We start from the raw sequence: 57,671 nt of genomic DNA, 5'->3' as shown, positions 1-57,671 counted from the left end.
ATCAGCTTGTCGTCGTTATTCACATAATGCGTACGGTAGAATGCATATTTCGCGTTCACCTGCGTCTTGAATTTGCTATTGATTTCTTTGATATAGGAGCCTTGCATGAAAGAGTTCGTATCCCATACCCGTTCACCACGTCTCCATACGTTGTTTACGATGGCTCCCGGGATTCCTCGTTCGGAATTGTAGTTGTAGAACTTAAGATTCCAAGTACCGTCGCTCATCTTGCCATAAAGTCCGGCCTCTAGGCGGGTGGCGTTGATATCCCCGTTTTCCCGGACGGCGGTCGTATCGTAAGCGATCTCTCCGGCAGGGTTGATACGGCGGTAACGGAATTTGTATTTACCGCTTCCGCTTAACCATTCGGCGCTGAAAGAGGTGGCTACGTTTTCAGATATCTTATATTCGAACAGCGCCGAGGGGTTGATAACGTCGAAAGAACCGACTTTCATCGTGGCACGGATATTCGTTGTTTTTCCATCTTCGAAACGAGGACGACGAGAACGCAGATAAAGCGTACCGGCCGCGCCGAAATCTTTCGCGGATTGGAAGATATCGCTCTTCTGGCCATTGTATAAAGAAATCTCCTCGATATTGTCCAAAGAATACATCCCGAGGTCTACTTGTCCGTTTTGTGCGTTGCTTAATTCGATGCCGTCGTAGAAAACACCCATGTGGTTCGTTCCCATACTTCGGATATTTACGGTCTTGATACCTCCTACGCCCCCATAGTCTTTCAATTGGACACCCGAGAAGTAGCGTAAAGCATCTGCTACCGTGTGACTGTTCAAATTTTGTAATTCTTTCCCCGATAGTTTTTGGGAAGGAATTACCTCTTTAAAGCTGAAACTCCGGGCCGTGACCGTAACTTCGTCCAAGTGCTGGATAGAGTCGAGTTTGCTTTGTCCATGGGACATACCTATCGCCAGCATCGATAATACGCAAGCAAGGTATCCCTTTCTAGCAAAGGATAACACCATTATTTAAAACCTGTTTAGAAAATGATTCGTACCAAGCCGCTCTGTCCTCGCGAGCGACTTCTCCCTAACTGGCAGGTCTTCTGACTGACTCCCATCCCGAAAGCCTTCCCGGCTATATTCTTATATACCAGTGGCGAAAGTGTTTCCGGAATGTTTGAAATAGAGCTTCACAGCAACGGGACTGTTCAGGAATTACACCTGATTCCCTTTTAATCCGTAACCCCGGTTGGGCGAAACGGAACCAATTCGGGACAAAGGTATGAAATCTTGTTAATATCCGGGCTATAATTGGAGAATTTCCTTAAATGAAAGGGTTGTACTTGTATTTCACGACTTCCTTTTTATTTAAAGACGCTTGTACGTCGATCAGCCGTTGGTTGCTGCTTCCCCGGAATAAAAGGCTCTCATCCCGAAGGGTTTGTTTGTAGCGGCCATCTACCAATACGTCGATATAGGACAACAAGGCGGCTTGTGCCGGATTCTTTATCAGGTCCTCGAATTTATATCCTGTGTAGCACCAGATCGTCTTTTGGCTTTTTTCCTTGATCGCTTTGGCTACCTCGGTGAAACCTTCCGGCTGGAACATAGGGTCTCCGCCGCTGAAGGTGACGTTGGCGAATTCGTCGGCCAATACTTTTTCCACGATCTCTTCCGCTTTTACTTTCTTCCCTTTATTGATATCCCATGATTCGGGGTTGTGGCAACCCGGGCATTTGTTCGGGCAACCCGCCGCATAGATGGCGGTCCGGAATCCCGGACCGTCTACGGTGGTATCTTCGATGATATCTATGATAGACAACATGGTAATTGAAAATTGAAAATTAGTTGTGGGTGACACGGTCGTTTAGCTCGGATAGCTTGGCGTTGTTCCAACGGTCGGTGGTTCCTACCAGATAGCCGGTGATGCGTTGAAGTTTGTCCAAGTGTTTGCTGCCGCATTTCGGGCAGGCTTCCAGATTAGGGGTGGAGTTCTCGTAGCCACAATCCAGACAACGGTTACGGTTATGGTTTACGGAACCGTATCCGATATTGTATTTATCCATCATGTCCACGACACGCATGATCGCTTCGGGGTTATGGGTAGCGTCGCCATCCATCTCTACGTAGAAGATATGGCCGCCACGAGTCAAATCATGATAAGGAGCTTCTACTTCTGCTTTATGACGGGCACTGCACTTATAATATACCGGAACGTGATTAGAGTTCGTATAATAATCCCGATCCGTGATGCCCGGAAGCGATCCGAACTTCTTACGATCTTTTCCCGTGAACTTGCCGGACAAGCCTTCAGCCGGAGTTGCCAGTACGCTATAATTGTGTTGGTATTGCTCCGAGAATTGGTTGGCACGATCCCGGATATACGTAACGATCCTTACGCCTAAGGCTTGCGAATCCTTATCTTCGCCATGATGCTTACCGGTAAGGGCCACCAAACATTCGGCCAGTCCGATAAAGCCGATGCCCAAGGTACCTTGGTTGATAACGGAGGCAATCGAATCGTTAGGCTTCAATTTTTCCGAGCCTAACCATAAGGAAGACATCAACAACGGGAATTGCTTCGCGTAAGCGGTTTTCTGGAACTCCATACGCTCATGCAACTGACGAGCCGTAAGTTCCAGCATATGATCCAGTTTAGCGAAAAATAGGGCGATACGCTCTTCCTTGTTCTCCACTTGCATGCACTCGATAGCCAATCGTACGATATTGATCGTCGAGAAGGAGATATTACCTCGTCCGATAGAAGTCTTTGGTCCGAAACGGTTCTCGAATACACGGGTACGGCATCCCATGGTCGCTACCTCGTGGATATAGCGCTGAGGGTCGTCCGCATTCCAATCCTCGCTTTGGTTGAAGGTCGCGTCGAGATTCAAGAAGTTCGGGAAGAAGCGACGGGCGGTGACCTTGCAGGCCAATTGGTAAAGATCGTAGTTACGGTCTTCCGGCAGATAGCTTACGCCTCGTTTCTTTTTCCATATCTGGATCGGGAAGATAGCGGTCTCGCCGTTACCTACGCCTCTGTAAGTGCTTTTTAATAACTCCCGGATGATGCAACGACCTTCCGCCGAGGTGTCGGTTCCATAATTGATGGAGCTGAATACCACTTGGTTGCCGCCACGGGAATGGATCGTGTTCATATTATGGATAAAAGCCTCCATCGATTGGTGTACACGGCTTACCGTGCGGTTGATGGCATGTTGTATGACGCGTCTATCACCGCTTAATCCATCCAAGGTCTGTGTCTGGTAATCGTCGATAGGCTTATTATATAAGTGGGAGAAATCCTGTCCGTATAAATCCTCTAAGGTCTTTACTTCCTCGATAAAGCTATTACGTACGTAAGGAGCTAGGTAGAAGTCGAACGCCGGTATCGCCTGTCCGCCATGCATCTCGTTTTGGGCGGTCTCTAGAGAGATACAGCCAAGGATGCTTGCGGTTTCGATTCGTTTAGCCGGACGTGATTCGCCATGACCGGCGGAGAACCCGTATTTTAGGATGCGATCCAACGGGTGTTGTACGCAGGTCAAGCTTTTAGTCGGATAATAATCTTTATCATGAATATGGAGATAGTTGTTAGATACGGCTTCCTTGACCTCTTCGCTCAATAAATAGTCATCTACAAACGGCTTGGTGGTCTCGCTGGAGAATTTCATCATCATGCCGGCGGGTGTATCGGCGTTCATATTTGCGTTCTCACGGGTGATGTCGTTGGATTTGATATTGATAATTTCCAAGAACATATCCCGTGTTTTTGCCTTGCGGGCTACGCTTCGCTGATTTCGGTAAGCGATATATTTCTGCGCTACGTCCTTCCGGCTACTGGCCATCAATTCCAGTTCCACGGCATCTTGAATCGCCTCTACGGTCATTTGAGGTTCTCCCTTGAATGAGATATGATCTGTGATCTGGCGAATCAGTTGCATATCTTCTCCCTTGTCTGTATGCAACATGGCTTTACGGATAGCGGTTACTATCTTCTCCTCGTTGAAGCCAACGATACGCCCGTCCCGTTTAACAACTGTCTGTATCATGATGTCGATTAATTTGTGATTGATTATGCGTGCAAAGGTATCTTATTACTCCATATGATTTTCTTTTTGGAAAACTTTTTGCTGATTAAATTATGTTAAGGTGTTAATTTATAGTGCGTTGTAAAAAGTTTTGGAAAACTTTGCGTCTTGTATGATTGCTTTTGTTTTCCTTTTTGGCGATGTGGTGTGTTATAAGCTTCTCTTTGTAAAGCTTTTAAAGAACATAAGCCGGGATATATTTTTGTTTATATAAAATAATTCATACTTTTGCCCCCGTTTTGGTGATGACGTAAAACCATCCGGTTTCGTCATAAAGAGGGAATCCGGTGTGAATCCGGAGCAGTGCCCGCTACTGTAAGCTTTTGTAAAGTAGAAAACATTTCTCATACCACTGTCTGTAAAAGACGGGAAGGTCGTTCTCTACGAGGTAAGTCAGGAAACCTGCCAAGCGTTTTTATTGCTGTTTTTCTCGGGGTCAGGAAAGCGGAAATATACATAATAACAAATCGTTTATGAAAAGAAAGTGTTTGTGCGCGGCTTTAGCTGTAAGTTGTGCGATAAACGTATCATTTGCGCAGGTACGTTTACAGGGTAAGGTCGTGGATGAAAGTAATGAACCAATTCCGGGCGCGAATATCCGCGTGTCGGAATCCTTGAATGGTACAACCACGGATGCCAGCGGAAAATTTGAGCTGAACCTTCCGGATGGTAGACATCGTATTCGTGTGACTTACCTTGGCTATGAGCAAGGCGTGTATCAAACGGATCACTCGGAAAAAGATGTCGTTATTAAGCTGAAAGAAAAGTATGTGAATATCGATCAAGTGGTGGTAACCGGTACCGGTTCGCATCGCCGCATGAGTAATTCCCCTATTCCCGTGAAAGTGCTTACGGGAAAAGACTTGAAAGAGGCGAGCGTAACCAATTTCCAAGATGCGATGACCAAGCTGAATCCGAGTATCGTATTTATGGAAAACGGACAGGGGGCTACGATGAATATGAACGGATTGACAGAGAAATACGTGGTTATCTTGGAAAACGGTAAGCGTTTGGCCGGCGATGATACCTATTCCCGTATCGATATGTCTAACGTAAAACGGGTAGAGATCTTGAACGGGGCCGCTTCCGCTTTGTATGGTAGCGACGCGATCGCCGGCGTTATCAATATCATCACGGATGATTCCCGCAATAAGGTGAACGTGACGAGCAATAGCCGTTATGGTAGCAAGAACCAATTCTTGCAGTCGGTCAACGCGGACGTGAATGTAGGGAAGTTCGGTTCATATACTTCTTATCAATATCAACGGGCCGATGGTTGGCAATTAAATCCCTATACGGAGAGTAAAGGCGAGTTGGTTCCTACCAATAAGCAAGCTTCCGAGGGATTTCACCGGAACGTGATCAACCAACGTTTCACATACGACGCTACGGATCGTTTGTCTTTTTATGTGCGTGGCACTTTCTTCGGACGTTCCAGCGATCGTCCGATGCCGATGGATAAAGTGAATACGACCAACTATGATATGAGAAAAGAGACGTTCACTTATGGGGCGGGCGCTCAATACATGATTAATAAGAACTCTTATTTGAACGCTGATTATCTGTCGGACAATCATAGTACGTATAAGGATTTCTTTGATGGAAAGAAAAGCGGAGAGAGTGATATGACGAAACGGATTCATTACCATAACTTGAATGTCAAGGGAATCTTTCGTTTGGGCAAATATAATAAGCTTTCGGCTGGTGCGGAGTTCATTAAAGAGTTACTGAGTAGCGAGACGGATAACATAACGGGTAAAAGTATGTACACGACCGCGCTTTATGCTCAAGACGAGATCAATATCAATGAGCATTTCCAAGCGTACGCGGGTTTGCGCTATATTTACCATGAGAATTTTAAGAGTTATGCGACTCCTAACGTGGCTTTGCTGTATAAGGTAGGCGGTTTTAATTTCCGCGGATCGTATGCGGCTGGTTTCCGTACACCTGAATTGAAAGAGCTGTATACGGAATCGGAGAAGAAAGCGTCCGGAGCGACTCGCCTTACGATCGGTAATCCGGATCTGGACCCGGAGAAGAGCGACAACTTTACGTTGAGCGCTGAATATACGATGCGGTATTTCTCTTTGTCCGTATCCGCTTTTATGAATAACGTGCGTAGCATGATTAACTATAAGATGTTGGATACGGCGGAACGGGATGCTTATAACACCGCCCATGGTACGGACTATGATGAGATACAGATGCGTGCGAATATCGATAAAGCGAAGATCAAAGGTATTAACGTAACCTTCAATAGTTATCTGGGAGCGGGCTTTACCTTGAATGGTGGCTATAGTTTCATGGATGGAAAGAACGTATACGAGGATGAACCTTTGGATAAGACCGTTAAGCATAGTGGTACGGTAGCGGCTATGTGGTCTCATACTTGGAATAAGTATAAGCTGAACGTGAATTTTAACGGACGTATCCAAGGGGAACGTTATTCTACTTCTTATGGATACGCACCGAAATATTCCTTGTGGAACCTCAATACGAGCCATACGTTTAGAGCCGGCGATTTCTTGTTGGAACCGGGAGTAGGTATCGAGAACCTTTTTGATTATGTAGACGATCGCCCCTTTAATTACAATTACGCTACATTGACCCCGGGCCGTACCTATTACGTCAGCCTTCTGGTCCGTTTCAAGCAGTAAACTGTCACATGTCAACTATTAACTAATATAATAATGTATAGGGGATTTTTACGATCCATGTTTGTTTGTTCACTCCTGCTTGGGCTCGCCTGTTCATTATGGGCGAAACCCGGGCGGGAGTTTTACGCTTCCGATATCCGGGAGAGCATGGAAAAGGGAGATAAGTTAGCGATCTTGATGGTACATTTCGGGAGTGCTTACCCGGAAGCTCGTACCCAAGTACTCGATGTGATGAACAAGCGTGTCAAGGAGGCTTTCCCAGACGTGGAAGTCCGGCAGGCTTATAGCGCCCGTAGCGTAGTGAGTCGGTTGAGGGCGCAAGGTGTTTGGGTTCAGTTGCCGGCGGACGCCTTGGTGGAGTTGCGTGATCAAGGGTTTACCCATGTGATAATCCAACCGACTATCATTATAGAGGGTGTGGAGATGGAAGCGATCCGCAAAGAGGCGGAACAGCGAAAAGGTTTGTTTAAGGATTTGCGTGTAGGTAATCCCTTGTTATATGATGATACCGATTATGAGGCGGTGATGAAAGCGGTTTCCTCACCTTCTGGAGTGACTAAAAATGGGGCTAAGTTATTGGTGGCGCACGGAACTTATCATGCCAGTAACTCGGCTTATGCGAAATTGGGGTATATGTTCCAGACCAAAGGAATGAAAGATTATTATACCGGAACCCGTGAGGGTTTCCCTACGATCGAGGATGTAGGTGAGCAAATGCGCCAAGCCGGTCATAAGCGTGTGCAGTTGATTCCTTTTATGTTCGTACTGATTCGAGGTACGGAAAATACGGTCGCTGATTTCTGGCAGAAGGGGTTACGCCAACAGGGTTTCGATGTGGATATTTATTTAAAGCCTCTAGGTGAGAATCCGGCGATCCGGTCTTTATTTATCGATCACATCCGTTTCGCCATGAAATATAAACGGGCGACGATTTTTGATCGAAAGAAATTATATACACACTGAACAATTGAGAATTGAAAATTAGTGAGTACTTACTGAACCAATTTTCAATTCTCAATTCTCAATTATTTACTGGTAGTCTTCTCCGGTTTCCCAAGCCTCCGCATCATTATATAATGCTTTTAGATGGTTCACCCAGATCTGACGAACAGCGTCGTAATCGCCTAAGCCTATGATCTTACAGTTCTCTAAACTTCCGTTATGGCTTTCTTTCGTGTCAATCTTGAAGCCCATCTTCAAAAGTTTTAGTCTCCAGCAAGCGTCGGCGTTAGGAGCGGCAGCGCTGAAATCATCATCCTCCTCGATACCCCAAAGGTCATTATGCGCATGGTCTCCGGCAATAGACATGAACGGAGCTAAGGAGATCGTGATCTCTTCCGGTTTTAAGTTATGATCCTCGCAGTATTTGGTAAGTTTGGAATAGACACATTCCTCATTAGGTTCGCCTTCTTCCGGCCAGAACAACATATCTCCGTAATCAACGGTACCTACGAATACATTTTTGTTAGCGGCCAAGGCTTGCATAGCCTCTTCTGTTTCCGTGTATTTCGTATTTGCGTTATAGTTTTTATCCGGGTTACCATGTCCCATTAATAAAAGGATGTTCTTGTTATCAGCCAATTTATCACTGTAGTGGCTGTATAGGACTTTCGCTACGGCTTCCACATCCTCTTTGTCGTACACCAAACAAGGGCTTTTTACGACTTGAACACTCGGGAAAGACTCGATCATGAATTTCTTCTTCACGTCCGTATTCATCAAGCTTAGGTATTCCTCACCCGGGATGATGTGTAAGGACTGTACCGCTACCTTCTTGTAACCGGCATTTCCTAGAGCTTGTAACCAAAGATCCGGTTGATAACGTGCGATACCGGTCTCTGCCTCTACACGATTCACGCAAGTACGGGAGGTAAATGACAAATAGATGTCCGCGTCGGGAAATGCGTTCTGGAAATCGGCCAATGTTGCGTCGTAAGTCTTGATAGACTCTTTGAATGTGCTACCGAATGTACACAACAAGATCGCCGTGTCATGTTTCTTACTTGCCTTTACGACTTCTTCCGCAGGGTTTGCGGTATTGTCGTCGTCTCCATCATCACAGGAGGTAAAAACTGCGCTTGAGGCAAATAGACTCGCCGCAAGCAAAAGGTACTTAAATTTGTTCATCGCATTTAACTTTTAAGATTGTTTATAGTTTATGTTTATTCTGAAATTTCACGATAAAGGAGGCGTACCAAGTCCGTCCGGGAGACGTAGTTCCACGATGGCGTCCGAACGGGGTACGATCCACATAATCGAAGATATTATCGATACCGACATTGATATCTAGGTTCCATTTTTTCTTTTTCAATACGTTATGACGGGTATTCAATCGCCATAGCTGATAACTTTTTCCATCACCGTCCGTGATATAAAAGCGGGTGGATTGGTACCGGCCGAACAAGGTGACATCCAATTTATACTTTTTCCACGCATGGTTCCATGCTAGTTTCCAATTGGCATTATGGAATGAGGTTCCATTGATCGGGGTGTAGAGCATATAATTCGGGTCGGTCGGATCATCCGTATATTGCGCTTTGGCATCCGTATAGCTATAGCCTCCACCAATAGCCAAGGAAGATAGGATTTGATAGGTGAGCGATATATCTCCCCCGAAAGAGCGGGCTTTGGATAAGTTCTTGTGTTGCATGCTGGCCTCGATCTCATCCAATCGGTCTTCGGCGCTTGTCGGGATCTCGGTCAAGGCGATCATGTTCTTGATACGGTTGTAGAACCCTGTTACCGTGATCTGCAGGTTCGACGCGTGATATTCCACGCTCGCCGAATAATAATTGGACTTTTGCGGTTTTAAATCCTTATTACCATAATAATGTTTCCACGGGCCGCCACCGATCTGCGTGATATAATCATCGTGCAACTCCTTTAAGGTAGGAGCCTTAAATCCATTTGAGTATGTGGCTCGGATATTGAAGTCGCCTAGTTTGTACATGGCGGAGACTTTAGGGGTAAACGTAGCCCCGAACTCTTGGTGCACGACGAAGCGCCCACCTACCGTCACATTCAACCGATCCGTCGGGTTCCATTCGTCTTGTACATAAGCGGAAGCCGTAAATACGGAGGCTTTCCCGTTCTCGATACGCCGGGGGGATTTCAAATGATCGTATTGATATTCGAGTCCGGCGCTTAGGATATTGTTTTCCCCGAGGTGGAATACGCTTTTGGCTTGTCCAAGGAAACGTTGTTGAGAGGTTTCCAGAATATGTTCCCCCGGATAACGAGTAATACGTAAACCCGTCTCCGGATCGAAGAAGTTCGTGACATCTTTATGATGGTAATTATAGAAATAGCTATAGTTACCATAAGTTAGGTCTACCGAAAGAAAATTCAGTCCTCCCAATGCGTATTTAGCTCCTCCGGCCACATCGAAGTTCCGGTAGAATTGATCATAGGTATAATACTTGAATGCGCCGTGTGGACGATAATTCCATTTCTGGTAAAAAGAGCCATCGGCCGAAAGGCTCAGCCGGTCGTTCACTTTGTAGGTTAAGTTCTCCCTTAACGTAAAGTTCGTGGATCGGTTTACGGTTCGTGTCACGGTTCCATTCATTACCTCGTGATGGTCCCATTCTTGGGTCGTATTTCGCCAGCCGTCCGTATGGGTCGTACTAAGTGAGGTGGTGGAATTCACTCTCTTATGCCCAAAGCCGATTTGTACGCTTTCCAATATATCTCCATACGATCCGACACGAGTCGTATTCGATAGGCTCACTTTATCCCGGTTCTTTTTCGTGATAATATTGATAACACCGGCGATAGCGTCCGAACCATACAGGGAAGAGGCGGCACCTTTTACGATCTCGATACGTTCGATATTGGCGGGGTTGATAATACTCAAGTCGTTTTGTCCGCCGGTATCTCCGTTGATCCGTTTGCCATTGATAAGGATCAAGATGTAATCGTTGCCTAATCCGTTCATCTGGATGCCACTACCCATGTCGCTCGGATTAAAGGTGATGGAAGCGTTCAGCCCTTCCAGAATATCTTGCATACTGCGTCCTTGGTAACTGTCAAGGGCTTTGCCAGTGATTACCTCTGTTTGCACAGGGGCGTCTTTCAGATAGTGTTCGGTACCCGTACCGGTGACCACGACCTCGTTCAATAGCACGGAAAGTTCCTTCGGATCTTTCAATATGCTTTGGGCGCATACCGATTGTATGCACAAAGCTAAAATAGCAGATGCTAAAAGCCTCATATAGTGTTTTATTGGTTCACGAAATAAAACAGCAAGCTTCTATTGATAATGTCTCAAAAAATAAACTGAATTGTTTTTTGTATGACACGTGCTCTTATCCTGAAAGCTTGATGTTATTGTAAGACTTTAGCAGGTATTCTGGCTCTCCTTTGGTTAGAAACCTTCCCATTCCAACTTAGGAACAGTGGTTTTTGAACTTCTAACCAACTTCATGAGGATTACAGCTGCAGGAACAGCTCCGGATTCACACCGGATTCCCTCTCACCAAACTATGTGATAGCTTGATTACTAAAATCGGAGGCAAAGATATGAATGTTTTCTAATATTTAGAAAATATATATGAAAAAGTTTTTTTGTAAGGTATGATATGTCTGTCCACTTCTATTAAGGAGAAAGAATATTTACATCATAAAGAAGATATCGGTAAATGTAATTGGCTGACAATTCGTAAGTAATACTGTTTGTCGAATCTTACTTCAAGCCTCTCGATTGATAGATCCTTTCTTTGGCCTCATTTATTTTCTGAAACTTCTCGTTGGCGGCCTTGCGGATGTCTTCTCCCAAACTGGCTACTTTGTCCGGATGATGCTTGACGGCCATCCGGCGATAGGCGGCACGGACTTCCTCGTCTGTGGCGGTCGGTTCTATCTCTAACACCTTGTAGGCATCGTCCAAGGAACTTCCTTTTAGGTTCAACATGGATTCGACTTCTCTATCAGACATTCCCATCGCCATCGCTACCTCTTTCAAGGCATTGATCTCGGCTGCGCACACATTCCCGTCACTCTTAGCGATCTCGGCGAGGAACGCAAGCAATTGCAGCCGCTCCTCATAACTTAGGTTGTATGCGATCTGGGTTCCGCATTCCCGGATGGTATTCTTGAATCCCATGTTGTTCTCCTGATCCATGCGTTTGGCTTGGTCGAAAAGCTTTAGCAATATCTCCTCACCTTGGCTTACGGCGATCTCGCCGAAGTTTCTCCGAAGGAATTGACGGACGTATTCCATCTCGCTATGCATGATCTTCCCGTCGGCACGGATGATATAGGATGCCATAACCAACATGGAGAAAAGGAAACTGTTACGTTCCCCGGCGTATGGGTCTCTTCGTATATATTCATCATCGTAATTGGTGCCGCCACCGAAAGACTGCCCCGTCATATTTGCCCCTTCCTCGAAGAAAGAGCCTAATATAATGCCGGCTAGAGCGCCTAGCGGTCCGAACGCCATAAATCCCAAGACGCCACCTATCCATTTCCCGATACCCATATTCCTGTTTATCTTATTTGTTGATTACCGATATGCAATATTCGTAAAAAAACGGGAGATATGCAAATGTGAAAGGCGGGTGTGTGAAGCATACCCGCCTTGCGGTTATTTGGAGAGTTGGATCTTGAATGTTTTCTCATTTATCCGGATGAGATACGTTCCGAAGGGCAATCCCTCGTAGCCCTGTAAGCCTATTCGCTTTTGGTAGCGTACAATCTTTTCATTGAGTGCGATCACCATCACTGGCTGTAGCTATTATTGTTCAATTTTGATCCCGAAAATTCGCTCTATTTCAAAAATATACTTTTTGGTTGTTGTAAACAATACAGCTTCCATTCCAATCGCCTTTGCACCCAACACATTCACCATTCTGTCATCCGTAAACAAACATTCCGACGGTTTAAGGCTATATTTGTCACAAAGGCGAAGATAAATTTCCTTTTCAGGCTTGATGAAATGTTCCTCACACGATATTACCACACCGTCAAGCAACCGGAATATGTCGAATTTCTCCATGACCCGGTAGATTGTGTCGCTCCAGTTCGTCAACCCATATAGTTTGAATCCGGATTGCTTTAATTTTTTTAGAAGTACACGCATACCTTCAATCTCTCCTGTTATCTCTTCTAGATAATTATCTTTGAAAAACGTGAAGGCATCACTATATTCAGGATACCTTTTTATCGCTCCGTCAATCATTTTATCAAACGGGATTATTCCACGGTCGCACATGTTTATAAATTTCGGATCTGATAGAATTTTGTGAAAACCGATTAGTGACACTTCATCATCCCCGAAATGTCGTTCAAGCAAGGGTTGCAAATCGTGATTTACGAGGACCTTGCCAAAATCAAAAATGAGGTTTTTAATCATTATCTTCGATATTTTTAATTACACGGCAAGGATTGCCGACAGCTATGGAATTGGCAGGAATATCTTTCACGACAACACTGCCTGCTCCGATGACAGAGTTTTTACCGATGGTCACACCCGGAAGGATTGTAGAGCCGCCTCCTATCCATACACCATCTTCTATAAGGACAGGTCGGGCAATTGTGTCGCAGATGGACGCTCCGGGATGTGTCCTTTCCGGCATCCTTTCCGCAAGGTGAACGGAATGAGTTGCGGTATATATTTTCACATCGGGGGCTATCATCACGTTGTTACCGATAATGATATTGTTATTATCGAGGAACGTACAGTTCATGTTCACGATCACCTTGTTCCCGAAATAGATGTTTTTCCCATACTCGCATCGGAAGTCTATGTCGATGTAAACATCCTTGCCGATACTTCCGAACATCTGCCGATAGATGCGCTGCTTTGCCTCATTGTCGGCATAATCCGTTTCTCTGAGTTGGTGTAGTAGCCTTTTGTTACGGACAGTCATTTCCGTTATTTCGGGCGATGAGCCGTCGAAAGGCTCCTCATCCATACATTTTTGATATTCAGTTTTCATGTGTTCAATTCATCTCATTGTAGAGTCTTATTCTTTATTTGAGCCAATTATTACGACAAGGTAACGCAAGCAAGAATAGGCAGCTTCAAATTGATATGCCTTCAAGCATACGTAAAGTTACACAAAATAGCTGAGAACACGAACAAACGAAATGTATAAAAACTGTACTTGCCTGTTGACTCTACAAAAAGTAAGGCTTTTTCATTTAACATCTCATTTAAGTGGAGCTTCTTGTAAATTTTAGCATGCGCTATTGTTTTCGGTGGAAGGATTCAGGAAAACACGTACGACCTTTCCAGAAAACACGTACGACTTTTTTCAAAAACATGTATGTGTTTTCGCAGAAAGATTATCCTGTTTTTTTAATGTTGATTTTTAATGCTTTATGCATAAGCTTCTCTTGTGAGCTTATTGTACGGAATTTTACTTGGGATCCGTGTATTCCGTATATTCCGGCCTGGCTGAAGTGGATAGTTAAATAAAAAATACTATCTTTGCCCCCGAATCGGTTCCGCATATACCATTCGGGTATGTGGATTAAAAGGGAATCGGGTGTGAATCCCGGACAGTCCCGCTGCTGTGAAGCTCCGAAGAACATCTTGAAACAACACTATCGCCACTGGTTCTAGCGACCGGGAAGGCTTCAAGATGGGAGTCAGTCAGAAGACCTGCCATTCATTAAAGGCTGTTTTTGCTCGAGGGATTAGGAAAGCAGTACGAAAAGAATAAGAATCAATAGTTAATGATTTATGGAGAATTTATGTCCTCGTGGCGACATGATCCGTAAAGTGCTTGTTGCGAATCGAGGTGAGATCGCTATCCGTGTGATGCGCTCATGTAAGGAGATGGGGATTCGCACTGTTGCCGTATATTCGGAGACCGATCGTACCGCTCGGCATGTAATGTATGCGGATGAGGCAGCCTTGATAGGCCCGGCGGCTTCCAAGGAAAGTTATTTGAATATAGACAATCTGATCGCTGCGGCGAAACGGCACCATGCCGATGCGATACATCCCGGTTATGGTTTCTTGTCGGAGAACGCGGACTTCGCACGCCGTTGTAAGCAAGAAGGATTGATATTTATCGGCCCGTCAGCGGAGACGATGGAAGCGATGGGAGATAAGATCGCCGCACGCAAACGCATGATCGCCGCAGAGGTTCCTGTGGTTCCCGGTACGGAGCAACCGTTGCAAAGTGCGGAAGAAGCGCTTCGGGTTTGCGAAGAAATTGGTTTCCCTGTTATGCTGAAAGCTTCTATGGGAGGTGGAGGAAAAGGGATGCGCCTGATACATGAGAAGGGCGAGGTTGTCGAGGCTTATCATACGGCTCGTTCAGAATCGTTGTCCTCATTTGGTGATGATACGGTATATATAGAGAAATTCGTAGAGGAGCCGCATCATATAGAATTCCAGATATTGGGAGATAACCATGGTAATGTCATTCATCTATTTGACCGGGAATGTTCGGTTCAACGTCGTAACCAGAAAATAGTAGAGGAAAGCCCGTCTCCATTCCTAACAGCGGACTTACGTAAAGAAATGGGGGAAAAGGCTGTGGCTGCGGCTAAAGCGGTTCATTATTCCGGAGCGGGAACGATAGAGTTCCTTGTAGATAAGGACCGCCATTTTTATTTTTTGGAAATGAATACCCGGCTACAAGTAGAGCATCCTATCACGGAAGAAGTGGTAGGGGTGGATTTGGTAAAGGAACAAATCCGTATCGCCAATAATGAGGTTTTGCATCTTCGTCAAGAAGATCTTTTCCAACGAGGACATGCCATCGAGTGCCGGATCTGTGCGGAGGATACGGAAAATAATTTCATGCCTTCCCCGGGTATTATCCGGCAATTAACGGAACCGAATGGTATCGGGGTACGTATCGATAGCTATGTATATGAAGGGTATGAGATTCCGGTCTATTATGACCCTATGATCGGTAAATTAATCGTATGGGCAACGACACGTGCGTATGCGATCGAGCGTATGCGCCGGGTTCTATATGAATATAAAATCACGGGCTTAAAGACGAACCTCAGTTATTTGAAACGTATCATGCATAATCCTGATTTCGTGAAAGGGGAATATAATACATTATTTATCGCTAAGAATGCCCGGATGCTACAACGGTCTAACGGTAATAACGAGGAAATCGAGAATATCGCCATGATCGCCGCTTATATGGATTATTTGATGAATTTAGAGGAAAATACTTCTACCCAATTGGTGGATACACGTCCTATCAGCCGTTGGCGGGAGTTTGGTTTACAAAAAGGTGTCTTACGGATTTAACGGGTATTGGTTATGGAAATACATATCGGAAATCGTGTGGCCGATGTGACATTGGTCAGTAAAGAAGGGAATAAAGTCCGGCTTTCTATCGACGGGAAGCCGTATGATGTGGATATCGTGATGACGGAGAACGGCAGTTGTTCTGTCTTGCACGATGGGAACTCATTTAACGCGGAGATCATCTCCGGAGAAGATCATCGGAGTTATGACGTGAATATGTTCTACCGTTCCTATCATGTGGATATCGTAGATACCCAAAAGAAATATTTGCGTATGCGTAAAAGTGCGGAAGAGAAGCAAGATGACAAGATTGTCGCCCCGATGCCGGGTAAAGTCGTGAAAATACCTGTGCGGAAAGGAGATCGCTTGGAAACGGGGGATACCGTGGTCGTACTTGAGGCGATGAAGATGCAGAGTAACTATAAGGTAAGCTCAGCATGCGTGGTAAAAGATATATTGGTATCCGAGGGAGATTCCGTTGATAACAATCAAGTGCTTATGACTTTAGACCTATTAAAAGATGATTCATATGAATAACGAGCAATTATATAAAGATTTTGAGGCTTTGAATAAAGAGGCCTCGTTGGGAGGAGGATTGAATCGCATTGAGAAACAACATGCTTGCGGGCGTATGACCGCCCGTGAACGAATCGAGATGCTGTTGGATAAAGGGACTTTCAATGAGCTGGATAAATTCGTGGTGCATCGGTGTACAAACTTCGGGATGGATAAGAATAAGATTCCCGGTGATGGAATGGTAAGTGGTTATGGAAAGATCGATGGTCGTTTGGTATTTGTTTACGCTTATGATTTTACCGCATACGGTGGGACCTTGAGTGCCACGAATGCCGCTAAGATCGTGAAAGTGCAACAATTAGCCTTAAAGAACGGAGCGCCGATCATCGCCTTGAATGACTCGGGGGGTGCCCGGATTCAAGAAGGGGTGAATAGCTTGGCTGGTTATGCTTCTATCTTTTACCAAAATACGATGGCCTCGGGAGTCGTTCCCCAATTATCGGCTATTTTGGGGCCTTGTGCGGGGGGCGCTTGTTATTCCCCGGCTTTGACCGATTTTATTTTTATGGTCAAAGAGCAAAGTCATATGTTTATCACGGGGCCGGATGTCGTAAAGGCGGTGACTCACGAGGTGATCGATAAGGAAGAGCTGGGCGGGGCGCAGGTACATAGCGGAAAAAGCGGGGTCGCACATTTTGTGTGTGATACGGAAGAGGAGACTTTGATGAGTATCCGGGAACTTCTGAGTTTCCTGCCTTCTAATAATATGGAAGACGCTCCAGTTATAGCTTGTGCTGACGATGTGCGTCGGGTAGAAGAGTCGTTGCAGCATGTGATTCCGGAAGATCCTAATGTCCCTTATGACATCAAGGATATTATAGAGCCGATAGTGGATAATCATTACTTTTTCGAGGTTATGCCTCATTTCGCTCGCAATATTGTAGTGGGATTCGCTCGTTTGGGAGGCCGTACCATAGGTATCGTAGGGAACCAACCTGCCTTTTTAGCGGGAGTCTTGGATATCGATGCTTCTGATAAGGCCGCACGTTTCATTCGCTTCTGCGATTGCTTCAATATTCCATTGATCACGTTCGAGGATGTGCCGGGCTTCTTGCCGGGCTGTACGCAAGAACATGCGGGAATTATACGCCACGGGGCAAAAATTGTCTACGCTTATGCGGAGGCCACGGTTCCCAAAATCACGTTGATTACCCGGAAGGCTTACGGGGGAGCCTATATCGTAATGGCAAGTAAGCCTACCGGTGCCGATATAAACTTGGCATATCCGATGGCTGAGATTGCGGTGATGGGGGCTGAAGGTGCCGTGAATATATTATACCGGAAAGCCAACGATGAGGAGAAGAAACAAGCAATTCATGAATACACCGAGAAATTCTCAAATCCTTACCGGGCAGCCGAGCAAGGATTTATAGATGAAGTCATACAACCTAGAGACACACGTTTTAAATTGATTCAGGCGTTGGAAATGGCGAAAAATAAGAGCCAGAGTAATCCTCCTAAAAAACATGGAAATATTCCCTTGTAGTAATTATTATTTAAGGAAAATCAAAGCCTCTTCCTGTCGGGAGGATAGCTTAGAGGTTAAAAGATCCCGGTTCAATTGTTTTGTCCCGGGATTTTTTTATTTGGATAATAAAAGTAAACAAAAAAGCGAAAAGATATGATATATACGGAAAACATGCTATCTTTGTTCCCGAATCGGTTCCGCATATACCATTCGGGTATGTGGATTAAAAGGGAATCGGGTGTAAATCCCGGACAGTCCCGCTGCTGTGAAGCTCCGAAGAACATCTTGAAACAACACTATCGCCACTGGTTCTAGCGACCGGGAAGGCTTCAAGATGGGAGTCAGTCAGAAGACCTGCCATTCATTAAAGGCTGTTTTTGCTCGAGGGATTAGGAAAGCAGTACGAAAAGATAAGCAATATCTTAAAAGGAACAAAGACGTATGAAAAGGATCTGTTCGCACTGTCGTGCGACATTTGAATGGCCGGTAACCCTTTTGCCGGAAGAGGAAAGTTTGTCTAAATTATCAGCATAAGAAATAGAAAATATATTAGTAAATGTTGTTAGAATGGATGCCAGATTAAACTGGGATACTAAATGTTCAATATGTGTATCTCTGCCGAAGTGATTCGCCAGAGGTACTTTTTTATCTTAAATTAATATATACATGAATAGATATGGAATGGATTAATGAATTGTTATGGGGAGAAGGGGTAGGGCATTCTATCCTTTTGTTATCCGTTGTGATCGCTCTGGGGATCCAGCTTGGTAAACTGAAGCTATTCGGTATCTCTTTAGGGATTACCATGGTACTGTTTGTCGGGATCTTTCTCGGGCATTTCGGTTTTACGGCGAATCCGTCGGTCGTTCATTTTTTTAGAGAGTTTGGTTTGATCTTATTTGTTTACTCGGTAGGTATGCAAGTAGGCCCCGGATTTTTCTCTTCGTTTCGAAAGGGAGGGATCACGTTGAATATGCTTGCTTGCGGTATTGTTTTTCTAGGGGTGATTACTGCCTTGATTATACATTATATTACAGGCATTCCTATACCGACAATGGTAGGTATCTTATCCGGAGCAGTGACGAATACACCGGGATTGGGCGCTGCTCAACAGGCTTATTCAGATATGACGGGGATCTCGGATGAAACGATCGCTTTAGGATATGCGGTTGCCTATCCGTTAGGTGTGATCGGCATTATCTTGTCGATGATTTTTATCCGTTATGTTTTCCGTATCTCTTTTGCGAAGGAGACGGAACAATTGGAAGAAGAGACGGATACGGAATCGGGAGGAGAGGCTGTACCTATCTCTTTGGTGGTGAAGAATCCGGCGATTTTTGGTCGTAGCGTAAGTGAGCTATCTAAATTGTTGGAACACCGTGAATTTGTTATTTCCCGTATTTTACGTAACGATACGAATCGGATAGAGATCGTGGCGGGGAACACGGTATTGAATGGGGATGATAAGATTTTTGTTATTACCGCAGAGCATGACGTGGAGGCGATAAAGACTTTTATCGGTCAAGAAATACAGATGGATCGTAAGCAATGGATTCCGGCGGAAAGCCAGTTTATCAGCCGGCGTATTTTGGTTACCCGGTCTGAAATCAACGGTAAGCAATTAGGGGCTTTGCAGTTACGCCGTTTACATGGAATTAACGTGACTCGGATCAATCGTGCGGGGCTGGAGTTGGTAGCTACTCCTAATCTGGTCTTGCAAATAGGCGACCGGGTGACAGTGGTCGGTAGTGAATTGGCGGTGGAGAAAGTTGCCGAGACGCTGGGTAATTCAATGAAACGCTTGAATGAACCTAATTTGGTGACTATTTTTGTTGGTATAGTTTTGGGTATTATCGTGGGAAGTCTTCCTATTAGTTTTCCGGGTATTCCTCAACCGGTGAAATTAGGATTAGCGGGAGGTCCGTTGATCGTTGCGATATTGATAAGCCGGTTCGGTTATCGTTATAAATTGGTTACTTATACCACGCAAAGTTCTAATTTACTATTGAGGGAATTAGGAATCACGTTGTTTCTCGCCTGCGTGGGATTGAGTGCGGGTGAAGGTTTTGTCGATACGATAGTCAATAAGGGTGGTGTAGCTTGGATCGGTTATGGTTTTATAATAACGTTATTGCCTCTACTGATTATCGGTTGTGTGGGAAGGTATTTTTATAAACTGAATTATTTTACGTTGATGGGATTGATTGCGGGAAGTACGACCGATCCTCCTGCGTTAGCCTATTCCAATATGGCGGCAGGAAATGATGCGCCGGCGGTTGGATATGCGACGGTTTATCCATTGACCATGTTTTTGCGTGTGTTGACCGCACAGTTAATGATATTATTCTTTTATACATAGAATAAATATTTTGTTGTTAGTAATGTTTAGAAAAGTGTAAACTCCCTAGCCTTCCGCCGAAGTGATTCGCCGGGGGGCTTTTTTGTTGCTAATCAAAAAGTAAACATGTATCTTTGCGGCCAATCAAGGTGTAGATGTTATCGATTCCGATAATAATCAGTAAAAGGGAATCCGGTGCGAGTCCGGAGCTGTACCCGTAGCTGTAAGTCCTTGGAGCCCCGGCAAATCTTGTTGCCACTGCCTATCGGATAGGCGGGAAGGTAGCCGACAGAGGGTGGACGAGCCAGAAAACCTGCCATGATTTTGTTATGCGACGTTTCGGGTGAAGACGTTGGTAAACCTAAGAATTATTATGCGAGATTTATATCTTATAAGATGTCTGTGCGTTTTTAGCGTATGGTTATTTTCTTTGGGTGTCGCTTTCGGTCAACAGATCGATACGACGGCCTATCACGAGCTTTCCGGGGTGGAAGTAGTGGAGAAGGTACGTCCGTCGGTCACCCGTGAAGGTACGCCTTTGCAAATTATGGACCGGGCGGGAATCGATCGCTTGGGAGTACAAGACCTATCCGAGGCCGTGAAACGCTTCTCGGGAGTTACAGTACAGGATTATGGGGGGATCGGAGGATTGAAAACGGTCTCGGTACGTAGCTTGGGAGCGAAGCATACCGCCGTCAGTTACGATGGGGTGACGATTACGGATGCGCAAAGCGGGCAAGTCGATATCAGCCGTTTCTCGTTGGATAACGTGGAGATGGTTTCCTTATCGATCGGACAATCGGATGACATCTTCCAAACGGCAAGGGTGTATGCCTCGGCAGGAGCCTTGAATATACAAACCGGAAAGCCCACGTTTAAAGACAAATCGTTTCATACTTATCTTAAGGTTAAGGGAGGTTCCTTCGGGCTTTTTAATCCCGTGCTGCATTATGATCAAAAATTAGGAAAGCGTTGGAGCGCATCCTTACATGGTGATTTCGTGCGTGCGGATGGGCAATATCCCTATACATTGATTAATGGGGAATTGGAGACGAGAGAGAAGCGTAGAAATAGCGATATCCATGCTTACCATTTGGAAGGTAATCTATTCGGCGATTTTGGAAGGGGAGGCGAACTTTCCTTTAAGGCGTACTATTTTGATTCGGAGCGGGGGCTTCCCGGTTCTGTTAATTTATATAACAAGAACACTTCTGAACGATTATGGGATAATAACTTTTTCGTGCAATCGGGGTATAAGAATGTTCTTAATGAGAAATTTACGCTACGGGCCATGGCTAAGTATAATTATGCTTTTACTCGTTATTTAGATATAAATGATAAATATGCTGCGGGCGAACAAGTCGATTTGAATACACAGAATGAGTATTATGGCTCTGTAGGTTTGCTGTATACTCCTATAAAGTATGTATCGGCGACGTTGACTACGGATTTAACTCGCTCTATGCTGGACAATAATTTTGTGAACGGCCCTAATCCAAAGCGAATGGCCTCTCAATCAGTACTAGCGGTGCAATATAAGAACAGTCGATTCACGGCTACCGCTAGTTTATTGGGAACATATATCACTGATAAAGTGGAGCAAGGGGAAAAACCGGATGATAAGAGGCGTTTATCCCCGGCTGTAAGTTTGTCTTGGCGGCCATTCTCGGAAAGTACTTTGCGGATACGTGCCTCTTACAAAGATATATTCCGGGTTCCTACATTTACGGACTTGTATTACCTCCGTATGGGAAATACAAATTTGAAACCGGAAGAAACTTCCCAATATAATGTAGGGGTAACATGGAGTTCTTCCTGTGGGGATTGGCTGCGGCATTTCAGTATTTCGGCGGATGGATATTATAATACGGTGAAAGATAAGATCGTGGCTTTACCTACCATGTATGTTTGGAAGATGATGAATATGGGCGAAGTGGATATTAAAGGGGTAGATGTAAATTTATCTACACAATTCCGATTGCCCTTACGAATGAGCTTGCTTTTGGCTTCCACTTATTCTTTTCAATACGCGGTTGATGTGACAGATCCGGAAGCTAAGAATTATAAGGATCAGATTCCTTATACACCTCGTCATTCTGGCACGGTTTCCGTAACCTTGGAAAATCCATGGGTAAATGTCTCTTATATACTGACTGCGGTTGGTGATCGTTATGCATTGCCGCAAAATATAGATCGGAACAGGATTGATTCTTATATAGAACAGAGTATTTCTATAAATCGAGATTTTCGTTTTCGATATTTCGGTTTGCGTTTGCAAGGTGAATTGTTAAATCTTGCGAACGTGAATTATGATGTTATTCAGTATTATCCCATGCCGGGCCGTTCTTGGCGTTTAAGTATTTGTTTATCCTATTAGTAAACTATAAAAGTAAAGTAATGAAAAAGAAGAATTTAGTTTGTGTCTCTGCCTTGTGTGCATTGATGTCTTTCTCGTTTGTCAGCTGTGATGACGACAATGAGCCTTCACTGAACATACCAAATGTATCTGTAACTAATGTCAGTTTTACGGATGAGAATCCGGAAGCTTTAAAAGTTAGCGGAACCTTAAATTGGACAGCTCCGTCTTCTGTTGACAATGTAACAAAGTACGTGATTTATGGTTCCTCTGATGGAACCGCTAAAGATATGAAAATTGCGGAGGTAGAAGTTGGAACACATTCATATGCTATTACGGATGTCGTAAATATAGGCTATTTATTAGTTATAGCCGCAAATGCGGAAGGTGAGTCTTCTGTTTATGCTTCCGTAAGAGTTATTGATTTTGTGAAGGATAGTTCTTTCATGGCTTTATATTTCTTGAATTCGGGCAATATGGGAAATAACAACTCTTCTTTATATATGTACGACATAGAAAAGGATGAGGTTGTCCCCGATTATTTCTTGGCTCAAAATGGCAGGGGGCTGGGAGATACGGCACAGGATATGATCGTGTATGGCGATAAGATGTATATCGCGGTATATGGAGAGTCTACGATAGAAGTGACAGATCTGAAGGCAAAATCCATTAAGCAAGTCAAGACAGAGGGGCAGCCCCGTTATATGGTATCAGAGGGTGGAAAAGTCTATATTAGCTATTATAATGGATATGTCGCTCGTTTGGATACCGCATCCTTGGAGGTTGAGGCGAAAGTAAAGGTCGGACGGAATCCGGAACAATTGGCGGTATCTTCTAATAAATTGTTTGTCTCAAACTCCGGAGGTATGGATTACAGTACCGAGGTTGGGTATGATAAAACGGTATCAGTGGTTGATCTGTCTACTTTTACAGAGATAAAGAAGTTGGATGTCGTATTGAATCCCACACGGATACAGGCGGATGAGCAAGGAAATGTATATGTGGTTTCTATGGGTAACTATGCGGATATACCCAATACGGTACAAAAGATAAATACGGAGACTTATGAGGTTACTTCCCTTACGAATTGTCCAAACGCAACGGAGATGGCCTATGAGGATGGCAAGCTATTTCTGTTCTATGCGCAATGGGGAATGTCTAGCCCTGCATTTTTAACATTTGATACAAAGAGCCAATCTGCGGGAACGAGCTTTATTACAGATGGAACCTCAATACAATCCCCTTATTCAATCAGTGCCGTGGGTGGAAATGTCTATGTCGCAGAGTCTGATTATAAGAATAATGGCGATATCTATTGTTTCGGAGGTGATGGTAAATTGTTCAAGAAGTTTGAGGCCGGTTTAAATCCCATGAAAGTAGTCCTCGCTCAAAAAGATAATATCTAATGCGATTACTGATTCTCTTAGGGTTCGCTTTCTGGATGGTGGCATGTACGCCATCCGGAAAGCAAACTTCTTCCAAGGAAGCTCTTTCCTCTGATAGTATTCAATATGCCCAAGGTTTCACGGTTCAGCGCTTTGATACCTATATAATGGTGGAAGTTCGTGATCCGTGGGATAGCACCCGTCTGCTTCAACGCTATTTATTGGTAGACCGGACAAAGTCGGTTCCCGGCGGATTACCCAAAGGGACGATCGTGAAGGTCCCGGTAAAAGATATTGTGATTTATACTTCTGTCCATGCGGCTATTATTGATCAACTGCACGAAACCGATAAGGTTATAGGCGTTTGTGAGCCTCGTTATATGGATACTCCTGCCATACAAGAGGGTATACAGGCCGGAAGAATCGCTGATTTAGGTGAGGCTACCTCTCCGAATATAGAGAAAATGATAGAGATCGGCGCGGAACTCGTGATAGCTTCCCCATTCCAGAACAGTAGTTATGGGCCTGTCGAGAAGATAGGGATACCCATTATCGAAGGAGCCGACTATATGGAGGCATTTCCTTTGGGGCGTACGGAGTGGATTCGCTTTTATGGTTTGCTATTCGGAAAGGAAGAGATGGCCGATTCTATATTTAAAGAAACAGAGCAAGCCTATTTGTCTCTAAAGGACTTAACCGCAAATATAGATAATCGTCCTACTGTTTTGTCGGAGAAAAAGTTCGGCTCTTCGTGGTATGTACCATCCGGAGATAGTTATATGGCTCATCTTATCGAGGACGCCGGAGCTGATTATATGTTTAAGGATTTACCGGGTGCCGGAAGTACCCCCTTAGCGTTTGAGACCGTGTTTGATAAAGCGATCCATGCGGATATTTGGCTTGTTAAATATAATCAGTCTTCTGAGATGACCTATAACGATTTACGCTCCGAATATACTCCTTACGAGAATTTCGACGCTTTTAAAAAAAAACGGATTTATACCTGTAATACAGGTGCAGTTCCTTATTACGAGGAATTCCCTATACATCCGGAATATTTATTGAAAGATTTAATCTGGATTTTCCATCCGGAGCTAGTATTCGGGTATTCTCCCCGTTATTTTAGAGAAATGCCCTGATTGTCTTAAAGGTTTCATATCTTTGTTGAAATGTCGTTTCTAGACAAATAAAGGTATTAGACTATGAAGATAAAAAAGGTATATGCTGATGCTTTAACTACATTAGCGAAGGGAACAGATGCCGGGATTTACAGGTTGAATCCCAAACGAGTTGAAATCGTGAGTTGTGAGCAAGATGTAAAACGTGTTCTTGCTGAATGTGAGAAGACTGGTAAATCTGTAACCTTTAAAGCTGGGGGGACCTCTTTATCCGGCCAGACTATTACAGATTCTGTATTGATGGAAATCAGTCCTGACTATGGAAAGGTTAAGATTTCAGGAGATGGGAGTTTGGCTAAATTCCCTTGTGGTATAACTGGAGAAGAGGCGAACCGCTGGTTGAAACCTTATGGCCGTAAGCTAGGGCCTAGCCCTGCCTCCATCAAATCCGCACGTATCGGCGGGATCGTAGCGAATAACTCGAATGGTTCTAGCTATGGTATTATCCATAACTCCTATAATACGGTCCGGGATATGGAGATTATCTTTGCGGATGGAGCCTTTTTGGATACTTCTTCGTTAGCGAGTCGCAGGGATTTCATGCAAACGCATATAGGCTTATTGGAGAAGTTGATGAATTTCCGTTTGGAGATCTTGTTGAATCCAGACATGGAAGACCGGATTCTATCTAAATATGAGTTGAAGAATACATGCGGTTATGGAATGAACTCTTTCTTGGATTATACCGATCCATACGATATACTCATGCATTTAATGGTTGGCTCGGAAGGAACCTTAGGGTTTATTTCTTCGGTTACTTTCGAGACAGTCCCCGATGAGGCTTTAAAAGCTTCCGCCTTGATTTATTTCCCCTCTTTGATGGAGGCGTGCAGAGCCATAGCCCCGTTACGCCAATGCAAAGTGTCCGCCGCCGAGTTGATGGATAGAAACGCCTTACATGCGGTAGAGGATGAACCGGGGATGCCGGAGATATTACATTCTTTACCCGAGGATGCGGTAGCGTTGCTGATCGACACGTCTTCTAATTCGGAAGAAGAACTTCAAATCCAATTCCGGGATATAGAGGAGCGGCTAGCAGATATACAGACCTTATATCCGGTATCATTTACGACCGATCCGAAGCTTTACGCTACTTATTGGCGGGTACGAAACGGTTTATTTACTTCCGCTGCGGGAAGACGGCCACGGGGTACGGTATCTATTATTGAAGATATCGCTTTCCGGGAAGAGGTTTTAGGAGAGGCTTTGGAACAAGTGCGTGGGGTCTTGTCGGATTATGGATACGGAAATGCGGTGATGTGGGGACATTTATTGGATGGAAACGTTCATTTCACGATTTTTCCGGATATAAACGCACAGGAAGGTATCGATCATTACGCTTCTTTTATGCGTAGCCTTGTAGATGTGGTACTTTACTACGACGGTAGCTTGAAAGCGGAGCATGGCACGGGACGAAATATGGCTCCATTTGTTAAAGATGAATGGGGTGAGGAGATTTATGAGTTGATGTGGAAGATCAAAAGGCTCTTTGACCCGGAAAATATATTAAATCCGGGTGTCCTTTTAAATCGGGACCCGGATGTGTTTATAAAGAACTTAAAGCAAATACCGTTGGCGAATGAGCTGATCGATAAATGCATCGAGTGTGGTTTTTGTGAGATACAATGTCCGTCAAGGCATGTGACATTGACACCCCGGCAACGTATCGTGATCTATAGGGAATTATCGGCTTTGGCGGAACAGGGGGAAACAAACTCTAAGCGATATAAAGAACTCAAGAAAGCCTTTAACTATAAAGGTAACGCTACCTGCGCTACCGATGGCCTATGTGCTACGGCATGTCCGGTTGGCATTAATACCGGTTTATTGATCAAAGAGTTACGGTGGAAAGAGAATGGTGCCTTGGCGAATGCTATCGCTTCGGGCATCGCCGGGAATATGGGAACCGTAACGGGTATGCTTCGTCCTTTGCTTAAGCTGCCCCATGTGTTTTCAAAGCTGGTGGGATATAACGCATTCGAGAGATTTACCTCTTTCTTGTTTAGGGCTTCCGCTCATAAATTCCCGCTTTGGACTCGGCATACACCTTCTGGCGCGTCAAAGTTCAAGGAACTGACGGGTGTAGAGAATGGGATGGAAATGGTTTATTTCCCGTCTTGTATTACCCGCACGATGGGAGCTTCAGCTGATTATGAAGATGTGGATTTTGTAAGTGTAACGGAACAAACAATCGCTTTATTGACAAGAGCGGACTTTACGATTCGTTATCCTGAGAATCTAAGTAAGCTTTGTTGCGGCATGGCTTTTAGCAGTAAAGGGTTCCGGAAGCAAGCGGCGCAGAAGGCAAAGGAATTGAATGAGGCTCTTTTACGAGCGAGCGATAACGGCCGCTTGCCTATTTTGTGTGACATGAGCCCTTGCTTGCTGCATATGAGGGAAACCTTGGATAAACGTTTACGATTATATGAACCTGTGGAGTTTATCTATGACTTTATGCGTGATCGTCTGAACTTTACTAAGTTGCCGGTTACGGTAGCGGTACACTCTACTTGTAGTACAACGAAGATGGGAGTACAAGACAAGCTGGTGGAACTGGCGGGCTTATGTGCGAACCGGGTGGTCTCTCCCGCTCAAGTTACTTGTTGCGGTTGGGCGGGCGATCGTGGTTTCTTCTATCCGGAACTAAACGCTTCCGGTCTTCATTACTTGAAACCGAACTTGCATGGGGCGACGGAAGGATATAGCAATAGCCGTACGTGCGAGATCGGTTTGACGATGAATAGTGGGATATCCTATAAATCGATCGTCTATTTAGTGGAAAAGGCTACTCGTTAAAAATCAAAAACCCCGGTTTCGTACAACTGAAACCCGGGGCTTTGTAGTTTGGCATTCGAAATTATAGGGAGTTTTATTTCATAGATTCTTTATTCATATTATGCGTAACCGTTAAGCATTCCGTTGAAATACATCGGTTTTAAAATATATACCTTTAAGATCCAAGCAAGCCATTGCTCTTTTGATGTATCGATCATCGAGAATGGGAATGAAATGTCGGGTTTCTTTTCGTAGTCAAACTCACAAAGCAACACATGGCCGTAATCCGTGACGATCGGGCAAGCGGCATAACCGTTGTATTTCTCGGTCGGCTCTTTGCCTTCCATGAGCGCGATCAGGTTCTTGGCGGCGATAGGTACTTGCTTACGGATAGCGGCAGATGTTTTACTGGTCGGGATACCGGCTACATCACCCAGAGAAACGATGTTCTGGTATTTCTTATGTACCAAGGTCTCTTTATCGACCATTACCCATGCGTCCGCGGCCAATTTACCTTCTGTCCAACCTAATCCGGCATCACGAACGAAATCGGGAGCGGACATAGGCGGGGTGAAGTGTAAGAAATCGTAATCCTCTACGAACGGCGTTACGATCTTTTCTTCGCCTTTTGTCTCTATCTTCTCAAAATGTACTTGCTTCGCGGATGTGTCTACACCTTTTACACGTACATTCAAGTTAATAGGTATGTTACGTTCATTATATATTTCTAGCAAGCGAGGTGTGAAATACGGGATATCGTATAGTTCCTTCGAAGCGGTAAAATAATTCAATTGCAGCTTGTCGCGTGTCCCTTGTTTCCTTGCGTAATGCTCGGATAATAAACAGATCTTTTTGGGGGCGCCACCACATTTATGTTTTGTATAGGTATCGGTATAAATACCTTTGCCTCCTTTTTTAGCGAATTCTTGAAGAGCTTTCCATGTCTTTTGGGCTCCTTCGAAATCGTAAATAGAGTTTGCGTTTCCTTGTCCCAAGGTATCGTGGGTAATACCCTCTACTTTTTCCCAGTTACATTGTAATCCCGGGGTCAGTACTAAAAAGTCGTATGGAATCTTTCCGTTACTTTTGGTCGTTACTTGATTCCATACGGGATCAACCGCGGCGACCGAGTCCTTTATCCATTTTATACCGCTAGGCATACAATCCTCTTGCTTCTTCCAAACATCTTCCGGTTGGTACACACCTGAGGCGATCAGAGTGAATCCCGGTTGATAAAACTGACGATCGCTGGGGTCAATCAGGGTGATATCCGGTTCATCAAGCCAATGTTTTAATCGGGCAGCCATACTGATACCAGCGGCTCCTCCACCGATAATAACGATTTTACCTTTTGCGCTGCTTGAAAAAGCGTTTGCTTTTCCGGTATTAGCTCCCGCGATCAGTCCTGTCGCCGCTAATAACTTAAAGAAATGTCGTCTGTCGACACCTTTCTTTTCTAGCGCATCTAATTGTTTCTCCAGTTCGTGTTTCATCATGTCGAAAGAATTTAAGATTTTATTCGCCGGCAAAGGAAACATAATAAATTACGGTAGCCATGAAAATGACTACTACACGACTTGCGCAAATGATTTTTTTATTGGATAAGACTACTACAAGACTTTCTCAATCTCTTTCTATGTGCGTTTAATATGCTGTTATGTAGAATATTATATATTAAGCATATTCTAGAAAATATTTTTAGTAGTTCATTAAGAAATCGACAAGATTCGTATCCCCATCAAGGGCTAATCGCTTTCTTAAGCGGTATCTTCTTAGCTCGATAGCTCGTACGGATACATTCATTAACGACGCAATTTCCTTCGTGGAAAGGTTCATGCGGAGTAAACAACATATGCGCAAATCGCCTGCCGTTATATCTGTGTATTGCTGGCGTAAACGATCCATGAAATTCTGGTGGGCGCTATTAAAATAGGTCTCGAACTGCACCCAATCCGCTTGATCGTTCAAGGTAGATTCGATCAAGGAACGTAAACGGGTATATAACTTATTGGGATATCGGTCACCCAATGTCTCTTTCTGCTTATCCAGTTCTTCCAACAAAGCTTGGATTGCCTCGTTTCTTTTTACCAAAGCTGTCGTCTGGAGAGTAAGCTCATTGTTTTTGTTTTGCAACTCCGTTTCCAGCATCTCGCTTTTCATTTGTTGAAGCCTTTGCAGTTCGGCTTGTCGCTCTGCCTCCAGCTTTTCTTGTTCTTTTTTCCGCAAATTCCTTAAATGGTACCGAAGCCCTTCTTGAATGGCGAACCATATCAAAGCGACGTAGATCAAATAGGCCCATACGGTATTATACCAAGGAGGGCGCACCGTGATTTGCATCGTGATCTCGGGAAACGGACCCCGGGTTACATATTTACGTACCCTTAGCTCATAAGTTCCTTCCGGAAGTTGTAAGAAGGTAATTTTGCCGTCTTTCTGCCAAGAAGACCAATCGGCGGATACCCCTTCCAGCTTATAACTGATTTGGTGATTAGGGGTGAATACCGTTGTCCCGATGTATAGCGAGAGTTCTTGGAAGTTATGGGGCATGTTGATTCTTTGCGTGTCCGGATATAAATAATGTGTACCTTCTTGATCTTGATACTCGATGCGCATAAACCGTGGCATCGTCAATCCTCCTAGGCTTCCCTCTATTAATTGGCGGGTGTTGATTAATAGGGTTCCTTGCATGGCGGATACCAAATCAAGAGAATCATTCAAGGGGATGATCCGTTTGCCATTGGTCACCAGATTCAGATCGTAATTATCGAATAGGATCCGGCATTTTAAAGTTCCTGTACCGTTTTCCCGATGGAAGAGTCCGGCCTCATTCTGGATCGTGAGCCAATACAAATTGTCTGGAACCGGGTAAATACTTTCTGCGTTGGCGAATACGCCCAATACATCTTTATTCTTAAATAAAGTGCTTACCGATAAATGATTGTCGGCCGTATCCGGATGGATATATGAACGTCCGATCTCACCGGATATCGGGGTAAACTTATCACCAAACATCAAGCTCCGGCTGAAGTAGCCGAGATTTGTCCGGATATAGAGGCGGTTATCCTCTTTTACAGCGTCTTCCAACTTCCCGATCTGGCTTCTTTTACCTAACATGGCGATGGGAGGATTGATATCTATTTGGGAGATACCATTATCCAAGGCGACCCAGATTAAGTTATTATCCTGTACGCAGATGGAACGTACGATATTATCTTGTAACTGATTATTGATGTTGAGATGTTGAAAGATCTCCCCTTCGTCGTTGGTGATATAAATGCCGGACGTAGATGTTCCCGTGAAATTGAGACCTCCGGCGCTAGCGAAAGAAGTAGGGTGCTTTTCCTCGATTTCTTTCGGGATCGTGTAGTTCGTCTCGGGGTTATCGAAACCGACGTGCGATGGGAGCGTATCGATCGGATGGTATTCCAGATTCCCGAGTTCGTCGTATAGCCAATAGCCTAACGATGATTTGCCTTGGGTATAGATAGAATCGTTCTGGAAAGATACTTTATAAATAGGGGTTTTATCCGGTAATGGATATGTGTTCCATGTATTCCCGTCAAAAGTAACCAGACCGGAATTATTAGCTACATATAAGATGCCATGATAGGAAACCGCTAAATCCCAATTCTGGCAACTAGCCTTATAATCGTCTACGGAATAATTTTGTACGAGGATAGAGGGAGCGACCACAGACGCACGCAAGGCGAAAACCGCCAGTATAGATAATAATATGATAAAAGGTAGCCGTCTGTACATGGTCTTTAAACTATAGAGACAAGGCATAAAGCCTTGTCTCTTTATATTACACACATGCAAATATAATCAAATTTTGATTACTTGTACTCCTGCCAGCTCTTAATCTGTATATCTTCTACGTTCATATTGCAGAAAGCGTCGATAAAGGCGCTAGCCAGACGGGCGTTCGTGATCAATGGAATGTTATGATCGATCGCCGCACGACGGATCTTATAGCCATTGGTCAACTCACGTTTGCTATGATCTTTCGGGATATTTACTACCAATTCGAAAGCGTGATTGCTGAACATATCCATGATATTCAAATCACCTTCCTCATCCGGCCAGCAAACGGCGGTTGCCTTGATTCCGTTATCGTTCAGGAACTTGGCGGTTCCGTGCGTACCATAGATCGTGTAACCCTTGGCATCCAGCATGCGGCAAGGCTCCAATAAATCGACCTTGCTCTTAGCTGCGCCGGAAGATACTAAAATGTTCTTCTTAGGAATACTGTTGCCTACGGCGATCATGGCGGAAAGCAAAGCCTCGTTGAAATCGTCGCCTATACAACCTACCTCGCCGGTGGAGCTCATGTCCACACCTAATACAGGGTCTGCCTTATGCAAACGGGCGAATGAGAACTGGGAAGCCTTGATTCCGATCCAGTCGATATCGAATGCGCTCTTATCCGGTTTCGTATACGGAGCGTCCAGCATGATGCGGGTAGCCGTCTCGATAAAGTTGCGTTTCAATACTTTAGATACAAACGGGAAACTACGTGAGGCACGTAAGTTACATTCGATTACTTTCACGAAGTTATTCTTCGCCAAGAACTGGATATTGAACGGACCGCTGATATTTAACTCCTTTGCGATCATCTTGCTTACTTTCTTGATGCGGCGGGCTGTCTCGAAGTAAATCTTCTGAGCCGGGAACACCAAGGTAGCGTCACCGGAGTGAACACCGGCGAACTCGATATGCTCGGAGATCGCGTACTCAACCACCTCGCCATTCATAGCGACAGCGTCGAACTCGATCTCTTTCGTTCCTTGCATGAACTCGGATACGACCACCGGATATTCCTTGGAAACCTTAGCGGCCAAATCCAAGAACTCGATCATCTGCTCTTTCGTATGGCAAACGTTCATCGCCGCTCCGGACAATACGTAAGACGGACGGATCAAGATCGGGAAACCTACTTTCTCGATAAACGCGTCGATCTCTTCCATGCTGGTAAGCTCTGCCCAACGAGGTTGGTCGATACCTAGCGAATCCAACATCGCGGAGAATTTATGACGGTTCTCGGCACGGTCGATCGATAGCGGGGAAGTACCTAATACCGGAACATTCTGGCGGTACAGTTTCATCGCCAAGTTGTTCGGGATCTGTCCACCTACGGAGACGATCACGCCCTTCGGCAATTCCAGATCGATCACGTCTAGCACGCGCTCGAATGAAAGCTCGTCGAAGTACAGACGGTCGCACATATCGTAGTCGGTAGATACGGTCTCCGGGTTATAGTTGATCATGATCGATTTATAACCTAGCTTACGAGCGGTCTGGGCGGCATTCACCGAACACCAGTCGAACTCAACGGACGAGCCGATACGGTAAGCTCCGGACCCCAAGATAATCACGCTCTTCTCATTCGGGTAGTAGGTGATATCGTGCGGCGTGCCGTCGTAAGTCATATATAGATAGTTGGTCAATTCCGGGTGTTCGGAAGCGATCGTGTTGATACGTTTCACGGTAGGGAGAATGCCCATTTTCTTACGCAAGTTGCGTACGCGGATATTCTCTTTCTCCATATTTCCTTCCGGGTTCTCTACGTAACGAGCGATCTGGAAGTCTGAGAAACCAAGGCGTTTCGCCTCTTTCAATACATCTTCCGGAAGATCCTCGATCTTGTTGTAACCTTTCAATACGTTGGCGTAATCCACGATATTCTTCAAGCCCTCCAAGAACCAGCGTGTGATCTTTGACAACTCATGGATCTTGTCTACGCTATATCCCTGTTCCAAGGCTTGCGCCACGGCGAAGATACGCAAGTCGGTAGGGTTCGCCAACTCCTCGTCCAAGTTATCGAAATGGATATCGTTGTTACCTACGAAACCATGCATTCCTTGTCCGATCATACGAAGACCCTTCTGCATGATCTCCTCGAAGCTCTTACCGATCGACATGATCTCGCCGACGGATTTCATGCTGGAACCGATCTGGCGGCTAACGCCGACGAACTTCGTCAAGTCCCAACGCGGGATCTTCACGATCATATAATCTACCTCCGGCGCTTTGTACGCGGAGTTCGGAGTACCCATCTCGCCGATCTCGTCCAATCCGTAGCCCAACGCCAACTTAGCGGCGACGAAAGCCAATGGATAACCGCTGGCCTTGGATGCCAAGGCGGAAGAACGGCTCAAGCGAGCGTTCACCTCGATCACACGGTAATCGCAAGTCTCGGAGTTGAAAGCGTATTGGATATTACATTCACCCACGATACCTAAGTGGCGGATCGTCTTGGTAGAAAGTTCTTTCAATAAATCTAATTCTTTCTCGGTCAAGGAGCAAGTCGGAGCTACTACGATACTCTCGCCGGTGTGTACGCCTAGCGGGTCTACGTTCTCCATGCTCACTACCGTGAAGCAATGGTCGTTCTTGTCGCGGATCACCTCGAACTCGATCTCTTTCCAACCCTTCAAAGATTCCTCGACCAAGATCTGGGATGAGTAAGCGAAAGCGCTTTCCGCCAAGGTGCGAAGCTCGGCCTCGTCCTTGCAGATACCACTGCCCATACCACCTAATGCGTAAGCGGAACGGATCATTACGGGGAAACCGATCTTGTAAGCGGCAGCCACGGCGTCGTCCATGCTTTCTACGGCTTGGCTGATCGGGGTCTTCACTTCTATCTCGTTCAGTTTCTTAACAAATAGGTCACGGTCCTCGGTGTACATGATAGCCTCAACGGATGTACCCAATACTTTCACTCCATATTTAGCCAACGTGCCGCTGGTGTAAAGTTGAGTACCGCAGTTCAAAGCGGTCTGCCCGCCAAACGCCAATAGGATTCCGTCCGGTTGTTCTTTTTTGATAACTTCCTCCACGAAGTAAGGAGTGATAGGCAAGAAATATACCTTATCGGCTACTCCCTCGGATGTTTGGATAGTCGCGATATTCGGATTTAGCAATACGGTACTGATCCCTTCTTCTTTCAGAGCCTTTAACGCTTGCGAACCAGAGTAGTCAAACTCCCCGGCCTGTCCGATCTTCAGGGCACCCGAGCCCAGAACAATCACCTTTTTGATATCACTTTTCGACATAGTAATTTGGGTTGTTTTGTTTATTATAATGATTTTAGAATATTATATTTATATTATATCACCGGACCGATGGACACAAAAAAAATGCGTTAGTAAAAGTAACCAACGCATCTTATATAACCAAATTATAATCCCGTAAAATAGAGAAAAGAGCCTCAACCTCCGACATATAACCGGAATAGAACTTCGGATTATCCTTATGTGTCTTGTTTGTCATCTGCTCTCTCTTCAAAATTTCGGCAAAGATAGGGCTTTTGTTTGAAAGAACAAGTTATTTTCTTAAATTTGTAGTATTGTATCAGAAAAAAGAAAGCTTATGGCACGAATAACGATTCCTTATGCGGTAGCGGATTTTGTAGAGATGCGGGAACGCAATTTCTACTATGTGGACAAGACCGATTTCATTCCGGGCTTGGAAGACTATAAGGCTCCAGTCTTCTTGCGTCCCCGTCGTTTCGGGAAAAGCCTGTTTATCTCTACCTTGGCTTGTTACTACGACCGTACCAAGGCCGACCGGTTCGAGGAATTGTTCGGCGGGACTTGGATCGGGGAGCACCCGACGGAGGAGCATAATCGTTATATGATCGTGCGCTATGATTTCTCAGCCATGGTTATGGCTGATGATATGGAGGGGCTGGAGCGTAACTTCAATCGCTTGAACTGTTCTCCGGTGGAAATTATGGTGACGCATAACCGTGACGTGTTCAAGGATTTTCAATTCTCTAGCCGTGATGATGCTTCCCAGATGCTTGAGGAGGTCTTGGGATACGTTCGCGAGCACGGCCTCCCTAAGGTTTATATATTGGTCGATGAGTACGATAATTTCACGAATCAACTGCTGACGGCCTATAAAGATCCGCTGTACGAGCAAGTGACCACGAGGGACAGTTTCTTGCGTACCTTTTTCAAAGTCATAAAGAAAGGTATCGGCGAGGGGAGTGTGCGTACTTGCTTTTGTGCGGGAGTTCTTCCCGTCACGATGGATGATTTGACCAGCGGGTATAATATAGCGGAGATCTTGACCTTGCATCCGAGGTTTCTGGATATGCTTGGTTTTACGTATGAGGAAGCGAGCGCTTATCTGGGATACGTGTTGAAGAAGTATGGCACGGGGCAGGACTCTTTTGAGGAACTTTGGCAACTGATCGTGAATAACTATGACGGCTATCGCTTCCGTCCTGGCGCGGAGCCTTTATTCAATTCCACGATCTTGACCTATTTCTTTAAGAACTTCGCCACGATGGATGGTATGATCCCGAGTGAGCTGGTGGATGAGAACCTGCGTACGGATATCGGTTGGATCCGTCGCTTGACCCTCTCGCAAGAGAACTCCAAGGAGATGCTGGATGCGTTGGTGATTGACGACGAGTTATCCTATAACGTTTCCGACCTGTCGAGCAAGTTCAACAAGAGGAAATTCTTCGACAAGAACTTCTATCCGGTCAGCCTCTTTTATCTGGGTATGACCACGCTGCGGAATAATTACCGCATGGTGCTACCCAACCTTACGATGCGCAGCATCTACATGGACTATTACAACGAGATGAATCATATAGAGGGAAACGCCCAACGCTATGTGCCTACTTACGAGCGTTTCACGGAAGAGCGTCGTTTCGAGCCGCTGGTACAAAACTACTTCGAGCAATACCTCGGGCAGTTCCCGGCGCAGGTGTTCGACAAGATCAACGAGAATTTCATCCGTTGCTCCTTCTTCGAGCTTTGTTCCCGTTACCTGAGCAGCTACTATACGTTCGCCATCGAGCAGAACAATTCGGCGGGCCGTTCGGATTTCGAGATGACCGGTATCCCCGGTACGGACTATTACAAGGATGACCGGTTGGTGGAATTCAAGTATTTCAAGGCGAAGGAGGTGGAGCGCATGCTGGCGCTCAGCGATCCCCGTCCCGAGGACGTGGCGCAAGTACTCGCCTACGCCAAGGATACCAAGGAGAAGTTCCCGTACTACCATGTCCGTTCCTACATTGTATATATCTGTGCCAACAAAGGATGGAAATGCTGGGAGGTGACTCCGTGATATCAATCCAATTGCTTTATTAATAGTACTTTGTGGTGCCAATGATGTGCCATGCTATTGGCACGTTCGTAACATGGGTAGTGGCACAAGCCTCTCTTCCTTGGTTTACCAGTCGTACTCCTAGAAATAAGCGTCGAAACCTTTTGGCTCTTTTACCCCACAGCGTTTGAGCGCATTCAATACGACCTGTTGCTCGGAGGGTGAGAGCGGCCTTTCTCCCTTGCGGACACGGTAGTAAGTACGCCGGCTGAAGTGCCTCATGAGTCCCGGGATAACGGAGAGCATCTGTTTGTGCGGCAAGCTCTCCAATAGGCTTACGAATCCCGCGGCATAGCGTACTTTCTTGTTCGGACGGTAATAAGGGCAAGTTCCCTTCAATGAGGCGAGGTGTCTCGGGCTGATGATCTGCCAATAGGCCGTCTCGTCGGGCTTTATTAAGTATTCTTGTTAAAGGTGATTGTTTGTTTCGGCGTTCTGGAATAGGGGTGTTTACGCGTGCGGCCTACCTCATGAATTTACGAGGTAGGCCGCATAAAAATAGCTATTATCAAGTACTTATTTAACCGTAACATTCCATCCGGAAAGAATACCTCCGTAGAAGTAAAAGTCTACGCAGAATGTTTTTCCTGTGTTTAGCTCTTTGACCTCGTAGTATTTCGTGGCACCTTTTTCGTTCACCAATTTATAATCGGCGATATTCGGAATAGGCACGTTGGCGAGCTCCTTGATCTTTGCGTTTATCATGTTCAAGATATCCATGTTCTCGAAAGGATTCGTTACTTTGGTACTCTTGGATAAAGCCGGATTCACCCCATTGTTCTCGGCACGAACCGCACGAACACTATCCGCATAAGCCTTGAACATCGCACGGCTTTCCGGAGTGCGTAAAGCGGATACGGTAAAGATAGAGATTCCTTCCGCCCCATGATTTAGCGCGGCGTCCATGCTGGCTTGCATATCGTCTGAAACCATTAAGCCGCAGTAAAGCGTTGTTTTCGGGTTCTTATCCCGAACATCCTCTATCATACAGTCTGAGATAAAACTAATATCTTCCGTGTAGAAGTTATGGTATACCATGGGGAAGACAATGTCCAGATTCCATTTACCCCAGTCTTGACGAACCATTTTGGACGCCATCTTGGGGGTTGGGAAAGGAGAGGCTGCCATTTTCTTTCCATAGGAGTGAACCACGTCGGCGATCATATTGGCTACCTCGGTAATCTGGTCACAACGGAATTGAAGCCATTTCTCGTCTTGCGAGGGATCTTCTTGTTCCCTTGGATCATATCCGTAAGCGGCCTTGAACTTCTCGATCATAGCCGGGTGATAGCCAAAATCCCATTGCGGATATTCTTGATCTTGCACGATACCGTATTTCGGCCAAAGGGTAGTCGGCAGGATAACGTCCACGAAACGGTTGTAATCGATAGCGATACCGTTCAAACCCTCTACCTCGCAGTAAGCCTCTATTTTCTTCTTGATAAACTCCCGTACCTCGGGTAAGGCTGGGCACATAAATTTGTAGTAATCCACGTAAGCGGTCGTATCGGCCAAGCTTTGTCCGTTACGGTTTACGCTGAACCATTCGGGATGTTCTTTTAAGATAGCGTCTCGGTCATGTTCCAGATTCATCGTCCATAACCAAGCGTAGACCTCTATCCCATGTTTTTGGGCGATGGGAATAGCGGCCCGATAATCATCCGGAGTAGGGGCGTTTAGCATGACACCGTCTATCCCCGCCTCATTCATGATCGTGCAGATGGAGTCGAAATTCATTCCGGGCTGGTAATCCAACCAAGTCCAGAACATCGGATAAGCATCTTTCGTATCATTTTTCGGGGAACTGCAAGCACCTACGCAGCAAGCTACCAGAAGCAATACTAAATAATTTATGTGTCTCATAAGTTTAATGAATTTGATTAACGATTTATCCGTTAAAGATACGTATTCCTGTTTAATGCCGTTCTTTTTTCAGCGTAAATATCGGTAAATAAAAGAAGATGCCTAGGATAGACATGATAAGGCCGCCTATCGTTCCGGCGGCGAGCGGGAACCAAAAGGCTTCTTTATCGGTGCCTAGCATGAACGGGATAAATCCGAGTATGGTCGATATAACGGTTAGGAAAATCGGCGTGATCTTGGCGTTCCATGCCTTTAGATAAGCACGGATTGGGGAAATAGCGGGTATCCGTTCCCGAATTTGGTTATATTCGTTTAAGATATAGATACTGGCGTTTACCGTGATACCGCATAATAAAACGAAGGAGGCGAATCCACCTTGGTCGAAGTTCAGTTTGAACCAATAGAAGGTCAGGAATACCCCGATATAAGAGATCGGTATGACAAAAATGACCGCCAGCGGTTGTTTCAAGGAATTAAACAAGATACTGGTCGTAAAGAAAATAATAACGATGATCAAGAATAATAACGCATATTGTTTATTATCTTTCTGATCCCATGACCAATAGTTCTTTTCCGCTTTAGCCGTATACCCCATAGGCAGGATCTTTTTAAACTCTCTAAGTTCCCTTTTCTGTATCTTCTCGCCTTGTGAGGAAGCTCCGATATATTCATATTGCAGGCAGAGCCTGTATTGCTGGTTTACTTTCGCTATCTGTTGAGGGGTCTGGCTTTTCTCGACGATAGCGAGTTCGGACAACTTATAGGATTTATCACGGATGGTTTGAGGTACATATTGCATACTCCAGATATCGAACTCCTTTGATTGGCGGGAAGAAAGTTTTAGCTTTTCCGTCTCGTTATCAACGACGATGGTACCTGCGTAGATATCTTTACCGAAAACAGGCCGGATAGACGCGAATAAATCGATAGGCAATATATCCGCTTGCGCCATACGGGATTTATTCAAGTTGAAGTAGAATTCCTGATAATCATCCTTCCACCAAGAAAACTCGGAATTGATCAATACTTCCTTGATACGGCGATACGTAAGCAATTTCTCCCGTAGTTTCTCCGCCCATTCGTATAGCTCGTCATAATTATATCCGTACATCTCGATCCGGAAAGAACCTGCGTTCTCACGGACATCATTGCTGAAACCTTGGTCCATAAGTCCCCATACGCCCCAACTTCCACCACCTAATTCCAACGCTTTGCTAATCACCCTGCTTTTCAAGGTGTAGGGGAAACCACTTCGCTCGTTCTCACGGGTGAAATAGACGTTGATACTGGCTTGACGTGCGTTATAGATACTGGTCTGGAATTGCCGTATTTCCTTATAGGTACTCAAGTAAGCCTCCATTCGGTTGATCAAGTGGTTCATTTGATCAAGGGTCGTACCGTTCGGCATGGAAGCGCTGATACTTAATACCGTTTCTTCATTCCGGGTAAAATAACTTCCCTCGTATACCTTTTGGACAAATAGGCGCAAGGTTCCTCCCAAACTCTTATCGACGATAGGTTTTATCGTTTCCTTCCAAATATCTTTCGCCGCGAATTCATTGTAGCGGGCGATCCACAAAGAGTCCCTTGCGGATAGATCCTTCTCTTCCGGCTCGATCTTCTCTGGCAATAAAAATATCGGTAGTCCGAAAGCCAGTACTAGAATAAGGCAAGCCAGCTTTTTCCAATTGCAAAGGAAACGGATCTGCGCCCGGTAATAATGAGAGAAATAGACTGGGAAACGGTGTATGAACGACCGTATCGGACGGACCACCGGATGTTGTTTCCAATGACTCCGAGCTTTTGGGGAAGAAGAAGCGGCTTTCTTCGGGTGCAAATTCATCTTATCGATCAATGCCGGAACCAAGAATAATGCGATGAACAAAGATACGGCCAGATTAATGATCACGACAGCGGCGAAATCTTGTAAATTCAACCGTATCTTCTCATCCAAGAAGAAGATAATCACGAGGGCACCCATAGTCGTCAAAGTTGCCGCCAGAATAGACAAGAAAGCTTTCCGGTCATGATGGTGCCGGATGTGATCAGTCATCACGATCGTATTATCGATCACCAAGCTGAGAGAGATCGTGATACCCGCCAGCGAGTACAATTGCATCTCCAACCCTAATAAATAATAAAGGATAACGGCTATACACAGGTTGATACTTAAACTGATGATGATCAAGAACAGATAACGTACATTCCGGGTAATCAGCAGAACGAAGAGCAAGAGGATCAAGATGGTCAAGCCTGTACGGACGTAGATTTTATCCAATTCTTCTTGGATAAATTCGGTAGCGTCGTAACTGGTATGGATCTCGTAACCGGGAGGAAGCAAGGTGCGGATATGTTCCATTTCTTCCTTCACTTTCTTGGCTAATTGCAACTGGTTGGCAGTCTCTTCCGCACGGATAGACAGGTAAATAGAGTTTAAACCATTGATCCGGTAGTAACTTTGTGGGGCCTCTTCTTGCCGGGTTACCTTTATCAATTGATCCAGCCGGATTAAGCTACCATCTTTGTTTGCGACGGTGATATGCGATGGTTCGAACCCATTCGTGATCTTTTCCGGCATTAACGCCAGACGAATCCATTCCTTGCCGGTATCTCCTTGTCCCATATTAGCGGTTCCAAGGAACTCTTTTTTGTAATATTGGCTGATCGCCGATTGGATATCCTCTATCGTGATCCCCAGATCCCGTAGCTGGCGGCTATCGTATTCCAAGCGCCATTCCATAGGGGTTGCCCCGCTAACATCGATACGATAAATACCTTGCACGCTGCTAAGCCGGGGCTTTATCTGATCCTCGGCGAATCGCTGGATGAATATCGGGGTAGCGGAAGCGTTCAAGGTATAACTCATGAATGGGCGTGATTCCTTGTCGTCCGGACGGCTCATCTCTAAAATCGGATAACTTAATTCTTCCGGAAGGTCCGGCCACGTCTGCCTTACAATGGTTGATGCCTCAAAACGTGCGGCATCTATATTCGTATGTTTATCTAGTTCTAAGGTAATCCTTCCCCATCCGTTTCCCGAGGTCGAGGAGATCTCTTTGATTCCTTTGATACGGGCAAGCATCGCCTCCAACCGGGAGGTTACCTCCATCTCGATAACCCTCGCTGAGTTGGAGGGCATATGATAGCTGATACTTAATTTCGGCAGCGTACGGGAGGGAGATAGCTTGATCGGCAATAAAGGCACGAAGGCGATCCCCGCCAATGCGATACAGAGGAAGGTGACGATGATCGTAAAGGATGATATGTTCGGCTTAGAACCCATGCTCGTAATCAAATTCGTTGGCTAATGAGATGCCTGTCTCGAAATCATGTAAGGTGAGCTTACGTATTTTGTAATAGCTCAACCAATAATTTTGCAAGGCCGTGATATAATTACGTTGCGCTTCCTGCTGCCGGTTCAAGGAGAGCGTAAGGCTATTGATATCCGCTTTGCCGATCATGAAACGTTGCTTGGTCTCGTTATAGGCCATGATCGCGATGTCCAAAGCCTCTTCGGCGCTGGCGATCAGGTTTTGCTGTACATTGAAATCGCCGACAGTCATGATTACGTCTTCCTCCAGAGTGACTTCTGTCTGCCGTGCGGATATTTGCGTAACATTTAGATTGCTTTTGGCTATATTGTATTTACCCTTCCGTACTCCCCAGTCTATAAGGGGAATAGAGATAGATATCGATACCAAGTCCTGCTGCAGCGGATTCTTGTAAACTTCCTTAAACTGGGTCGCTACTTGATTGAAACCGATACTGGCATTCAAGGAAGCGTTGAATAAGGTTTCCTTTTTGGTCTTATCCACTTGTTGCTCGGCCTCTAACACCTCTTGCCGCACTTCCAGAAACTTGGGGTTATTCTCCCGGGCTAACGTCAATGCTTGATCCACCGGAATATCCATATCATGGGGGCGTGACGGCAGACGAAGCCGTATCTCCGTATTCTTATCGAAATTCAAATACGAGGCCAAGCTGAACATGGCTCGCTTCAAGGCTATATCGGCGTTTTGTAACGTATTGCGGGCATTGATCGCATCCAGCTTGAGTGTCAGTAAATCCGCTTGACTAATAGCCGCGATCTTATGCCGCTCTTGGCCGGTACGGTATAACGTATCGGTTGTCGCTACATTTTCTTTGGCCATATCATATTCTACTTGAGCCATGGCTAAAGAGAAAAAATAAGTGGTGGCTTGCTCGCTGACGGTCTCGATATTATAAAGCAACTCTTTCTTTACTTTCTCATATTTTAGAGGCTCTATCTTCTTCTCCCACCGGAAAGGATTGTATCCCAATAAATCTTGGCTGTATCCGATACGGATTGGAACGGAGGTGAACTGATTATAAGTATTCGAGCCGAAATAGCGCATATACCCCAGATCCGTATCCACGAAGAAACTACCACCCAGCATATCGAAGTTCTGCTTGATCTTTAAGTTTCCTCCCGCATAAAAGGACTGTTGCTTACGGTATTCGTCAATGTCTTTTTCTGAATCGTATCGTTTCGTGATATCCCGGTAATATTCGGCGGGTGTGATATTCAATGTAAGACTAGGCAGTCGCTCCGCTTTGTAATTACGAAACTCCCAGTAGCCGGACAAGAATAGGTTTTTCGTACGAAAAGCCTCCAGCGAGCTATCGGCGGCCAATGAGATCGTCTTCTCAAGGGAAAGGACGAGCGATTGGGCCGATACTCCTTCGGCTAATAGCGAACAGAACGCGTATAAAACTAGGAATGTCCTCTTGTATCTTTTTTTCATAATGCATGTCTCCTATAGATAAACCAATAAACCAAAGGGATAATAAATAAACTGACTACCGTACCGATCAGCATCGCCGAGATCATGGCAATGGAGAGTGGCTTTTGCAACTCACTACCCATATCGAACGTGAATAGTAGCGGTACCATACCGAATATAGTTGTCAATGAGGTCATGATAATCGGGCGCAGACGGCGACGACCCGCCTCATGGATCGCTTCCATCAAGGGTACACCTTCTTTCCGAAGCTCATTGATCGCGTCCAGTTTCAAGATAGAGTCGTTTATGATGATACCGCAAGTTACCACGATACCGATAGCACTCATCAGGTTTAAGGTATGCCCGCATATCCATAATACCAGTAAGGAGGCGGCTACGTCTATAGGTATTTCCAGCAGGACGATCAAGGGCTGCAAGAAGCTCTCGAATTGCGCCGCTAAGATAAAGTACATCAAGAGAATGGATATGAACAAGATGACGACCAGTTCATTCAGCATTTGTTGGTTCGAGAAGAAGCTTCCCGAGAAATCGATGTCCCAATTCGTCTTATCTTTGGATTCGCTGCGGACGAGCTCCCGAATATTTTCCATTAACTGTTCCGCATTCTCTACTTGATAGAAGCTAAAAGGAATATATTCCCCGTTCTTTCCAGCGGTGAGTATCTTCAAATCCTCTCCGGGAGTAATTTTTGTTACTGCACTAAGAGGGACATGATTCGTCTTTTGGTTTTCGTCCGGTTGCGTACGGATTAACGTATTATGTAGGATATGATCGACCGTTTGCTCGTTTCCGGCTAGCGTGATCGGTAAATACTGTTGATAAGAGCGTAAAGTAGCGACTTCATTTTCCTTGAAGGCCGTCTTAAGTACCCGGTAGACCTCTTCATAGGAGATATTATAAAGTAATAGTTTCTGATGGTCTATGGATATGTTTAATTGATTCTCGAAAGCTACGCCAACGGGAGCGAGACCGGTCTTACTCTCTAGTGTTTTCTCTAGTTTTTGCAAAGTAGGGGCATCCGGAGCTTGCTCTTTGTTACGGGCATAGAACTCGGCTACGATATCGGCCTCACCGGTTACGAACAGTTTCTCAAACACAGTCTCCGGCGGAGAGAACGATAATACGGCTGTCGGGTAATTTCGCTTTACCCAAGCGGAGATTTCTTGTTGTAAAGGAGCGATAGCATCGGTCTCTTCTGTCTTGAAATAAAGCTCTACTTCCGAGATGGATAATTCCCTGTCTCGGTTTAGCAGGAATTGTTGCTGTCCGATATAGGCCGTGTGTTGCGCACCTAACCGATCGGCCTCACCAAATAATTCGGTGACTCTCTTTCTATTCTCATCAATATGGATGTTCTCATTCCATTCAACATGTGCGATTAACTCATTCTGATCGATTTCCGGCATCCGGCTTTTGGGGATCATATAGAATAGGATTGCGCAAAGGGGGATGGTGACAGCTACAAATAGTAGGCTAGTGGTCTTATGCCTGAATATGAAATCAACCCCTCCGTCATAGAACCGGTCCAGCGTATGCTCCTTGATCAAATTGTTTATTTTCAGGTTGAAAAAGGAATGCTTGATCTCCGGTATGCTGTAAACTAATTTGTAAAGTACAGGCAGTAACATGATTCCGGTGAAATAAGAGACCATTAAACCAACCGTAACGGCAAACGCCTGATCGAAGAAAATCGCTCCCGCTATACCACTCATAAATACCAGCGGAACGAATACAGCGATCGTGGTAAATGTGGAACTAAGCATGGGGGTGATTACTTCTGTGGTCCCTTTTATACACGCTTCTTCCAGATTATCTCCTTTTGCCCGGTATTGCGCTATATTCTCCGTCACGATGATGGAGCTGTCTATCATCATACCCAATGCCAGAATTAATCCGGATAGGGAGATGATATTTAAGGACATATTGAAAAGGTAGAAGAACAAGAAACTAATGATGATACTGACTACCATACTTAGTCCGATTACCGCCGGGCTTTTTACGTCTCCGAGGAAAAGGATCGCCACGATGCAGATAAATAAGAAACCTAACGATAGGTTCTGCTTGAGGTTGGAGATCGTATAATCCAATAACTCGGTCTGGTTTCTTGTGATCGTAAATTCAATATCCGGGTAAATAGACTTGAAATAATCGGTAACCTCGGCAAGCGCCTCTTTCATATTGTCCATATTCTCATCCGCTTGCTTGATAACGGCTAACGTGACGGCCCTTTCCCCGTTGGCTAGCGATAAGCCGGTTTCTTTTTCTGGTACGACAGCTACTTTTGCCAGATCTTTTATCTGGAAGATCCGGTCATTCTTACGGATATAGATATTTTGTACGTCTTCCGGTGTACGTAATAAGGTAGAAAATTTGATATTGTACTCATAATAACCATCCCGTACGGTCATGCTTCCCGGCTCTATATTATTGGCAGACAAGGCTGATTCCAAATCATTTAACGTAATATCAGCCATATCCAAGAGCTTCATATCCGGTACGATCTGTAATTGCCGTCCTAATATGCCCGTGATATCCACCATCGCCACTTCCGGCAACTGTTCAATCCTTCGTTTGATCACTGTTTCCGCGAATTGGCAAAGATCGAGGAAAGCGGCATCATTTTCAATTGTCTTGAGTGTGAGGTTGAGGCAAAACACCGGAATGTCCGTAGCGCTCGCCTTGACTACCCGTGGACGTTCTACCTCACGGGGCAGGTAATTCATGGCGGCGTCTATTTTCTCATTGACCTCTATAAAGGCAAGATCCGTGTTCGTGCCAAAGTCGAAGCTAAGGCGGATAATACCCGCTCCATCACGAGTCTCGCTATGGATATCCCGTAATCCTGCCACTTGCATCAATTGCAAACGGACCGGCTTCACGACGGTGTTTTCCAATTCCCGTGCGGATGTATTTTGTCCGGATATCTGAACGGTAATCTCAGGTATGGCGATATCAGGCAATAAGGAGACCGGTATGGTGAAATAAGTCACCAACCCCACGATAAAGCAAGCCGTAAAAGCCATCAATACCGCTATCGGACGTTGTAGCAGGAAGCGAATCATACGCAACTAATTTTCAATTCTCAATTCTCAATTTTCAATTACCTTGACCGGTGACTCATGCGCCAGATTAATATTGCCGCTTGTAATCACGACATCCCCTTCTTTCAATCCTTCCAAAAGGGTATAACTATCCGCGTTTTCCAGTCCGGTGCGCACGTAGTTCCAATAAGCGTGCCCATCAACTAAAGTAAATACGACTTGTTTTCCGGAACGTAATACCACAGCCGTTTTAGGTACGACCAATTGCTTCCCAAGCGAGCGTTGTACGCTAACCCGTACATTCATGCCTTCGAATAATTTACCTTTGTCGTTTACCGCCGCTTTCACTTGTACCATCCCGTTCTCATCCACTAGCGGGTTGATCTCGGATATACGTCCTTCAGTCTTTAAGCTGGTGGTGGCGAAAGGGGTAACTTCCACTTTATCTCCGTTTTGGATAAGCGGCAACTCACTTTCCAATACGGTGAAAGAGGCTTCCAGACTATGAGGATCGATAACGGTACAGAATGCGTCCGTCGTAGACACCACGTTCTCTTGTTTAGCGAAAAGGTTTGCGATAATACCGTCGAAAGGCGCGATTAGCGTCGCATTCTGTTCCTCATATTGGGCAAGTTGATATTGGGCGAGCGCCAGATCATATCCACTTTTTACCCGTGCTAGGTTGAGCGTTGCGGGCGGGACTTTCGCTGAGTCTTCCAGCATATATCCTTGACCGATCAATACGTCTTTTAATTCAAGCCTCGCTTTCTCTAGGGCATCTTTGGCTTGCGCTGTTTTGTTCGTGAGCCGGAAAGTAGCGAGTTCCGCTATTTTCTGTCCTTTGTTTACCCGGTCTCCGTTCTTCACGTAGATACGGGCGATGGGTTCCGCCGACTCAAACCGTAAGTCCACCAACTTGCGAGCGGACAGTTTACCATTGCTTATCAACTCATGATTAAATTCCGTTTGCTTCAATGTCATGATCGTGACTTCGTTCGCCTCATCCGGCAATACGGTCTCTACGGAATCCTGTGTGGTATCTGTATCTTTCTTTTCTCCGCCGCATGCGCTTAAACAGAATAAAAGCGTAAAGGTCAACAATTTATAGTATTTCATACTCGTATGATTGATCGGTTTGTACAATTTGTCATTCGCAAATATAAGTATTTATTGTTACGATGTAGTCGTAATTGCTATAAAAATAAGGATATTGTATTCATATTGATGTGTTGTTTAACATACTTCGTGCTTTCTCTTTCATTTCTTTAATAGCGGAACTTTCCACTTTGGGTTTCTTAGTTAATACGGAATCAATCGCCTTTTTCAATTTTGCAGGTTGAAAATAAGATGGTTCCGTATAAAGATTCATTAACAGATAATACGGATAGATACGTTCCGGTAAAATATCAATGGCATGTAACAGGTGCTTTTCCGCTTGTCGGTATTCACCTAAACACTGCTCATTTTTAGCCATTACGTAATAAAGCATGGGATCGGAGCTTAATAAGACAGCTCTTTCCAGATATCCATTCGCTTTCTCGTATCGTCCGGTCTTGCTTAGGCATTGAGCGACCTCGAAAAGGAATTCCGGTTTATGCTTCAATAATGGATACAAAGGTTCATATACCTCCAAGGCCGCTTCGTAAGCTTTATTATTGTAAAACATTTGCGCCTTATTCCATTGTTGATAAGCCTTATAATGATCTTTTTGCATCCAGAACAAACCAATTCCAAGAATAGCGATTCCCATAAAAAATATCTGTTTGCCCCATCTATGGCCATTTGATTCGGCTTGGTTCTCACGGATCTCATCCTTGTCCGGTGTTACGCTCATCACCCCTAGGAATATCAATACTACCCAAAACTCCGGCAATTGCAATGGATAAGAAGAGAAGGCGAATATAGCCAGAGACATCAATCCCCCGCAACAAGCATACCTTTTGTTCTTTATTCCTTTATAAAATAGAAGCCCCAGCCAGCCTATAAATAGGGCTAATCCTACTAACCCCTGTTCTAATCCAATCTGCAAGTATTCATTAAATGCGTACTCCGGGCATCCGGCAACCAACTTTTCCTGTTCAGTCGCTTTTCCCGAAGCCATGTATTCCGCTTGTGTTTCAGCGTAAGCGGCAGGGAACCCACCTAGGCTGGTACCTGTAATCGGTTGTTTTTGTATCGCTTTCGTCGTGATCTTCCACATCAGAAACCTTCCGTCTGCCGAATCTTTCTTTAATGTATAGAGTGATGCGCTCCCGCCAAGAAGCAATATGCCGCCTAGGATACCGCCTATGATATACCACCTTTTGTGTTGTCTCAGTCTGGTCGCTGCCTGTTTCCTGTCAAGGCGGTACAGGGCATATACCCAGGCGCAAGAAACGACCACCGCTATCCATGCCGATCGGCTCATTCCCGCAGGAAGTACAACGATCGCTGTGCCTATACATCCCATGGACAGGTAATAGGGCATATTTCGTTTGGACTGTTCCAGCAAGATGCCAAGAGCCACCGGTAATGTGATCGCCAAATATCCGGAATAAGGCCCCGGATTGAAAAAAGAGCCGGTCAGCCGAAACAGGGAATGGTTCGAATAGGCCCATCCCTGTAATTGACGGAAGCCCCAGATGGCTTCTATAAGGCCTGTCGCGATAAAGAACATTGAAAAATATCCTATGAGCACCGGATATTCATGGAACACCTGCCGAAGCAGATACCACAAGACAACCATTTGTCCGATAAACAGGAGCTTTTCCGGCTCCGGGTGTATGGAGTAGGGATAAGAGAGGAGGATAAGCCCCAAGAGGGAAAGGGGGAGGATATCCACGTAAGTCCATGGGCACAGCCCCTTGCTTGGATTCAACCACAAACCTTGTAGGGACACGGCGGATAAGAACAGGGCGATTAGTTGAATCCAAAAGGTTTTCTCTGTCACCAAGTGTGTGGATAGCATTCCCAATCCTGCGAAAGGGGCGCTCAGCAAAAGTGTCCCGAGTAGGGTATATACGCCGAGTTTCAACAGCTCTTTCATGGTTAATATCTTTTTACCGTATCGTTTTCCACCAAAAAGATACGATCTTCCGCAGCCTTTTCCGGTCGCGAGATCATCGCTTTCAACAGGCTCCCTTTAGGTATCTTGCGAATGAGGATGCCACCGGGTATCGTGTCTGTCGGGAAATATCCGTTTTTAAAACACTGCTGTTCCTGTTCCCAATAAGCGAGTGTATACGGCACTTGCTGTTGATACGGGTTGTCCGAGGCGATAAAGATGGAATCGGTTCGGGCCGGATCGGGCTTAATTTTCGTGATGATCCCCGTATTGCTCACATGGAAAGGGGATGTGATGAAGCGTAGTGAGCCATAAGCCTCTTTGTCATATTCGGCGATGATAAACACATCATCGCCTACGATCTTCGGGAAGGTACAGCGGTTGCCGATCCGTTCGCTCATGGCGAAAGGCCTCCAGTTACCATGATTATAGGTACAGAGGTAAATAGGTGCTCTTTTTGATCTCACCGGGAGGTCGCAAGTCGTATGGATATCTGCGACAGGTGGTAGGTATTGCTCCGTGACAGCGGTCAATAACGGATTTTTTAAGAACGTACGGTATTCATCGGTCGACTCGGTCGTTACCGGATGTAAGGGGGCGAATCCGTATCTGTAAACCTTGGCCGGGGTCAAGAACGGCTTGGTTAGGTTGTAGATCAAGGAATCCGGGCCTTCGTACTCCGGAGCGAAAGGTAGGAATCGCCCATCCTCGTTTAAGAATGCGCACCAATAATGTTCCCCGTTCCTACGAGTCCAGATCGTATGTTCTGCTACAGTGGGAATACCGGCCGCACGCATCAGCTGGATACCATACAAGACTACCCCATCACAACGTCCAACCCCTGTCCGGTGGATCTCCTCTGCGGTTGGATAGTGGATGGGTATCTCCGTTTGATAGGTGACTCGGGTTCGTAGTATCTTTTGTAACCTCACGGCCGCATCGTACGTGTTATCAATATGCAAACTATCCAGCAAAGGGAGGTACGTCCGCATCAGCTCCTCACGTAAACCGGAGGGCTGTTCGTATAACCCCCGGTAGGGAAGTATATACCTGCAAAAATTCTCGAAACTTACCGATTTATTCCAGGGCTTGGGCCACGCCTGAAACGCCAGCTCGATATTACGGATTAGATAGTCCGAGGATAGGGTGGTGATGTCTGATACCCTCTCTCGCTTCTCATATCCGAAATGATAGACCATATTGCGTATCAAAAAGCGGGCGGCCTCTCTTTTTAATGAATCCCCTTCATAGTATTTGATGACATATTCCAACTCTTTCCTGTTATCGCCGGCTTGCGACAACGCATATTCCAACATACTTTCTTCTTGGCTTTTTGAGAAACCGCAAGAGTGCAGACAGATCCAAGCGCATACATATAAAATAAGCTTATTCATAATTCTTCAATTGTTTCGAATATTTTTCCAAAAACGTCCCTTTCTGTATTCCCCCGTGTAAGGGTCAACGGATTTCCACACTTTCCAAGCTACCCCTACGATAAATTCCTCCGGTATAAGTCCGAGATAACGGGAATCTCTAGAGTTTTCTGTCTTATCTCCGGCCACGAAGTAATAGTTGCTTTGGAACCGGTATTGTCTTACCTGTTTGTCTCCTATATAAACTTTACTATCTTTCCACGATAGGGAATCTTTTGATTCCCACTCGATCATTTGTTTGTATAGCTTATAATTTGTTTGATTCACGGTAATTCTATCCCCTTTTCGGGGGATATACAAAGGACCGAAATCATGAACATTCCAATTGAATGTAGAATCAAAAGGGAAACAACGGTAGACACCGTCCGGCATCCGATCCGCTTTTTGTCTGGATAGGTTCGCTTGACTTTCCACATTCCCCAAAGGCTCTTTTGTATGGTTGTTTCGGTAGAATCCCTGTTCGATCCGGATGGAGTCTCCCGGTAACCCGAGGCAGCGTTTGATATAATATTGCATGATGTGCATTTCGATCCGCTCCCATGAATAGGGATGCGGGTAGTTGAATACGAGAATATCATTCCGTTTGATTTGCCCGACTCCGGGTACTCTGTATATATCTACCCGCTTCCCTTTCATAGATGCGAAAATATTGAATAGCCTAGGTCCGGCTATCCATTTGTTTACTAATACTTGATCTCCGGTTTGGAGTTGAGGCTCCATGGAATCGGAAGGGATTTTGAACGTGCTGAAACAGAAGATGAGGAAGAATGCGTATATGCAACCAATACCAAATACCCCATAAAATATAAGTGTCAGATATCGTAACATCTGATTTATATTTGTTTTGTATATACGTTTTTCTATTCCCATTCTTTTATGTTTATGCCTCATTTCCTAAATCCAAATTCTTTGGATATCAGTCATCAATAGTCGAACACTACGATATGATATTCCGGATCATCACTGATACCATAGATCTTCCGTTTTTGATTGTCTACAGCGATGGAGGAGACTCCTTGGTCTAATGTGTAATGGCATTCAAGGCTACCGTCCCATCCGATTACAAATAATTCTTTGCATAATATATTGTAATTAGGCTCTGTCACCATTTTTCCATTATAAAGAACAAATAAACTATTCCCCACGTTTACAGGACTATAAAAAGCGTCTCTATAAGTTTGCGGGCTCGCTTTACTTCCGATAATGTCTCCATCCCTAAATTCTTTGAAAACAGATGCGAAATGATCCGGTCCCCGTAATTGTTTTTCCAAGGTCCCGTTCACGTTATAGATGCAAATTAAATCAGTGAAGTAGTGAGTGATTGCAACCTTCTCTTTTCGGTTGGAGGTTAGGTCTGCCCGAAACGCATTGATTAATTCGGCAGGAGTATACTCCTGCTCAGTTTTAGGATAAGTACCGAAATCCATCGTTTTCTTACCTGTTTGATCAAAAAGGAATCCAGGACTCGTCTCTTGATAGGATACGCCTAAGAACCCGTTGCCCAAGCTTCGAATATTGCTCCATAGCGGTTTTGTATCTAGGGAGATACGGCTGGCGTATTCCGGTTCTTTTCCACTGGTAAATTCCGGGATAGAGTAAGTGAAAATCGTAGAGGTCATCATATCAAAAATGACTACGGAATCGTTCCGATTGACGAAACATGGTGTCATCATCTCTTTAGGCCCTTGTCCTACAGGGATACATTCTCCTTCCTTATGTGCCGTATTGAGGTTGAAGATGTGGAATTGTTTTTCCGCCCCTTGATTGCAAGTAACTAGGAAGGAGTCGAATAATTGGATTTGTGAAGGTCGTAAAATAAGACTGTCAAATTCAATAGTTTTTCCGGATAGTGATTTTCGGACTTTGAAATCACTTCTCTGGAAGGTTATGTTTTTGTCATCTTGTTTTTGATCATCGGTACAAGCGATGAATACTAATAGGATGAGTGAAAGATGTAAGATAATGTATTTCTTCATGATACTGATTTTTTAAGGAGGGCATGCCAAATTAAGGGATTGAACACATTTTCTTCTTGCTCAAGATACCTAGAGTCTATGAAATACAAATTAAAAATCAATGAGAAAACATCTGCATTCCATTGATTTACCGACTGTATTCCATTGTGATTTTTTTCGTTTTGGCACACCCTCCTTTGATTAAATTTTAGTTCCAACGTCCCGGTATGTAAGTGGATGTCCCATCGGAATATTTGATAATACATCCTCCCCCAGAGTAACTGCAATATCCGCTTCCACCTTCCCCACTAGCCAATGCCTCCACATTGTCAAGCGCTAAATCAGAGAGTTTAATCTCGTTTTCACTCTGGTTGATGTTCCATGCCGCAGCTACTGCTACGACTGCCATTACGGCTATTCCTAAAATCTTTTTTCTCATGATATTTCTTTTTTATAGTTTATGTTTTTGAGAATTTAATCTCTTGCTTACTATTCTTCTGCAAGATAAGGATATTCTCGAATTCCTCTTTCAATTTAATTTACTACTTTTGTGTCACCTCCTTTCTGCTTCATGAGTAAAAGTGGGGTGGGAGGCTTGCTTGTGATCGTTCCAATATATCCGGCAAGCTCTCCCTTCTTTTTTATTTATTGAGCCATCCCCCGAATGTTTAATTTTATCAGTTGATTCGTATTGCATTTCACGGTAATCGTCTCGTCAAAGACTCCTTTGTCTTTCGGTGTCATGATGACTCTTACTTGAAGGATCTCTCCCGGCTTGGCGGGATGTTTGTCGAAAGATGGGCGGGCACAGCCGCAGGTTGTAGCTGCGTCTAGTATGACTAACGGGTTATTTCCTGTGTTTGTTAATCGGAAAACAGCTTCTTTGCTTTCTCCCATTTGGATAGTTCCTAGCTGTATGGATGCCTCTTCCACTTTCACGGTGGTCTGTATTTGTGAAGCGGGTTGTTTTCCGGTGACCTCTTTTAGGTATAGCTCCCGGATATTCGGGTTGTGGATAGGATTTCCTATCACTACGACCTTATTGTACTTATCCAATAGGAAGGTTTGAAATCTCCCATCGGCCGGGAAATGATTTAGTTCGTTCAGCTTGTCGGATTGATCCAGACAGATAGGTTTGTCGAAATTGTCTTTTTTCAATAGATACCGTATTTCTTTCTTGTCATCGGACTGGAAGAAAAAGAGGAAGGGAACCGTTCCTTGGGTAATGGAGTCGGTGTATTGAATCAGTTCTTTCCATCGGTGCAGTTGGAGTTTGCAACTGGTACATCCTATGGAATCCACGAAAACCAGCACCTTGTGGGGGGATTTTGGCAGGGTGAAGTCTACCGTATCGGTTGCAAACCGTGCAAAGACCATGTCTTTCGGAAATCGTATCTCTTTTCCTTGCCATTCGGATACTAAATGCTTGATCTCGTCTTTTTTCTTGTCTTGGCAAGCTAGAAGGAATAATAATAGTATGATTAGATTTAAGTATTTCATGATATTTTGTCGTTATATTTTAAATGAAAGAATCGGATCGTTGCTGTTTACATCCGTGGCAAGGATCGTCCCCGTATCCTCATCTACGTCGATACCATAAATGGCATGGTCGAGCACGTATTTCCGGACGGGGTTTCCTTTGAGGTCGAATACATAGATGTATCGCCCGCCATCCTCGATATCTTCCCCTCGTTGGTATGCCTGCCCGATATCTTTGAAACTACGGCCATGAAATACGGTATAAATGAAATTGTCTGTGATATGAACATCACTGAATCCCATGATACCCGTTGGAATTCCCTCCGATTGTGAGATTGCGAATTGAGGTTCTCCATTAGGTCCGTATCGTACGGTTTGTGTAGTATCTGTGAAGTTGTATATTTCTAATGCTTCTCCTAGTTGGGTTGCCATGACCAAGATGCCTTTTTGGGGATTATAGTCGAAGAAGCTTCGCCACGCTTGCGCCAATGCGGGGCGAGCGATGTCTTCATAATTATTTTCGGTTGGGATCTGATTAGCGGAGTGAATCCATTTCCCTTCTCGGTCTGTCCACTTTTGTCTATATTCACCGAGGTAGTCAGATACCAAAAAGCCCGATTCCATCGGGTAAAAGTCCAATGCCCTAACCAGCCGCTTGTCCATATCGATCGTTTCTACGGGGATGATGTTGTTCATATTTTGTTCAATCTTCCACCGGGTTGTTCGCATTTTGTTCGCATCGAGCGTCCAGATAGAATCCTTGGAGATAAATCGGAAGCAATCTGCCGATGCCATTTCTTCAGGTCCCTCGCCTCGTTTGCCAAACGATGTCATATATTCCCATTCGGGGTAAGAGAAGGCATGGAAGAAATAATCTACGTTGTGCAAGTCCATGATAATAGCGATACCATCCTTGACCGCTACCCGGAAAGGATAGCGGAACAAGGCGGTATCTAAGTGGATAACCTGCGCATTTAATGCCTTTTCATCGGGAAAATCCTCGTAGCGGGGGAAGTGCCGTGAGGATTCCGAACAGGATACCAGACTACCTATTAATAGAACTATGTACACGTAGTAGTTCATGTGTTATTTTAACGGTTGTATATATATTTGTAATATCCTCCATTACATGATAGAGAGCCAGCCCCATAGCAATCTCCGGATCCACTTTCACCGGAAGCTAGAGCTTCAATATTAGAGAAAGTAAGATCTGTGAAATTTTGTTTTCCTTCTTTCAAAAGAAAATACGAAGCACACAAGGCGCAAATGAAAATGATAGCGAAAGCTTTCTTGAAAGTAATTTGTTTCATGTCGTTTCTAATTTTTGTTACAAACGTACGGCTTGGTCTTTGGATAGCCAATCTTTTTAGGTGACTTTTAGCTGACAGTTGAAAAATAAGCCTTTAGTCTACCTATAGTCATCTTTCATCTTGCGAGTTGAATGAATTTATTCGTAGAAAGGAATGGAAAACGTATCTTTGCAGTTTCAACGAGGAATCATTATGGAGAAGCAAAATTGGAAATTTTATTGGAAGTGGAGTGTATTTGTTCTGATGACGATGCTTTGCTTGTTGTCTTTTTATAAATCATACCAAAATGTAAAGTATGAATTACAAGAAGAGTCTCAAACGTTATTTCAGCGGGCAGTTCAAGATGATACAAATAGGCGGATAAAAGATTTAGGGGATGCTTTTTGTTTTTCCTATTCAGGCGCTAATCGATTGGAACGAGATAGCATTACAATCAAGACTGCCGATACGATTATACATATGAAGAATAATAAGGAGGTGGCACGGAGGATGTCTTCACAGGAGAAGTCTGATTTTAGCCTCCAACATTATTTGTCCATGGAGAATCCGATTCAAGTAACCTTGCTGGATAGCGCTTTTCGTGCATCTTTGTATGAACATGCGATTCCGGCTCAGACCGTAACTTGTTATACCTTTATAGACAAGACGGAATGTAGCTCTTCGGATACTTCTTTTTATCAATCTTTTATACCATTAAAAGAAATTGTTTTTGGAGCGAATCGGGCGATCGTTTTGCAAGCGTTTGTTCAATTTCCTTTCCTTTATATAGTAGGTGAAGTGTTTTTGCGAAATATATTTTGGATTCTGGCAATGGTTATTCTCTGGGTTATTGCGATTGTCTTGACATGGAAAAGACCAAGGATAAATATCTTGCCACTACAAGAAGCACCTAAAGAGATGATACAAATAAAAGAAGATATCTTGTTCGATGAAACACATGGCGTATTGCATTATCATAGGCATCGTATCGAATTGGCAAATCAACGGCTGAAACTGTTTTGTATTTTATTAGAACATAAAGGATATTTCATAGAGTCCGATCAGCTGAAAGAAGAAATCTGGCCGGATGGAAGTGTGTCCAAAGATGCTCTTACCGCTACGGCTAAAAGGCTTAAAGAGGATTTGTCTCCTATTCCGGGTTTGGTGATAGAGAGTGCTCGGGGTAAAGGATATTCGCTAAAGATCGTTTCGGGAGAGTAAATTCTCTATCTCAACGTTCATTTGATGGTTTATTTGTGTGATGAGCTTGCTATCGGCAGTAGTACTGACTTGGCTAAGTAATATATACTGACTTGCCCAACACAGTATATATTACTTAGCTAAGTCTGTATTGGTCTTAGGATTGCCAATCTTTTGGGCTGACTTTTAGCTGATAGTCCCAAAATAAGAGGCTTGCCAGTCTAAGGTCACCTATTTATATCGTGAGTTGAATGAATTTGTGCAAACAATGTTAATTATTTTGTCCGGCTTAACCTCGTTCATGAATAAGATAGAACATGGTCAACCTCTTTTATTACTAAGTCGCAAACCGGTCAACCTGCTTTATAAATAAGATGCGAAGTAGTCAATTAAAAACGTTTACATACAGGGGTATTGTTGTTTGTCTTATGCTGATATAGGTAGACACATTCAATAACAA

The 57,671-nt window shown here is 44.7% G+C and carries 36 protein-coding genes, 1 pseudogene and 6 riboswitches (1 of these 43 running past the window's edge); of the genes and pseudogenes, 12 read left to right on the top strand and 25 right to left on the bottom strand.

Annotation, left to right across the window (positions count from 1 at the left end; all coding sequences use genetic code 11):
- The 3 genes from DW205_RS04970 to DW205_RS04960 form a co-directional block, all read right to left on the bottom strand.
- Positions 1 to 983, bottom strand: the 5' end (the start) of a protein-coding gene (locus DW205_RS04970) for a TonB-dependent receptor (protein ID WP_005867427.1). Its footprint begins 1,033 nt before the window's first position; the window shows 983 of its 2,016 coding nt (coding positions 1-983); its start codon is at positions 981 to 983; the stop codon falls past the left edge of the window.
- 52 nt (positions 984 to 1,035) lie between these two features.
- Positions 1,036 to 1,244, bottom strand: a riboswitch (cobalamin riboswitch).
- A 40-nt stretch (positions 1,245 to 1,284) separates the two neighbouring features.
- A complete protein-coding gene (nrdG, locus tag DW205_RS04965; RefSeq protein WP_005867428.1) occupies positions 1,285 to 1,785 on the bottom strand; it encodes an anaerobic ribonucleoside-triphosphate reductase activating protein in 501 nt (166 codons plus the stop codon).
- 19 nt (positions 1,786 to 1,804) lie between these two features.
- Positions 1,805 to 4,012, bottom strand: a complete 2,208-nt coding sequence (locus DW205_RS04960; protein ID WP_005867429.1) for an anaerobic ribonucleoside triphosphate reductase — start codon at positions 4,010 to 4,012, stop codon at positions 1,805 to 1,807.
- A gap of 262 nt (positions 4,013 to 4,274) precedes the next feature.
- Positions 4,275 to 4,476, top strand: a riboswitch (cobalamin riboswitch).
- A 48-nt stretch (positions 4,477 to 4,524) separates the two neighbouring features.
- On the opposite strand from DW205_RS04960, the gene DW205_RS04955 reads away from it, so the two are divergent.
- Positions 4,525 to 6,708, top strand: a complete 2,184-nt coding sequence (locus tag DW205_RS04955; protein WP_005867430.1) for a TonB-dependent receptor — start codon at positions 4,525 to 4,527, stop codon at positions 6,706 to 6,708.
- Positions 6,709 to 6,741: 33 nt separating this feature from the next.
- Positions 6,742 to 7,671, top strand: a complete 930-nt coding sequence (locus tag DW205_RS04950; protein ID WP_005867432.1) for a sirohydrochlorin cobaltochelatase — start codon at positions 6,742 to 6,744, stop codon at positions 7,669 to 7,671.
- Between the two features lie 66 nt (positions 7,672 to 7,737).
- On the opposite strand, the gene DW205_RS04945 is transcribed toward DW205_RS04950, so the two are convergent.
- From DW205_RS04945 to DW205_RS04925, 5 genes are all read right to left on the bottom strand, one after another.
- Positions 7,738 to 8,835: a sirohydrochlorin cobaltochelatase gene (locus tag DW205_RS04945; protein WP_005867434.1), complete on the bottom strand. Its 1,098-nt coding sequence runs from the start codon at positions 8,833 to 8,835 to the stop codon at positions 7,738 to 7,740.
- A gap of 22 nt (positions 8,836 to 8,857) precedes the next feature.
- Complete coding sequence (locus DW205_RS04940; protein WP_005867436.1) at positions 8,858 to 10,921, bottom strand: TonB-dependent siderophore receptor; 2,064 nt, start codon at positions 10,919 to 10,921, stop codon at positions 8,858 to 8,860.
- Positions 10,922 to 11,031: 110 nt separating this feature from the next.
- A riboswitch (cobalamin riboswitch) is annotated at positions 11,032 to 11,229 on the bottom strand.
- Positions 11,230 to 11,392: 163 nt separating this feature from the next.
- Positions 11,393 to 12,190 carry a DnaJ domain-containing protein gene (locus DW205_RS04935; RefSeq protein WP_005867440.1) on the bottom strand — a complete coding sequence of 266 codons (798 nt, stop codon included), beginning with the start codon at positions 12,188 to 12,190 and terminating at the stop codon, positions 11,393 to 11,395.
- Positions 12,191 to 12,445: 255 nt separating this feature from the next.
- Positions 12,446 to 13,063 (bottom strand): HAD family phosphatase, encoded by a 618-nt coding sequence (locus DW205_RS04930; protein ID WP_005867443.1) that lies wholly within the window; start codon positions 13,061 to 13,063, stop codon positions 12,446 to 12,448.
- Positions 13,056 to 13,649, bottom strand: a complete 594-nt coding sequence (locus DW205_RS04925) for a sugar O-acetyltransferase (RefSeq protein ID WP_008777845.1) — start codon at positions 13,647 to 13,649, stop codon at positions 13,056 to 13,058. The genes DW205_RS04930 and DW205_RS04925 overlap by 8 nt, the downstream gene beginning before the upstream one ends.
- A 489-nt stretch (positions 13,650 to 14,138) precedes the next feature.
- Positions 14,139 to 14,340, top strand: a riboswitch (cobalamin riboswitch).
- 85 nt (positions 14,341 to 14,425) lie between these two features.
- Between DW205_RS04925 and accC the strand changes: the two genes are divergently transcribed.
- The 8 genes from accC (at position 14,426) to DW205_RS04885 (ending at position 28,034) form a co-directional block, all read left to right on the top strand.
- The gene (gene accC, locus DW205_RS04920; RefSeq protein WP_008777846.1) at positions 14,426 to 15,937 is read left to right on the top strand and encodes an acetyl-CoA carboxylase biotin carboxylase subunit; all 1,512 of its coding nucleotides are present in this window, start codon (positions 14,426 to 14,428) and stop codon (positions 15,935 to 15,937) included.
- Between the two features lie 12 nt (positions 15,938 to 15,949).
- On the top strand, positions 15,950 to 16,474 hold the full coding sequence (locus DW205_RS04915; protein WP_005859628.1) for a biotin/lipoyl-containing protein: 525 nt from the start codon (positions 15,950 to 15,952) through the stop codon (positions 16,472 to 16,474).
- A complete protein-coding gene (locus tag DW205_RS04910) occupies positions 16,467 to 17,999 on the top strand; it encodes an acyl-CoA carboxylase subunit beta (RefSeq protein ID WP_005867447.1) in 1,533 nt (510 codons plus the stop codon). Before DW205_RS04915 ends, DW205_RS04910 begins: the two co-directional genes overlap by 8 nt.
- 157 nt (positions 18,000 to 18,156) lie before the next feature.
- Positions 18,157 to 18,358: riboswitch (cobalamin riboswitch) on the top strand.
- Positions 18,359 to 18,657: 299 nt separating this feature from the next.
- Complete coding sequence (locus DW205_RS04905) at positions 18,658 to 20,340, top strand: putative transporter (protein ID WP_005859616.1); 1,683 nt, start codon at positions 18,658 to 18,660, stop codon at positions 20,338 to 20,340.
- A 109-nt stretch (positions 20,341 to 20,449) separates the two neighbouring features.
- A riboswitch (cobalamin riboswitch) is annotated at positions 20,450 to 20,655 on the top strand.
- 37 nt (positions 20,656 to 20,692) lie between these two features.
- A complete protein-coding gene (locus DW205_RS04900) occupies positions 20,693 to 22,696 on the top strand; it encodes a TonB-dependent siderophore receptor (protein ID WP_005859614.1) in 2,004 nt (667 codons plus the stop codon).
- Positions 22,697 to 22,716: 20 nt separating this feature from the next.
- The gene (locus tag DW205_RS04895; protein WP_005859612.1) at positions 22,717 to 24,081 is read left to right on the top strand and encodes a DUF5074 domain-containing protein; all 1,365 of its coding nucleotides are present in this window, start codon (positions 22,717 to 22,719) and stop codon (positions 24,079 to 24,081) included.
- Positions 24,081 to 25,199: an ABC transporter substrate-binding protein gene (locus DW205_RS04890; protein ID WP_005867452.1), complete on the top strand. Its 1,119-nt coding sequence runs from the start codon at positions 24,081 to 24,083 to the stop codon at positions 25,197 to 25,199. Before DW205_RS04895 ends, DW205_RS04890 begins: the two co-directional genes overlap by 1 nt.
- Before the next feature lie 63 nt (positions 25,200 to 25,262).
- Positions 25,263 to 28,034, top strand: coding sequence for an FAD-binding and (Fe-S)-binding domain-containing protein (locus DW205_RS04885; RefSeq protein ID WP_005867453.1), 2,772 nt, complete (start codon positions 25,263 to 25,265; stop codon positions 28,032 to 28,034).
- Positions 28,035 to 28,132: 98 nt separating this feature from the next.
- Here the strand turns inward: DW205_RS04885 and DW205_RS04880 are convergent, their stop codons facing one another.
- The 3 genes from DW205_RS04880 to carB all read right to left on the bottom strand — a co-directional run bounded on the left by DW205_RS04880 (position 28,133) and on the right by carB (position 35,068).
- The gene (locus DW205_RS04880) at positions 28,133 to 29,509 is read right to left on the bottom strand and encodes an NAD(P)/FAD-dependent oxidoreductase (protein WP_005867456.1); all 1,377 of its coding nucleotides are present in this window, start codon (positions 29,507 to 29,509) and stop codon (positions 28,133 to 28,135) included.
- 202 nt (positions 29,510 to 29,711) lie between these two features.
- Positions 29,712 to 31,772 carry a transcriptional regulator gene (locus tag DW205_RS04875; protein WP_034530151.1) on the bottom strand — a complete coding sequence of 687 codons (2,061 nt, stop codon included), beginning with the start codon at positions 31,770 to 31,772 and terminating at the stop codon, positions 29,712 to 29,714.
- A 77-nt stretch (positions 31,773 to 31,849) separates the two neighbouring features.
- Positions 31,850 to 35,068 carry a carbamoyl-phosphate synthase (glutamine-hydrolyzing) large subunit gene (gene carB, locus DW205_RS04870; RefSeq protein WP_005867460.1) on the bottom strand — a complete coding sequence of 1,073 codons (3,219 nt, stop codon included), beginning with the start codon at positions 35,066 to 35,068 and terminating at the stop codon, positions 31,850 to 31,852.
- Between the two features lie 316 nt (positions 35,069 to 35,384).
- On the opposite strand from carB, the gene DW205_RS04865 reads away from it, so the two are divergent.
- A complete protein-coding gene (locus DW205_RS04865; protein WP_005867462.1) occupies positions 35,385 to 37,103 on the top strand; it encodes an ATP-binding protein in 1,719 nt (572 codons plus the stop codon).
- Between the two features lie 120 nt (positions 37,104 to 37,223).
- On the opposite strand, the pseudogene DW205_RS04860 reads toward DW205_RS04865, so the two are convergent.
- The 14 genes and pseudogenes from DW205_RS04860 to DW205_RS04790 form a co-directional block, all read right to left on the bottom strand.
- Positions 37,224 to 37,584: pseudogene (locus DW205_RS04860) on the bottom strand (DUF6078 family protein).
- Between the two features lie 74 nt (positions 37,585 to 37,658).
- Entirely contained in the window at positions 37,659 to 39,005 is a 1,347-nt protein-coding gene (locus DW205_RS04855; RefSeq protein ID WP_005867464.1) for a family 10 glycosylhydrolase, read from the bottom strand.
- 52 nt (positions 39,006 to 39,057) lie between these two features.
- Positions 39,058 to 42,288 (bottom strand): efflux RND transporter permease subunit, encoded by a 3,231-nt coding sequence (locus DW205_RS04850; RefSeq protein WP_005867466.1) that lies wholly within the window; start codon positions 42,286 to 42,288, stop codon positions 39,058 to 39,060.
- Positions 42,278 to 43,771, bottom strand: a complete 1,494-nt coding sequence (locus DW205_RS04845; RefSeq protein ID WP_005867468.1) for a TolC family protein — start codon at positions 43,769 to 43,771, stop codon at positions 42,278 to 42,280. Before DW205_RS04845 ends, DW205_RS04850 begins: the two co-directional genes overlap by 11 nt.
- Entirely contained in the window at positions 43,768 to 46,833 is a 3,066-nt protein-coding gene (locus DW205_RS04840) for an efflux RND transporter permease subunit (protein ID WP_005867470.1), read from the bottom strand. Before DW205_RS04840 ends, DW205_RS04845 begins: the two co-directional genes overlap by 4 nt.
- Positions 46,834 to 46,860: 27 nt before the next feature.
- Positions 46,861 to 47,928 (bottom strand): efflux RND transporter periplasmic adaptor subunit, encoded by a 1,068-nt coding sequence (locus DW205_RS04835; RefSeq protein ID WP_005867472.1) that lies wholly within the window; start codon positions 47,926 to 47,928, stop codon positions 46,861 to 46,863.
- Positions 47,929 to 48,028: 100 nt separating this feature from the next.
- Positions 48,029 to 49,837: an O-antigen ligase family protein gene (locus tag DW205_RS04830; protein WP_005867475.1), complete on the bottom strand. Its 1,809-nt coding sequence runs from the start codon at positions 49,835 to 49,837 to the stop codon at positions 48,029 to 48,031.
- Between the two features lie 2 nt (positions 49,838 to 49,839).
- The gene (locus tag DW205_RS04825) at positions 49,840 to 51,249 is read right to left on the bottom strand and encodes a transglutaminase domain-containing protein (protein WP_008777849.1); all 1,410 of its coding nucleotides are present in this window, start codon (positions 51,247 to 51,249) and stop codon (positions 49,840 to 49,842) included.
- Between the two features lie 6 nt (positions 51,250 to 51,255).
- Positions 51,256 to 52,116, bottom strand: a complete 861-nt coding sequence (gene lepB, locus DW205_RS04820) for a signal peptidase I (protein WP_005867479.1) — start codon at positions 52,114 to 52,116, stop codon at positions 51,256 to 51,258.
- A 95-nt stretch (positions 52,117 to 52,211) separates the two neighbouring features.
- Positions 52,212 to 53,264 carry a BF3164 family lipoprotein gene (locus tag DW205_RS04815; RefSeq protein WP_121963063.1) on the bottom strand — a complete coding sequence of 351 codons (1,053 nt, stop codon included), beginning with the start codon at positions 53,262 to 53,264 and terminating at the stop codon, positions 52,212 to 52,214.
- A gap of 187 nt (positions 53,265 to 53,451) precedes the next feature.
- On the bottom strand, positions 53,452 to 53,682 hold the full coding sequence (locus DW205_RS04805) for an NVEALA domain-containing protein (protein WP_005859565.1): 231 nt from the start codon (positions 53,680 to 53,682) through the stop codon (positions 53,452 to 53,454).
- A gap of 206 nt (positions 53,683 to 53,888) precedes the next feature.
- On the bottom strand, positions 53,889 to 54,743 hold the full coding sequence (locus DW205_RS04800) for a DUF1573 domain-containing protein (RefSeq protein WP_005867480.1): 855 nt from the start codon (positions 54,741 to 54,743) through the stop codon (positions 53,889 to 53,891).
- 12 nt (positions 54,744 to 54,755) lie between these two features.
- Entirely contained in the window at positions 54,756 to 55,805 is a 1,050-nt protein-coding gene (locus DW205_RS04795; RefSeq protein WP_005867481.1) for a TolB-like 6-bladed beta-propeller domain-containing protein, read from the bottom strand.
- An 8-nt stretch (positions 55,806 to 55,813) separates the two neighbouring features.
- Complete coding sequence (locus tag DW205_RS04790; protein WP_005867482.1) at positions 55,814 to 56,032, bottom strand: NVEALA domain-containing protein; 219 nt, start codon at positions 56,030 to 56,032, stop codon at positions 55,814 to 55,816.
- A 153-nt stretch (positions 56,033 to 56,185) separates the two neighbouring features.
- Here DW205_RS04790 and DW205_RS04785 point away from each other — a divergent pair, with 153 nt between their 5' ends.
- Entirely contained in the window at positions 56,186 to 57,232 is a 1,047-nt protein-coding gene (locus DW205_RS04785; protein ID WP_005867483.1) for a helix-turn-helix domain-containing protein, read from the top strand.
- Positions 57,233 to 57,671 lie beyond the last annotated feature (439 nt).

Origin of the sequence: Parabacteroides sp. AM17-47 (genome assembly GCF_003434625.1) — a bacterium.
Lineage (GTDB): Bacteria > Bacteroidota > Bacteroidia > Bacteroidales > Tannerellaceae > Parabacteroides > Parabacteroides distasonis.
This window is presented reverse-complemented; position numbering and strand designations above follow the sequence as displayed.

Excerpts from the sequence above, each read along its gene's own strand:
- DW205_RS04800 (WP_005867480.1), bottom strand. The coding sequence starts at position 54,743 with ATGAAATACTTAAATCTAATCATACTATTATTATTCCTTCTAGCTTGC.
- DW205_RS04855 (WP_005867464.1), bottom strand. The coding sequence starts at position 39,005 with ATGAGACACATAAATTATTTAGTATTGCTTCTGGTAGCTTGCTGCGTA.
- DW205_RS04915 (WP_005859628.1), top strand. The coding sequence starts at position 15,950 with ATGGAAATACATATCGGAAATCGTGTGGCCGATGTGACATTGGTCAGT.
- DW205_RS04960 (WP_005867429.1), bottom strand. The coding sequence starts at position 4,012 with ATGATACAGACAGTTGTTAAACGGGACGGGCGTATCGTTGGCTTCAAC.
- DW205_RS04900 (WP_005859614.1), top strand. The coding sequence starts at position 20,693 with ATGCGAGATTTATATCTTATAAGATGTCTGTGCGTTTTTAGCGTATGG.
- DW205_RS04875 (WP_034530151.1), bottom strand. The coding sequence starts at position 31,772 with ATGTACAGACGGCTACCTTTTATCATATTATTATCTATACTGGCGGTT.
- DW205_RS04795 (WP_005867481.1), bottom strand. The coding sequence starts at position 55,805 with ATGAACTACTACGTGTACATAGTTCTATTAATAGGTAGTCTGGTATCC.
- DW205_RS04845 (WP_005867468.1), bottom strand. The coding sequence starts at position 43,771 with ATGAAAAAAAGATACAAGAGGACATTCCTAGTTTTATACGCGTTCTGT.
- DW205_RS04885 (WP_005867453.1), top strand. The coding sequence starts at position 25,263 with ATGAAGATAAAAAAGGTATATGCTGATGCTTTAACTACATTAGCGAAG.
- DW205_RS04925 (WP_008777845.1), bottom strand. The coding sequence starts at position 13,649 with ATGAAAACTGAATATCAAAAATGTATGGATGAGGAGCCTTTCGACGGC.
- DW205_RS04840 (WP_005867470.1), bottom strand. The coding sequence starts at position 46,833 with ATGATTCGCTTCCTGCTACAACGTCCGATAGCGGTATTGATGGCTTTT.
- DW205_RS04865 (WP_005867462.1), top strand. The coding sequence starts at position 35,385 with ATGGCACGAATAACGATTCCTTATGCGGTAGCGGATTTTGTAGAGATG.
- nrdG (WP_005867428.1), bottom strand. The coding sequence starts at position 1,785 with ATGTTGTCTATCATAGATATCATCGAAGATACCACCGTAGACGGTCCG.
- accC (WP_008777846.1), top strand. The coding sequence starts at position 14,426 with ATGATCCGTAAAGTGCTTGTTGCGAATCGAGGTGAGATCGCTATCCGT.
- DW205_RS04890 (WP_005867452.1), top strand. The coding sequence starts at position 24,081 with ATGCGATTACTGATTCTCTTAGGGTTCGCTTTCTGGATGGTGGCATGT.
- DW205_RS04945 (WP_005867434.1), bottom strand. The coding sequence starts at position 8,835 with ATGAACAAATTTAAGTACCTTTTGCTTGCGGCGAGTCTATTTGCCTCA.
- DW205_RS04895 (WP_005859612.1), top strand. The coding sequence starts at position 22,717 with ATGAAAAAGAAGAATTTAGTTTGTGTCTCTGCCTTGTGTGCATTGATG.
- DW205_RS04815 (WP_121963063.1), bottom strand. The coding sequence starts at position 53,264 with ATGAAGAAATACATTATCTTACATCTTTCACTCATCCTATTAGTATTC.
- DW205_RS04930 (WP_005867443.1), bottom strand. The coding sequence starts at position 13,063 with ATGATTAAAAACCTCATTTTTGATTTTGGCAAGGTCCTCGTAAATCAC.
- DW205_RS04850 (WP_005867466.1), bottom strand. The coding sequence starts at position 42,288 with ATGGGTTCTAAGCCGAACATATCATCCTTTACGATCATCGTCACCTTC.
- carB (WP_005867460.1), bottom strand. The coding sequence starts at position 35,068 with ATGTCGAAAAGTGATATCAAAAAGGTGATTGTTCTGGGCTCGGGTGCC.
- DW205_RS04835 (WP_005867472.1), bottom strand. The coding sequence starts at position 47,928 with ATGAAATACTATAAATTGTTGACCTTTACGCTTTTATTCTGTTTAAGC.
- DW205_RS04785 (WP_005867483.1), top strand. The coding sequence starts at position 56,186 with ATGGAAAACGTATCTTTGCAGTTTCAACGAGGAATCATTATGGAGAAG.
- lepB (WP_005867479.1), bottom strand. The coding sequence starts at position 52,116 with ATGTTACGATATCTGACACTTATATTTTATGGGGTATTTGGTATTGGT.
- DW205_RS04910 (WP_005867447.1), top strand. The coding sequence starts at position 16,467 with ATGAATAACGAGCAATTATATAAAGATTTTGAGGCTTTGAATAAAGAG.
- DW205_RS04805 (WP_005859565.1), bottom strand. The coding sequence starts at position 53,682 with ATGAGAAAAAAGATTTTAGGAATAGCCGTAATGGCAGTCGTAGCAGTA.
- DW205_RS04905 (WP_005859616.1), top strand. The coding sequence starts at position 18,658 with ATGGAATGGATTAATGAATTGTTATGGGGAGAAGGGGTAGGGCATTCT.
- DW205_RS04940 (WP_005867436.1), bottom strand. The coding sequence starts at position 10,921 with ATGAGGCTTTTAGCATCTGCTATTTTAGCTTTGTGCATACAATCGGTA.
- DW205_RS04830 (WP_005867475.1), bottom strand. The coding sequence starts at position 49,837 with ATGAAAGAGCTGTTGAAACTCGGCGTATATACCCTACTCGGGACACTT.
- DW205_RS04950 (WP_005867432.1), top strand. The coding sequence starts at position 6,742 with ATGTATAGGGGATTTTTACGATCCATGTTTGTTTGTTCACTCCTGCTT.
- DW205_RS04825 (WP_008777849.1), bottom strand. The coding sequence starts at position 51,249 with ATGAATAAGCTTATTTTATATGTATGCGCTTGGATCTGTCTGCACTCT.
- DW205_RS04790 (WP_005867482.1), bottom strand. The coding sequence starts at position 56,032 with ATGAAACAAATTACTTTCAAGAAAGCTTTCGCTATCATTTTCATTTGC.
- DW205_RS04935 (WP_005867440.1), bottom strand. The coding sequence starts at position 12,190 with ATGGGTATCGGGAAATGGATAGGTGGCGTCTTGGGATTTATGGCGTTC.
- DW205_RS04955 (WP_005867430.1), top strand. The coding sequence starts at position 4,525 with ATGAAAAGAAAGTGTTTGTGCGCGGCTTTAGCTGTAAGTTGTGCGATA.
- DW205_RS04880 (WP_005867456.1), bottom strand. The coding sequence starts at position 29,509 with ATGATGAAACACGAACTGGAGAAACAATTAGATGCGCTAGAAAAGAAA.